The sequence below is a fragment of the Arthrobacter sp. 2RAF22 genome (assembly GCF_052115325.1).
GTDB lineage: Bacteria > Actinomycetota > Actinomycetes > Actinomycetales > Micrococcaceae > Arthrobacter.
In genome coordinates this window covers 1-56,898 of the sequence record NZ_JBFRGL010000007.1, presented here as the reverse complement: position 1 = coordinate 56,898, position 56,898 = coordinate 1, and the positions used below count along the sequence as shown (strand labels likewise).

Annotated in this window: 55 protein-coding genes and 1 riboswitch; of the genes, 39 read left to right on the top strand and 16 right to left on the bottom strand. The window is 61.2% G+C overall.

Annotated features, from left to right (window positions below):
• Positions 1-11: 11 nt before the first annotated feature.
• Together AB4068_RS07835 and AB4068_RS07830 are read right to left on the bottom strand one after the other, a co-directional pair.
• Entirely contained in the window at positions 12-302 is a 291-nt protein-coding gene (locus tag AB4068_RS07835; protein WP_441433092.1) for a hypothetical protein, read from the bottom strand.
• Positions 303-596: 294 nt separating this feature from the next.
• The gene (locus tag AB4068_RS07830) at positions 597-1,643 is read right to left on the bottom strand and encodes an LCP family protein (RefSeq protein WP_441433091.1); all 1,047 of its coding nucleotides are present in this window, start codon (positions 1,641-1,643) and stop codon (positions 597-599) included.
• A 418-nt stretch (positions 1,644-2,061) separates the two neighbouring features.
• Here AB4068_RS07830 and AB4068_RS07825 point away from each other — a divergent pair, with 418 nt between their 5' ends.
• The 13 genes from AB4068_RS07825 to AB4068_RS07765 all read left to right on the top strand — a co-directional run bounded on the left by AB4068_RS07825 (position 2,062) and on the right by AB4068_RS07765 (position 15,460).
• Complete coding sequence (locus AB4068_RS07825; protein WP_441433090.1) at positions 2,062-3,024, top strand: plastocyanin/azurin family copper-binding protein; 963 nt, start codon at positions 2,062-2,064, stop codon at positions 3,022-3,024.
• Positions 3,025-3,244: 220 nt separating this feature from the next.
• Positions 3,245-3,910 (top strand): PAS and ANTAR domain-containing protein, encoded by a 666-nt coding sequence (locus tag AB4068_RS07820; protein WP_284990042.1) that lies wholly within the window; start codon positions 3,245-3,247, stop codon positions 3,908-3,910.
• 99 nt (positions 3,911-4,009) lie between these two features.
• Positions 4,010-6,853 carry a PEP/pyruvate-binding domain-containing protein gene (locus AB4068_RS07815; protein WP_441433089.1) on the top strand — a complete coding sequence of 948 codons (2,844 nt, stop codon included), beginning with the start codon at positions 4,010-4,012 and terminating at the stop codon, positions 6,851-6,853.
• A 610-nt stretch (positions 6,854-7,463) separates the two neighbouring features.
• Positions 7,464-7,691 (top strand): Flp family type IVb pilin, encoded by a 228-nt coding sequence (locus AB4068_RS07810; RefSeq protein WP_441433088.1) that lies wholly within the window; start codon positions 7,464-7,466, stop codon positions 7,689-7,691.
• Positions 7,692-7,769: 78 nt separating this feature from the next.
• Positions 7,770-8,015, top strand: coding sequence for a Flp family type IVb pilin (locus tag AB4068_RS07805; protein WP_284990039.1), 246 nt, complete (start codon positions 7,770-7,772; stop codon positions 8,013-8,015).
• Between the two features lie 124 nt (positions 8,016-8,139).
• On the top strand, positions 8,140-8,514 hold the full coding sequence (locus tag AB4068_RS07800) for a TadE/TadG family type IV pilus assembly protein (RefSeq protein WP_284990038.1): 375 nt from the start codon (positions 8,140-8,142) through the stop codon (positions 8,512-8,514).
• Positions 8,502-9,533, top strand: coding sequence for a Tad domain-containing protein (locus tag AB4068_RS07795; protein WP_284990037.1), 1,032 nt, complete (start codon positions 8,502-8,504; stop codon positions 9,531-9,533). Before AB4068_RS07800 ends, AB4068_RS07795 begins: the two co-directional genes overlap by 13 nt.
• Before the next feature lie 33 nt (positions 9,534-9,566).
• Positions 9,567-10,337 (top strand): Flp pilus assembly protein CpaB, encoded by a 771-nt coding sequence (cpaB, locus tag AB4068_RS07790; protein WP_284990036.1) that lies wholly within the window; start codon positions 9,567-9,569, stop codon positions 10,335-10,337.
• Positions 10,334-11,527, top strand: a complete 1,194-nt coding sequence (locus AB4068_RS07785) for an AAA family ATPase (protein ID WP_284990035.1) — start codon at positions 10,334-10,336, stop codon at positions 11,525-11,527. The genes cpaB and AB4068_RS07785 overlap by 4 nt, the downstream gene beginning before the upstream one ends.
• Positions 11,527-13,044: a CpaF family protein gene (locus AB4068_RS07780; RefSeq protein WP_441433087.1), complete on the top strand. Its 1,518-nt coding sequence runs from the start codon at positions 11,527-11,529 to the stop codon at positions 13,042-13,044. Before AB4068_RS07785 ends, AB4068_RS07780 begins: the two co-directional genes overlap by 1 nt.
• 7 nt (positions 13,045-13,051) lie before the next feature.
• Entirely contained in the window at positions 13,052-13,984 is a 933-nt protein-coding gene (locus AB4068_RS07775; RefSeq protein WP_284990033.1) for a type II secretion system F family protein, read from the top strand.
• A gap of 8 nt (positions 13,985-13,992) precedes the next feature.
• On the top strand, positions 13,993-14,877 hold the full coding sequence (locus AB4068_RS07770; RefSeq protein WP_284990032.1) for a type II secretion system F family protein: 885 nt from the start codon (positions 13,993-13,995) through the stop codon (positions 14,875-14,877).
• 127 nt (positions 14,878-15,004) lie between these two features.
• Complete coding sequence (locus tag AB4068_RS07765; protein WP_284990031.1) at positions 15,005-15,460, top strand: Hpt domain-containing protein; 456 nt, start codon at positions 15,005-15,007, stop codon at positions 15,458-15,460.
• An 11-nt stretch (positions 15,461-15,471) separates the two neighbouring features.
• Here AB4068_RS07765 and AB4068_RS07760 read toward each other — a convergent pair whose 3' ends face one another.
• Positions 15,472-16,353 (bottom strand): response regulator transcription factor, encoded by an 882-nt coding sequence (locus AB4068_RS07760; RefSeq protein WP_441433086.1) that lies wholly within the window; start codon positions 16,351-16,353, stop codon positions 15,472-15,474.
• Between the two features lie 410 nt (positions 16,354-16,763).
• On the opposite strand from AB4068_RS07760, the gene AB4068_RS07755 reads away from it, so the two are divergent.
• The 11 genes from AB4068_RS07755 to AB4068_RS07705 all read left to right on the top strand — a co-directional run bounded on the left by AB4068_RS07755 (position 16,764) and on the right by AB4068_RS07705 (position 25,935).
• The gene (locus AB4068_RS07755; RefSeq protein ID WP_253257456.1) at positions 16,764-18,308 is read left to right on the top strand and encodes a sensor histidine kinase; all 1,545 of its coding nucleotides are present in this window, start codon (positions 16,764-16,766) and stop codon (positions 18,306-18,308) included.
• A gap of 241 nt (positions 18,309-18,549) precedes the next feature.
• The gene (locus AB4068_RS07750; protein ID WP_059389568.1) at positions 18,550-18,942 is read left to right on the top strand and encodes a hypothetical protein; all 393 of its coding nucleotides are present in this window, start codon (positions 18,550-18,552) and stop codon (positions 18,940-18,942) included.
• 578 nt (positions 18,943-19,520) lie between these two features.
• Positions 19,521-20,516, top strand: coding sequence for a 1,2-phenylacetyl-CoA epoxidase subunit PaaA (gene paaA / locus AB4068_RS07745; protein WP_441433085.1), 996 nt, complete (start codon positions 19,521-19,523; stop codon positions 20,514-20,516).
• Positions 20,513-20,830: a 1,2-phenylacetyl-CoA epoxidase subunit PaaB gene (gene paaB, locus AB4068_RS07740; protein ID WP_284990026.1), complete on the top strand. Its 318-nt coding sequence runs from the start codon at positions 20,513-20,515 to the stop codon at positions 20,828-20,830. The genes paaA and paaB overlap by 4 nt, the downstream gene beginning before the upstream one ends.
• Complete coding sequence (gene paaC / locus AB4068_RS07735; RefSeq protein WP_441433084.1) at positions 20,827-21,795, top strand: 1,2-phenylacetyl-CoA epoxidase subunit PaaC; 969 nt, start codon at positions 20,827-20,829, stop codon at positions 21,793-21,795. The genes paaB and paaC overlap by 4 nt, the downstream gene beginning before the upstream one ends.
• A gap of 8 nt (positions 21,796-21,803) precedes the next feature.
• Positions 21,804-22,358: a 1,2-phenylacetyl-CoA epoxidase subunit PaaD gene (gene paaD / locus AB4068_RS07730; protein WP_059389572.1), complete on the top strand. Its 555-nt coding sequence runs from the start codon at positions 21,804-21,806 to the stop codon at positions 22,356-22,358.
• A 10-nt stretch (positions 22,359-22,368) separates the two neighbouring features.
• Entirely contained in the window at positions 22,369-23,604 is a 1,236-nt protein-coding gene (paaE, locus tag AB4068_RS07725) for a 1,2-phenylacetyl-CoA epoxidase subunit PaaE (protein WP_441433083.1), read from the top strand.
• 11 nt (positions 23,605-23,615) lie between these two features.
• Positions 23,616-24,395, top strand: a complete 780-nt coding sequence (locus AB4068_RS07720; RefSeq protein WP_284990023.1) for an enoyl-CoA hydratase/isomerase family protein — start codon at positions 23,616-23,618, stop codon at positions 24,393-24,395.
• 38 nt (positions 24,396-24,433) lie between these two features.
• Positions 24,434-24,757, top strand: a complete 324-nt coding sequence (locus AB4068_RS07715) for a PadR family transcriptional regulator (protein WP_441433082.1) — start codon at positions 24,434-24,436, stop codon at positions 24,755-24,757.
• Positions 24,754-25,536 carry a permease prefix domain 1-containing protein gene (locus AB4068_RS07710; protein WP_441433081.1) on the top strand — a complete coding sequence of 261 codons (783 nt, stop codon included), beginning with the start codon at positions 24,754-24,756 and terminating at the stop codon, positions 25,534-25,536. The genes AB4068_RS07715 and AB4068_RS07710 overlap by 4 nt, the downstream gene beginning before the upstream one ends.
• A gap of 9 nt (positions 25,537-25,545) precedes the next feature.
• Positions 25,546-25,935, top strand: a complete 390-nt coding sequence (locus AB4068_RS07705; protein ID WP_441433080.1) for a hypothetical protein — start codon at positions 25,546-25,548, stop codon at positions 25,933-25,935.
• Positions 25,936-26,009: 74 nt separating this feature from the next.
• On the opposite strand, the gene AB4068_RS07700 is transcribed toward AB4068_RS07705, so the two are convergent.
• Both AB4068_RS07700 and AB4068_RS07695 read right to left on the bottom strand, forming a co-directional pair.
• Positions 26,010-27,461, bottom strand: coding sequence for an HNH endonuclease (locus AB4068_RS07700; protein ID WP_441433079.1), 1,452 nt, complete (start codon positions 27,459-27,461; stop codon positions 26,010-26,012).
• A 512-nt stretch (positions 27,462-27,973) separates the two neighbouring features.
• Complete coding sequence (locus AB4068_RS07695) at positions 27,974-28,477, bottom strand: DUF2127 domain-containing protein (protein WP_441433078.1); 504 nt, start codon at positions 28,475-28,477, stop codon at positions 27,974-27,976.
• Between the two features lie 38 nt (positions 28,478-28,515).
• Here AB4068_RS07695 and AB4068_RS07690 point away from each other — a divergent pair, with 38 nt between their 5' ends.
• Genes AB4068_RS07690 through AB4068_RS07680 form a run of 3 tightly spaced genes read left to right on the top strand, consistent with a single transcriptional unit; the run spans position 28,516 to position 30,931 of the window.
• On the top strand, positions 28,516-29,445 hold the full coding sequence (locus AB4068_RS07690; RefSeq protein WP_441433077.1) for an ATP-binding cassette domain-containing protein: 930 nt from the start codon (positions 28,516-28,518) through the stop codon (positions 29,443-29,445).
• Positions 29,442-30,251, top strand: a complete 810-nt coding sequence (locus AB4068_RS07685; RefSeq protein ID WP_441433076.1) for an ABC transporter permease — start codon at positions 29,442-29,444, stop codon at positions 30,249-30,251. Before AB4068_RS07690 ends, AB4068_RS07685 begins: the two co-directional genes overlap by 4 nt.
• Positions 30,248-30,931, top strand: coding sequence for a hypothetical protein (locus AB4068_RS07680; protein ID WP_441433075.1), 684 nt, complete (start codon positions 30,248-30,250; stop codon positions 30,929-30,931). Before AB4068_RS07685 ends, AB4068_RS07680 begins: the two co-directional genes overlap by 4 nt.
• A 52-nt stretch (positions 30,932-30,983) precedes the next feature.
• Here the strand turns inward: AB4068_RS07680 and AB4068_RS07675 are convergent, their stop codons facing one another.
• Entirely contained in the window at positions 30,984-31,343 is a 360-nt protein-coding gene (locus AB4068_RS07675; protein ID WP_059389577.1) for an ArsR/SmtB family transcription factor, read from the bottom strand.
• Between the two features lie 47 nt (positions 31,344-31,390).
• A riboswitch (M-box (ykoK) riboswitch) is annotated at positions 31,391-31,565 on the top strand.
• A 264-nt stretch (positions 31,566-31,829) separates the two neighbouring features.
• Here AB4068_RS07675 and AB4068_RS07670 point away from each other — a divergent pair.
• Together AB4068_RS07670 and AB4068_RS07665 are read left to right on the top strand one after the other, a co-directional pair.
• Complete coding sequence (locus AB4068_RS07670) at positions 31,830-33,509, top strand: NRAMP family divalent metal transporter (RefSeq protein ID WP_441433074.1); 1,680 nt, start codon at positions 31,830-31,832, stop codon at positions 33,507-33,509.
• A 223-nt stretch (positions 33,510-33,732) separates the two neighbouring features.
• A complete protein-coding gene (locus tag AB4068_RS07665) occupies positions 33,733-35,025 on the top strand; it encodes an LCP family protein (protein ID WP_441433073.1) in 1,293 nt (430 codons plus the stop codon).
• Positions 35,026-35,067: 42 nt separating this feature from the next.
• Here the strand turns inward: AB4068_RS07665 and AB4068_RS07660 are convergent, their stop codons facing one another.
• The 3 genes from AB4068_RS07660 to AB4068_RS07650 form a co-directional block, all read right to left on the bottom strand.
• Positions 35,068-35,877, bottom strand: coding sequence for a bifunctional allantoicase/(S)-ureidoglycine aminohydrolase (locus tag AB4068_RS07660; RefSeq protein ID WP_441433072.1), 810 nt, complete (start codon positions 35,875-35,877; stop codon positions 35,068-35,070).
• Complete coding sequence (locus AB4068_RS07655) at positions 35,878-37,239, bottom strand: cation:dicarboxylate symporter family transporter (RefSeq protein WP_441433071.1); 1,362 nt, start codon at positions 37,237-37,239, stop codon at positions 35,878-35,880.
• A 187-nt stretch (positions 37,240-37,426) separates the two neighbouring features.
• Positions 37,427-38,254, bottom strand: coding sequence for a MurR/RpiR family transcriptional regulator (locus AB4068_RS07650; RefSeq protein WP_441433070.1), 828 nt, complete (start codon positions 38,252-38,254; stop codon positions 37,427-37,429).
• A 93-nt stretch (positions 38,255-38,347) separates the two neighbouring features.
• Between AB4068_RS07650 and AB4068_RS07645 the strand changes: the two genes are divergently transcribed.
• Positions 38,348-38,824: a carboxymuconolactone decarboxylase family protein gene (locus tag AB4068_RS07645; protein ID WP_306959111.1), complete on the top strand. Its 477-nt coding sequence runs from the start codon at positions 38,348-38,350 to the stop codon at positions 38,822-38,824.
• Between the two features lie 76 nt (positions 38,825-38,900).
• Complete coding sequence (gene galU / locus AB4068_RS07640; RefSeq protein WP_441433069.1) at positions 38,901-39,791, top strand: UTP--glucose-1-phosphate uridylyltransferase GalU; 891 nt, start codon at positions 38,901-38,903, stop codon at positions 39,789-39,791.
• Here galU and AB4068_RS07635 read toward each other — a convergent pair.
• The 4 genes from AB4068_RS07635 to AB4068_RS07620 all read right to left on the bottom strand — a co-directional run bounded on the left by AB4068_RS07635 (position 39,788) and on the right by AB4068_RS07620 (position 44,872).
• A complete protein-coding gene (locus tag AB4068_RS07635) occupies positions 39,788-40,390 on the bottom strand; it encodes an arsenate reductase/protein-tyrosine-phosphatase family protein (protein WP_441433068.1) in 603 nt (200 codons plus the stop codon). The two genes, galU and AB4068_RS07635, sit on opposite strands and share 4 nt — an antisense overlap.
• Positions 40,391-40,707: 317 nt before the next feature.
• Positions 40,708-41,316 carry an LPXTG cell wall anchor domain-containing protein gene (locus tag AB4068_RS07630; protein WP_441433067.1) on the bottom strand — a complete coding sequence of 203 codons (609 nt, stop codon included), beginning with the start codon at positions 41,314-41,316 and terminating at the stop codon, positions 40,708-40,710.
• A gap of 185 nt (positions 41,317-41,501) precedes the next feature.
• Positions 41,502-43,388 carry a DUF4012 domain-containing protein gene (locus AB4068_RS07625; protein WP_441433066.1) on the bottom strand — a complete coding sequence of 629 codons (1,887 nt, stop codon included), beginning with the start codon at positions 43,386-43,388 and terminating at the stop codon, positions 41,502-41,504.
• Positions 43,389-43,429: 41 nt separating this feature from the next.
• The gene (locus tag AB4068_RS07620) at positions 43,430-44,872 is read right to left on the bottom strand and encodes a sugar transferase (RefSeq protein WP_441433065.1); all 1,443 of its coding nucleotides are present in this window, start codon (positions 44,870-44,872) and stop codon (positions 43,430-43,432) included.
• Between the two features lie 273 nt (positions 44,873-45,145).
• On the opposite strand from AB4068_RS07620, the gene AB4068_RS07615 reads away from it, so the two are divergent.
• The 8 genes from AB4068_RS07615 to AB4068_RS07580 all read left to right on the top strand — a co-directional run bounded on the left by AB4068_RS07615 (position 45,146) and on the right by AB4068_RS07580 (position 53,325).
• Positions 45,146-46,279, top strand: a complete 1,134-nt coding sequence (locus AB4068_RS07615; protein WP_441433064.1) for a glycosyltransferase — start codon at positions 45,146-45,148, stop codon at positions 46,277-46,279.
• Positions 46,276-46,941, top strand: coding sequence for an acyltransferase (locus tag AB4068_RS07610; protein WP_441433063.1), 666 nt, complete (start codon positions 46,276-46,278; stop codon positions 46,939-46,941). Before AB4068_RS07615 ends, AB4068_RS07610 begins: the two co-directional genes overlap by 4 nt.
• 56 nt (positions 46,942-46,997) lie before the next feature.
• Positions 46,998-48,095 (top strand): glycosyltransferase family 4 protein, encoded by a 1,098-nt coding sequence (locus AB4068_RS07605; RefSeq protein WP_441433142.1) that lies wholly within the window; start codon positions 46,998-47,000, stop codon positions 48,093-48,095.
• Positions 48,082-49,143: a glycosyltransferase gene (locus AB4068_RS07600; RefSeq protein ID WP_441433062.1), complete on the top strand. Its 1,062-nt coding sequence runs from the start codon at positions 48,082-48,084 to the stop codon at positions 49,141-49,143. Before AB4068_RS07605 ends, AB4068_RS07600 begins: the two co-directional genes overlap by 14 nt.
• Before the next feature lie 9 nt (positions 49,144-49,152).
• Positions 49,153-49,683: an acyltransferase gene (locus AB4068_RS07595; protein ID WP_441433061.1), complete on the top strand. Its 531-nt coding sequence runs from the start codon at positions 49,153-49,155 to the stop codon at positions 49,681-49,683.
• Positions 49,684-49,723: 40 nt separating this feature from the next.
• A complete protein-coding gene (locus AB4068_RS07590) occupies positions 49,724-50,815 on the top strand; it encodes a polysaccharide pyruvyl transferase family protein (protein WP_441433060.1) in 1,092 nt (363 codons plus the stop codon).
• A gap of 104 nt (positions 50,816-50,919) precedes the next feature.
• On the top strand, positions 50,920-52,062 hold the full coding sequence (locus AB4068_RS07585) for a Coenzyme F420 hydrogenase/dehydrogenase, beta subunit C-terminal domain (protein WP_441433059.1): 1,143 nt from the start codon (positions 50,920-50,922) through the stop codon (positions 52,060-52,062).
• Positions 52,063-52,212: 150 nt separating this feature from the next.
• The gene (locus AB4068_RS07580) at positions 52,213-53,325 is read left to right on the top strand and encodes a hypothetical protein (RefSeq protein ID WP_441433058.1); all 1,113 of its coding nucleotides are present in this window, start codon (positions 52,213-52,215) and stop codon (positions 53,323-53,325) included.
• Positions 53,326-53,588: 263 nt separating this feature from the next.
• On the opposite strand, the gene AB4068_RS07575 is transcribed toward AB4068_RS07580, so the two are convergent.
• From AB4068_RS07575 to AB4068_RS07565, 3 genes are all read right to left on the bottom strand, one after another.
• Positions 53,589-54,464, bottom strand: coding sequence for a glycosyltransferase family 2 protein (locus AB4068_RS07575; RefSeq protein ID WP_441433057.1), 876 nt, complete (start codon positions 54,462-54,464; stop codon positions 53,589-53,591).
• 1 nt (position 54,465) lies between these two features.
• On the bottom strand, positions 54,466-55,098 hold the full coding sequence (locus tag AB4068_RS07570) for a CatB-related O-acetyltransferase (protein ID WP_441433056.1): 633 nt from the start codon (positions 55,096-55,098) through the stop codon (positions 54,466-54,468).
• Between the two features lie 67 nt (positions 55,099-55,165).
• Positions 55,166-56,641: a polysaccharide biosynthesis tyrosine autokinase gene (locus AB4068_RS07565; protein ID WP_441433055.1), complete on the bottom strand. Its 1,476-nt coding sequence runs from the start codon at positions 56,639-56,641 to the stop codon at positions 55,166-55,168.
• Positions 56,642-56,898 lie beyond the last annotated feature (257 nt).

The window sequence follows — 56,898 nt, the reverse complement described above, 5'->3', positions numbered from 1 at the left end:
GGGTGGGGGTGTTACTGGTTGGTGGCGGTGCGCTGGGTGCCGGTGAAGCTGAAGGCGATGGTGCTGCTCTGGTTCTGCAGGGTGTTGTCTGCGGTGGAGGGCAGGGTGAGGGTGACGCGGAGGTTGTCGGTGTGTCCGGCGGTGACCGAGGTGAGGTTGGCCAGGGTGAGGTTGGCGCCGATGACGGGGCGGGAGGCGAGCACGCTGGTGGTGGTGCCGGAGCAGGTGTAGGTGTAGGCGGGGGCGGTGCCGGCTTCGGTCCAGGCGGTGGAGCAGTTATCGACGGTGACCTGCAGGCCCATGGTGCCAGTCCTGCCACGCCGGCAGCAGTGCCGACCAGGGCCAGGGATGCGATGACTTTGCCGGTGGTGGTTTTCAGGTTGAGACCCATGATCGTTTTCCGTTTCTTGAAGCCCGTGAGACCGGGACTTTGCTGTCCGATGTCCTCTACTTTCGGGCAGGTTTTTTAGGAAGCCGCAAGGTTCCCGCAAGCTTTTCTCGAAGTTTGGTTAAAGATTCGATCAAGTAGTTTTCGAGTGGTGGGAGGTAAATGCATTGCTGCCTCCCAGTAGTGGAAACGAGTAGCCCGCGGAGCTTCAGTAACCGTGGGCTGCCACATACTGCGGGAGGGTGTCGTCCCGCAGCGCCGCGGCCACTTCCCCGATCCCCGCGTAATCCGGCAGAACGATCGATTGTCCGTCCGGGGAAGTACCCGTGCCCGCGGTGGGCAAGGTGAAGAAGACTGATGCCGCGGGATCCACGGTGCGGAGTCCGTAGGCCAGGATGGCGACGGACATCGGGTCAAAGCCGTCGTCCACGGTGAGGTCATTGGCTGCGAATTGGACGAGTCCCAGCACGCTGGCAGGATTCTGCACGCCTCCCGAAAGCTTGACCAGGAGAGCGCGGAGGAACGTCTGCTGGTCGCGGACGCGCTGGTAGTCGCCGTCGACGAAGGCATGGCGCTCGCGGACAAACTCCAGGGCGGCCTGGCCATCCAAGTGGTTGATGCCGGCCACGAATTGATGCTGGGTCTCAATAGTGGAGGTGAACGGCAGCGTGACATTGACGTCGATGCCACCTAAGGCATCCGTCAGGAGCTTGAAGCCGTGGAAATCAAGCATGACCGTGTGGTCCACATGGGCGCCGAGCAGCGATTCCACCGTACGGACCACCAGGGGGGTGCCTCCCAGCCCAAGGGCCGAATTTACTTTTGACGCGCCGAAGCCGGGGATGTCCACCCAATTGTCGCGCATGATCGAAATACCGTAGACCTTGTGCCGGTCCGCCGGAACGTGGATCAGCATCAGGCAATCCGAACGTTGGTCCGATGCCTGGCCTGTTGTGATGGTCTGGTTGTTCTCCTCTTTGGCATTTTCACGGCTGTCGCTGCCGATCACCAGGATGTTCATTGGCGCCGCCGGAAGCTCCGGGATTGTCGGCGGGGCAGGTGCGGGGGCGGGTGCGGCAGCGGTTGGCTTACGGGTTTGAGTTGCCGACGGCGTGGGGGTCGCGGTGGGGCTTGAGGAGGACGGTGCGGAGGACGGGGTCTTGTTGGATCCGGCGATGACCGCGGCCAAAACCACCACCAGGGCCAGCAAAACTGCCAGTCCCGCCGCAAGCCACAGTCGCCGTCGTCCGTTCATGTCCGGAACGTATCACCCAGGTGGGTTAAAAACGCGGCAGGGAAGGCCTCATTTCGGCCACAAAAATCTCCCGGGCGCAGTCCTGGTGTCTCGACAAAATAACGTCTTGGTAGCACGATGAGAGATAAATCTCTCGCCTTCACATGGGCCGGTTTTGCCGTGTCCTTTCGGTTCCGTAATGGGGGGCTCTCGGCCCACGGAACCGGACGTTATCCCTGCGAGCAAGGGAGGATCCTGCATGGCCCCAACGCCGTGGCGCCGCGCCGTATGCGGGGGACGGGCAGCAGTTGCGAGCTGAAGTTCATAGGGAATTAAAAGAAACCGAGTCACCGTCAAACGACGCCATGGTCTCCGGCGCCTCAAAATTTCCAGGCTAATAACAGCCGGTCAGCAAAGATTTTCCTAAGGAATGAGTCTTATGACTGCTCATCCAAAACCCCTCTTATTGCCGCGCTTTCGGGCGCTCATGATTTTGCTCCTTGCCCTGGTATTGCCGGTCGCGCTCAGCGGCACAGCGGCAGCGGACACTGGCAAATCCCCAAGGACGTGGACCGTCCAGGTCGGCTCCGAATCGTCGGACCAGGCCATCCAGGGAATGTCCTTCCTGCCGAAGAACATCTACATCAATGCGGGTGACAAGGTCACCTGGGAGGCCAACGCGGCCGAAATACATACAGTCACGTTCCTGGCCGCCGGGCAAACCATCGAGTCCACGCAACCCTTTGATCCATTCAGTCCCCTCTATATATCCGCGCAGGGCGGCACCTCCTACGACGGGCACTCCTATTACAACTCCGGCGTGATGTCGAACGTCTCGAACAGTGGGTTCGCCGAAGTCGGTTCCTACACCTTGAAGTTCCCGGATGCCGGCGATTTCACGTACTACTGCCTGGTGCATGGCGCGGCCATGAAGGGCACAGTCCACGTGCGGGCCAAGGGTACGGACTACCCATACACCCAGGAGCAATACAACAACCGGGTAGAGCGGGCTGAACGGGCCATCATCCGTGACGGCAACCAGCTATGGAGCGACGCCCGCGACCAAGCGGACAACCACACCGTGATTGCCGGAGCCGACGACGGCGTGGCTAGTGTCATGCGGTTCATCGAGCCAAAGGTGGTCATCCATGTTGGCGAGAGCGTGAGCTTCGTGAACAACGGCATGGGCGAGCCGCACACGGTGACCTTCGGTGCCGAGCCGGCCAACCCGTTCCCGCCGCTGGGCGATCCGACGAATTATACGGGCGGGCAGCTCAATTCGGGTATCTTGCCGCCGGGCGTGACGTTCACGGTGACCTTCAACAAGGCAGGGGTGTACGACTACATCTGCGCACTCCACGACTACTTTGGAATGGTCGGCAAGGTGGTGGTGAAGGACTAGCTGCTGATTCGAACGCATACTGGGGCTTGTTTCCCGTACGTGGTAGTTTCTTGCATATCCGGGGCTGGTTTCCTGCATGTGCGCTACAAACACCCGGCCGGGAACCAAGCCCCGGGTTGCGGCGGGCCGTGAGCAGGCGGTGCGCACCGCCGTCGTACGCGTTGTATTCTGTACGCTTAGCTGAATTAATAAGCAACCTTATGAAATGAGTCTTTGCGCCATGTTGGACAGCCCTCATACGTACTCGAGTGCACTGGGCGCCCCCGGCTTTCCGGCCGGAACTTTCCTCTTTGACCCGCTCACCGGGAAAGCGGAATGGTCCGACGGGCTCTTCAATCTCCACGGCTACCAGCGTGGGGAAGTAGTGCCCACGCTCGAGCTGCTGATGTCGCACAAGCACCCGGATGACCGGCCGCGGGCCATGGAGATCCTGGCTCAGGTATTCCGCGAGGGCGGACACTTCTGCATTTACCACCGGATCATCGACGCGCAGGGACATGTCCGCAGGGTCCTGACGGCGGGGAATGCGCAACGGGGCCCCTCGGGCACCGTCGCGCTCGAGGGGACCACGGTGGACCTGACGTCCACGCTGCGGCGGGAAACCGAGCAGGCGGCGCGTGACGCCGTCGCGGGCGCCAATGCGACGCGGGGCGTCATCAATCAGGCACGCGGCATCCTGATGGGGCGGTTGCTCCTCAGCTCCGAGGCCGCCTTCAAACTGCTGGCGGGTTGCAGCAGCATGACGAACGTCAAAGTCGCAGTCCTCGCCTCCCACCTTGTTCGCGTGGCTGACACCGACGCGGGGCCGGAAGCAATGGACGAGTTCATCCGTGTTCTCCAGGCCTGCGACCAAGCGGCGGTGAAACGCGCGTTGAGCCCGCAGTAAGAAGCCGGCCGGCCCAGCCATCGCCTCGCGCCCGACGGCGTGGCAGTATGTTGTGGGTCAGGCTCGATGAGGGCGTCTCCGCGACAAGGAGCGACGGTCATGACCTACATCTACAACTTCGCCGATGTCCAGGCAGCGGACGTCGCCGTGGCGGGCGGCAAGGGCGTCGGGCTGGGCAACCTGGTCCGCGCCGGGCTGCCGGTCCCTCCCGGGTTCGTGCTGACCACCGCAGCGTATGAGGCCTTCGTGGATGCCAACGGGATCCAAGCGCGCATCGAGGAGCTGGCGACCCTCCCGTCCGAGGCCGCGCCGCAGGATTACGAGGACGCCTCGGCCGCGATCCGGGACCTTTTCACCGGCGGGACCATGCCTGCGGCCATCGCATACGAGCTCGCCGCCGCTTATGAACGGCTTCGCGGCGGCGAGGGCGGCGAGGGCGGGCCCGAGGGCGGCGAGCGGCCCGACGGCTTCCGGGGCGACGACGGCGACGGCGACGGCTCCCGGGGCGACGACGGCGGCGACGGCGCGCCCGTGGCGGTGCGCTCGTCCGCCACGGCCGAGGACCTTGCCTCGGCCAGTTTCGCCGGGCAACAGGAAACCTACCTCAACGTCCGCGGGGCGGAAGCGTTGGATGCCGCCGTCGTCGACTGCTGGTCTTCCTTGTGGACGGCGCGGGCCATGGCCTACCGGAACCGAGAAGGCATTGCGCCTGGCGACGTACGCCTCGCGGTGGTTGTCCAGCGAATGGTGGAGGCCGAGGCCGCCGGAGTCATGTTCACCGCCAATCCGGCCAACGGTCGCCGCGACCAGATCGCGATCAGTGCCGCGTGGGGCCTGGGGGAGTCCGTGGTCAGCGGAACCGTCACCACGGATGACCTCGTTGTCGAAGCGGGAACGGGCAGCGTGCTCTCCCGCCGGACGGCCGACAAGGAAGTCATGACTGTGTACGCCGAGGGCGTCCCGGACCGCGCCGCCGACCGCGCTGCCGACGTCGCGCCGGACCAAGGAGGCACTACGGAGCAGCCGGTCCCGGCGGAACATCGCAACCGGGCCGTGCTCGACGACGGGGCTGCCGCCGCGCTGGCCCGCTATGGAACGAGGATTTCGGACTACTTCGGAACTCCGCAGGACATCGAATGGGCGCGGGCGGACGGCAATTTCTTCATGCTGCAATCCCGACCCATCACGGCATTGCCTGAACCCGTAGCCGATACCCCGGACACCTGGCCGTTGCCCTACCCGAAGGGGCTCTACTTCCGGGCCAGCATCGTGGAACAACTGCCGGACCCGCTCTCGCCCCTGTTCGCCGACCTCATCGACGGCTCGGTGACCAGGTCCCTCAAGGCCCTGATGAACGAGGCCGTCGGGAGCGAAGTGGTCAGGGACGGCGACGTCGGGCTGCCCACGATCAACGGGTACGCGTACTACTACTACCGCACCGCGGCGATGTGGCGCGTGATGGGCAAGGTTGGTCCCGCCGTGGTCGCCTTGGCTCGTGGCAAGGCGCACATGGGCTTGGCTGGCTGGAGGGAATTCTCGCATCCGCGCTATAAGCAGGTGCTCGAGGACTGGTCCGCAAAGTCCCTGGGGGAGCTTTCGGGAGAGGAGCTGCTTGCGGGTGTCCGGACGCTGCTCGACGCCGGAACCGTGTACTACACGGCCGTGGAGTCCGTCATACCGATCGCCGCCACGAGCGAAATTTCCTTCCGCGCGTATTACGACAAACTCATCCGACGCGCCGGAGATCCTTCGGCGGAGACATTCCTCCTCGGCTACGACAGTGAACCCATACGTGCAGAGAAATCGTTGTACGACCTCGCCGCGTGGGCCCGGGAAGTCGAGGGGCTCGCCCCGGCAATCCTCAATCAACCGACGGCCGCACTGGCCGAGTCGCAGCGAAACTGGCTCCCGCCTGCCGGCATGGACCCGGCCCTTTGGCAGCAATGGCGTCCGCGTTTCCAAGCCCACCTCGATCGCTTCGGCCATGCGGTCTACAACCTGGATTTCGCCAGCCCGGTGCCGGCCGACGATCCTTCGGCGCTATTGGACACGGTGAAGTTCTACCTCCGGGGCCAAGGCAACGATCCGCATGAGCGCCAGCGGCTCTCGGCCGCCCGGCGGGAGGACCAAACCGAGCGCATACTCGCCCGGCTCGGACGGACCCGGCTCGGGCGGAGTCGTAGGGCGCCGTTCATCCGTCTGCTCCGGTGGGCGCAGAAGTCCGCACCGATCCGCGAAGACGCGCTCGCCGACGTCGGGCTCGCCTGGCCGCTGATCCGGCGGATGCTGCTCGAACTCGGACAACGGCTGGTCTACTCCGGCGTCATCGCCCGTCCCGCCGACGTGTTCTGGCTGCGGCAACAGGAGCTGCAAAGCGCCGTCGAGTTCGGCCTCGCCGCGCCGCAACCGCCGGGCTCGACGGAACCGCCCGCACCCGTGGCCGTGGCAATTACCGGGGCGGCGCGCCCCGTCCGCGCCGACGTCGTCGACGAGCGCAAGATGCTTTGGCGCGGCCAGGCCAAGGCGGCCGCGCCGCAACTGCTGCCGGAGACCCGTTGGATGAAGGGCGCTTTCGAATCGATGATGCCGGCACGCTCCCAGGACCAGCCGGGCGACGTCATCAAAGGGGTGGGCGCCAGTGCGGGCCGGGTCAGTGCTCCTGCGCGTGTGCTGGGCGGGCCCCAGGATTTCAGCCAGATGGCGCCCGGCGAGGTCCTGGTTGCCCGTATCACCACTCCCGCGTGGACCTCGCTGTTCGCGATGGCCTCCGCCGTGGTCACGGACGTTGGCGGCCCGTTGAGCCACAGCTCCATTGTGGCGCGGGAGTACGGCATCCCCGCCGTGCTCGGCACCGGAGTCGCCACCCAACGGCTCACGAGCGGCCAACAAATCACCGTCGACGGCGACGCGGGCACGGTGACCGTCGAACCCCCGCCCGCCTAGCGTTGCGCCCCCCCTCCGACGCCCGCTCACTTTTGGGGTGTTTTCGGCGGACGCTCGCTCATTTGATCTGAGCGAGGGTTCGGGGATTTGGCCGTATATCCGAGCGAGGGTTCCGGGATTCGGCCGTATATGTGAGCGAGGGTCCAGGGGTGGGGCCCGACGGCGGCGGGGCGGTTGCGCTGTTGGGGCACCTTTGGGTTGTGCCCCCTCGGACGCTCGCTCACTTATGTCGTGTTTTCTGCGGACGCTCGCTCACATATGGGGTGTTTTCGGCGGACGTTCGCTCACATATGGGGTGTTTTCGGCGGACGTTCGCTCACTTGATCCGAGCGAGGGTTCCGGGATTTGACCGTATATCCGAGCGAGGGTTCCGGGGGTGGGGCCCGATGGCGGCGGGGCGGTTGAGCTGCTTTCCCACCTTTGCTCGGGCTCGGCAGGAAAGCCCGAGATCGCAAGGGTTTCCCTAGGTTTAACCCAAGAAATGCGCAGGATCGCGAGTCTTGACACAGGAAGTCCCAAGGACTGCTCCACGGGGCATTTGGCGTTGCTAAGTTGCTAGAGAGCTGGTGCTGGACCAGCCCACATTCCCCAACTCGCTCAGGAGTTTCACATGTTTTCTCTGGTCTCAAACACCGCGTCCCGCATCCGTCGTGACGAAACCGGCGCCACCGCCGTCGAGTACGGCATCATGGTCGCCCTCATTGCTGTTGTCATCATCGTCGCTGTCACGCTGCTGGGTGGAAACCTGAAGGAGACCTTCAGCAACACGGCTTGTAGCGTGAAGGGCGGCGTCTACACGGCGGCAACCGCTACGGTTCCCGGCTCCTGCTCCAAGTAAGTACACCCCACTCAGGGTTGAACGTTAGCCCGGGGCATGTGCCCCCGCTACGTTCGCCGATACATGCTAGGAGATTCAGTGCTTTCCAACGTCCTAAAATCCATGTCCCGCGCGCAGCGTGACGAAACCGGCGCCACCGCCGTCGAGTACGGCATCATGGTCGCCCTCATCGCTGTTGTCATCATCGTCGCTGTGTCACTGCTCGGCGGGAATCTCGTCGAGACCTTCAACAGCACGGCTTGCAGCGTCAAGGGCGGCGCTTGGACCGGGACCGTCGCTGCATCCGGTTCGACGGCGGCAGTTCCCGGCAGTTGCTCGAAGTAGCCGTCACCGCAGGAGCCAGTTTGGTGGGTGGGGCTCAAATCCCACCCACCGACACCCCTTTTTTCTAGAGGCTCCCTTCTTGTTTCAACAGCACGCGACTCCACAGCACGAAAGGCAGACTCTCATGGCCAGGGCAGCAGAGCGCGGTGCCGTGGCGGTCGAATTCGCGTTGCTGGCACCAATCTTGGTCATGCTGCTCCTGGGCATCATGGAATTCGGCAGGGCCTATAACGCGCAGGTATCGCTCTCAAATTCAGCCCGGGAAGCGGTCCGGGTTATGGCGATCTCGAATGATCAAACGGCGGCAAAGACAGCAGCTAAGAACGCAGGCGTCTCGCTGAATCCAAAACTGCAGGACACGAATTTCGTCTTCACTCCCGCCAGCTGCACCTCGGGCGCCCAAATGTCCGTGACGATCAACTACACCCTCAGCACCCTCACGGGAATCGCGGGGCCTTTTCCCATGCAAGGCGTAGGAGTCATGGTATGCAGCGGCTGAGGGGCGAGGAGAGCGACGGCGAACGCGGAGCGGTAGCGGTCCTCGTCGCGCTCATGTTGGTGGTGCTGCTCGGTTTTGCAGCCATGGCAGTGGATGTAGGAATGCTGTACTCGGAAAGGGCGCAGGTCCAGAACGGGTCCGACGCCGCGGCCCTCGCAGTGGCACAAAAGTGCGCCGCCAACACGAGCGATCCGAACTGCTCATCGACGTCTCCCATCGCAAGCAGCATCGCAAACAAAAACGCCATCGACGGTTTGAACAACATCAAGTCCGTCAGCTTGGATCTGACGAACCGGCAAGTCACCGTGACCGCCGGAGCCCAGCAGGCGGGCGGCGCGCCGAACGCCGTCTCGCTGTTCTTCGCCCGCGTCCTGGGCTTCAGCTCGAGCGACGTTGTGACCACGTCCAGTGTTCAGTGGGGGAGCGCCGTAGCTGGTAGAACCGCCTTTCCCCTCGTATATTCCATCTGCCAGGTGCAGGGATACATCGGCGGAGCCCTCCAGCTTCTTCAGGATCATGGCTCCGGTGCCAATCCCAGCTGCAATTACGGCCCTTCAGGCGCCACGGTTGCCGGGGGATTTGGCTGGATTGTCCAAGATCCCGGCGTGTGCGGCGGCACCATAAACCTCGCGGCGAGTGAAGGCGGGAGCGCGCCGGGCAACAGCACACCGGGTAACTGCGCAACCACCCTTCAAAAGTGGGCAGATACCATCACCGCTGGTCGGGACGTCGTCGTTCTGCTTCCGGTCTTCGACGCTGTCACAGGTACGGGAAGCGGCGCCGTTTACCATCTGGTGTCCTTCGCCGCATTCAAAGTGACCGGGTGGAAGTTCAGCGGCAACAACAGTCTTCCCGACAGCTTCCGCAACACGAATTCCGATGTCTCCAACGCTCTTGCATGTACCGGAAACTGCCGCGGGATCATCGGGAGTTTCGTTAAGTACGTTTCGCTGGCGGATGGCTACTCGCTGGGCCCGGTAGACGCGTTTGGGGCGACCATTGTCCGCCTCACCAATTAGCTTTCATCCATTCATTGAGCACAGGAGTAGTAAGTGAAGTCACGCTTGTTGGCCGGATCGGCAGCGGCACTGCTGGCCGTCGTCGGGGTGATTCTCGTCTTCTCCTACGCTCAGGGCGCGGACCAGCGGGCTGTCCAGAACCTGGCTCCGGTTGACGTGTTGGTTGTCAAGGCCGCGATCCCGGCCGGCACCTCCGTGGACGCCATGAAGGATTCCGTCGTTACCCAGCAAATGCCGGGATCGGCCGTGCCAAAGACAGCGCTACACACGCTCGGGGATTCGGCAGGCAAGGTCGCCGCCGTCGACCTCGTCCCTGGCGAGACTTTGGTGGCCGAACGTTTGGTGGCCCCGGATGCACTCAAGACTCCGGGGGATGTCAAGGTGCCGGCAGGGCTTCAAGAGGTCTCCTTTCAACTGGAACCCCAGCGGGTAGTCGGGGGACTGCTGGTTCCAGGTGATCACGTCGGAATCTTCATCTCCATGGCGAATGGTGGAATCGAGGCGAAGCCGGACAAGGAAACCACTGAATTGGCGATTCACAAGGTTCTTGTGACCATGGTGCAGCGCGCCCCGCAGCCGGCAGCGAGTGCACAGGCGACGCCGAATCCGAGTTCCGGTGCGGCCGGCTCCAAAGACAGCGCGCTTCCTACGGGCTCCCTCATGCTCACCGTTGCAGTGAGCGACGTGGACGCATCCAAGATTGTCTTCGCCGCCGAGTTCGAAAAGATCTGGCTCAGCAAAGAGCCGTTGGATGCCAAAGACAGTGGTCCCACCGTCATGCAGAAGAGCGGGGTATACAGGTGAGCCGTTTTGTCCTGATAACCCCCAATACCGATTTTGACCAACGGCTGCGCCAAGCTGTTGCGGGTGGCCTGCCCGGAAGCGTGCAGACATTCTTCACGAGCGTTTTGCCTGCCGATCCTGCTGAGCTGTTTGGCGCGCTCAATCAGGAACAACTCGAAGTGCTGATTCTGGGACCTGACGTTCCCGTTGAGGACGCCCTTCGCTTGGCTACCGTCTTCGATGTGCAATTGCCGGAGCTGAGCGTGATCCTTGTGAGCGAATTGGATCCGTCTTTCGTGCTCCAGGCCATGCGGTCCGGTATTCGCGACATCATGAGCCCGGCAGCGGACGTGGCCCAGATACGGATCATGCTTGAGCGCGCATGCCAGTCTTTCGCCAGCCGGCAGCGCACCATGGAACCCAAGCAATCGGGCTCCCCGAAGGGCTTGGTGATCGGCGTCTTTTCGCCCAAGGGTGGCGTGGGCAAGACGACCATCGCCACAAACATCGCCGTGGGGCTGGGGAAGATCGCGCCCATGAGCGTGGTGATCGTCGACCTGGACCTGCAATTCGGTGACGTCGCCTCCGGGCTCTACCTCAATCCGGAACATACTGTTACCGACGCCGTCACGCCGTCGGCCAGCCAGGATTCCTTGGTACTCAAGGCCTTCCTGACGGTCCACCCCGCAAGCATTTATGCCTTGTGTGCGCCGAAGGACCCCGTTGAAGCAGACGAGATCTCGCCGGAACAGGTGGGCAGGCTCCTCGAACAGCTCGCCCAAGAGTTCCAGTACGTGGTAGTGGACACGGCACCCGGACTACCCGAAATCGGGCTTGCTGCCCTCGAACAATGCTCGGACGCTGTCTGGGTGACGGGCATGGACGTTCCTAGCGTCCGCGGCCTTCGCTCCGGCCTGGACATTCTCCGCAGGCTGAACCTCCTGCCGGAAACCCGGCACGTGGTGCTCAACATGGCTGATTCCAAGTCGGGGCTGTCGGTCCAGGACGTCGAATCGACCGTCGGTGCTCCGGTTGACGTGAGTATCCCTCGATCGAAAGCCGTCGCATTCTCAACAAATCGCGGCATTCCCGTGCTCCAGGACTCGGTAAAGGATCCGGCCGTCAAAGGGCTCAAGCAACTTGTGGAGCGGTTCAATCCCACGTGGCGTGCCACGGCGCAGCGCAAACTGCACAGAAGGGTAGTGGTCTAATGAAGCTTTCCGAACGCCTGCATGCTGCCGAGGACAAGGTCGAGGTGTCTGTCGGCCGGAGGGTCGCAAACACGCCGTCTTCGCCCAAACCGACGTTCGCTGAGTCCACTCAGCAAATCATGTCATTTCCCGCGGGGAAGCCTGGCAGCGCGGTAAAATCCCACACGTCAGTCAAGCTGTCCGACGTCCCTGACTCGCCGAAGCTCAGGACCCCGCAACCGGTGGACGCTTTCGCTGCCCTCAAGCAGCGCGCCGCTACGGCGCTGTTCGAGCGACTTGGGGCAAGGTTCAACGACTCGAGCGTCAGCGAACAGGAGTTGCGGTCTACTGCTCGGGAAGAGCTCATCCGGATCATCGACGGCGAGCAGGTTCCATTGTCCGCGGACGAACGCAGCAGGCTCGTGGCGGACGTGGCGGATGACGTCCTTGGCTACGGGCCGCTTCAACGATTGCTGGACGATGCAGACGTTACCGAAATCATGGTCAACAGGATGGACCAGATTTACGTCGAAAGAAAAGGCAAGCTGACCTTGACGGATTCCGGCTTCAGCTCCGAGGACCATCTCAGGAGGGTCATCGAACGCATTGTTTCGAAGGTGGGGCGCAGAATCGATGAGTCGTCACCCCTCGTTGATGCGCGACTTGAGGACGGGTCCCGAGTCAATGCCGTGATCCCTCCCCTCGCGGTGGGCGGATCGTCGCTGACCATCCGAAAATTCAGCAAAATACCGTTGACCATCAGGAACCTGATCGACTTCGGCACGCTCACACCCGAGATGGCTGAGCTCCTTAACGCTTGCGTCAAGGCGAAGCTGAACATCATTGTTTCCGGGGGTACCGGAACGGGTAAGACCACGTTGTTGAATGTCCTGTCTTCTTTCATCCCCGAGGACAACCGGATTGTCACGATTGAGGACGCCGTAGAACTGCAGATCCAACAGCAACATGTGGTCAGGCTTGAGAGCAGGCCGCCGAACACGGAGGGCAAGGGTGAAGTAACCATCAGGGAGTTGCTCAGGAACTCCCTCCGTATGCGGCCGGACAGGATCGTCGTCGGCGAGGTCCGCGGCGGAGAGTCCCTCGATATGCTTCAGGCGATGAACACCGGGCACGACGGTTCACTCTCAACGGTGCACTCAAATTCCCCTCGCGATGCGGTGGCACGCCTTGAAACCTTGGTGCTCATGGCCGGCATGGACCTGCCGCTGCGCGCAATCCGCGAGCAAATTGCCTCGGCCGTGAATCTCATCATCCAGATCTCCCGTTTGCGGGACGGAACGCGCCGAATCACACACGTCACCGAGGTTCAAGGGATGGAAGGCGACATCGTCACTCTCCAGGACGCCTTTGTTTTCGACTACTCGGCTGGTGTTGACGCCCACGGGATGTTTCTTGGAAGGCCCGTCCCGACGGGTATCCGTCCGCGGTTCATCGACCGCTTCGATGACCTGGGCATCCGCGTTTCTCCCGGGGTATTTGCCGCTCCCCTGGCAACTGCAACAGCAGCAAGGACGTGAGTGGAACATGGTGCTCATGATCGGAATGGCCTTGATGCTTTCAGCCATCCTGTTTTTCGGGGTGGCTGTGATTTTGCCGAAAACCCCGGAAGTTCCGTTCGATAGGAGGCGTCCGTATCACGAAGGCTCGGGGTCCCAGCTGACGCGGTTTGCAGGTTCTGCCACCGAGGTACTTCACGGGGTTCTGGCCAGGCGCAACGTGCGGCTCTTCAATCGTGAAGAACTGGAGAATGCCGGACTGCGGATGAGCCAGGCGGATTTCTTCATCCTTGTGATTGCGGGTGCACTCGTGGGTGCCTTGATCGGGCTGGTGATCGGGGGCCCGTGGGTGGCCATCCTATTCTTCATCCCGGCACCCTTCGTTGCCCGGCTCATCCTCGGTTCCCTGGCTGGCAAAAGGCGCGGGAAATTCGACGCTCAGCTTGGCGACACCCTCCAACTACTGTCCGGCGGCTTGAGGGCCGGACACAGCATCCTCCGCGCCATCGACGCTGCGGCCAATGAATCGGCCAGCCCGACTGCAGAGGAAATGCGCCGGATCATCACCGAGACAAGCCTTGGCCGCGATCTCCAGGCCTCGCTCAACGACGCAGCGGAGCGAATGCGGAGCGAGGACTTTGTGTGGATCGCGCAGGCCATCCAAATCAACCGCGAGGTGGGTGGAAACCTCGCGGAGGTCTTGGACCAAGTCAACGAGACCATACGTGAACGCAGCGAGATCAAGGGACATATCAAATCCTTGGCCGCGGAGGGAAAGTTCTCCGGATACATCCTGATGGCGCTTCCGTTCGGCATCGTGACCATGCTTATGGTTGTCAACCCCGGCTACATGGACGTGATGTTCTCCAATCCGCTCGGCTGGGGAATGATAGCGGGTTCAGCCATCCTGATGACCATTGGCGGTCTCTGGATGCGCAAGATCATCGACTTGAAATTTTGAGGTGACGCGTGAATCCCTCTCTCCTCCTCTCACTGCTATTAGTTCCCCTGCCTGTCGCCTACCTGGCTTGGTCGTTCCTCTCGGTTGACCGCAAAACCCAGCGCGCCGTCCAGGAGCTTTTGACGCAGGGTCAAAGTGTTGCCGAGGCCGGTCCACAAAATCGTGGCGGCGCACTCGAGTACATTGGTTACCGCCTGACGCCTGGAAGCTACGTCCAGAAGCTGGATCGGCTGATCGCGCTGGCTGGCCGCCCGCCGTCGCTCCCTTTGGGACGCGTCCTCGCGGCTAAGCCCTTCCTTGGATTATGCGGAGCGCTCTTGGGCCTATTCATCAGTGCCAACAGCTCGAGTGGGATCATCAAGCTCGTAGGGATTTTTGTTGTATTGCTTGGTTACTTCATTCCGGATCTTTTGCTCTACAGCAAAGGACAAGAGCGTCAAAAAGCCTTGCAATTGGAACTCGCAAATACCATGGACCAAATGCTGATATCGGTCGAGGCGGGCCTAGGTTTCGAAGGAGCATTGGCCCGCGCCGGGGAAAACGGGAAGGGGCCGCTGGCCGAGGAGTTGGTGCGGACACTGCAGGACATGCAAGTTGGACGGAGCCGCCGCGAGTCCTATCTGGCACTGGCCGAGCGTACCAACGTTCCTGAGCTCCGAAGCTTCGTGCAGGCCGTAATTCAGGCGGACACATACGGCATTGCGATCAGCCGGGTCCTGCGGGTCCAGGCAAAGGTGATGAGGGTGAAGCGCCGCCAACGCGCCGAAGAAAAGGCAATGAAGCTTCCGGTCATGATCCTCTTCCCTCTTCTGTTCTTCATCTTCCCGGTGCTGTTCATAGCGATCCTGGGTCCGGCAGTCATCAACACCATAACCACGTTCAGCGGAGGCTGAGCGCAATATCACATTCTCCGAATTGGGCGGACCAGATGAAAAAGGCTTAAATCAAGAAAGGCCTAAGATTTCCTTAAGATAGCCATAACTTCGGTTTTTCCGGAAATTCAGAAAGTAGCATTGGGCTATGTTCAGTTCAGGTTCCAGCGAGGTCAACGAGGATTCAGATCCGAGCCATCCCGGCTCAGTCGACGACTCTACTGGGCTGCCCATCGTCCCGCTGGCCGAACATCCCATACTGGATCTCGCGGAATTCCAACTCCTGGAAGACCAAGTGGACAATCCGCTGATCGCACGCACGTTTGCCGGCGACTTCGCAAAACTCTGGGTTAAGCGATACGAAATCCTGGCCACCGCCGTCGAGCGCGGCGACGTGGCCGCGGCCCTGAACGCGGTCCTAAGCCTCCGAACCTCGTCAATTATGGTTGGCGGTGTTCGCCTCGCGGTGCTTGCAGCGCAACTGGAGGAACGCATTCGAAAAAGTGAATTGCGGGAGGCTCGGCCCCTCCTCAAGGAAGTTGCGGAATGCGGGCATCTGACGGTCCAGGAACTAAAGGACAGCTACGTACTCCGGAACGATTGACCTTCGCCGGCTCAATCTGACCTTTTCGGTGTCAGGCGATACCCGACTCCCCGGACGGTCTGTAGAAATCGCGGCGATTGTGGATCTTCACGGAGCTTTCGGCGGAGGTTGCCGATGTGGGTCTCAACAGCCCGTTCGTCGGCGTCGCTGATGTACGCATCGTCGTCGTAGTAGTCTCCGCGGGCCGCCCTCACAAGGTCAGCGCGCGTCCGCACCTCGCCCTTGGCCCGAAGCAGGTCATAGAGAAGATCGAACTCGCTTCGCGTCAGAGTCAGGACCGAACCTTGAAGCGTCACCATGCGTGACTTGTAGTTCAGGGCCAAGCCGTTGTGCTTGATCACCGCTCCGTCGGGCCCTCCGGTCCCGGCCGAACCACCGCCGCCGGCCGAACCACCGCCGCCGGCCGCACCGCCGTCGGGACCCAAGCCCGAACCGCCGTCGGGACCCAGGGCCGAACCGGGCACGTAACCCACGCGACCTTCCTCCGGCAACGCAAGCCTGCCCTCCGCAAGCCTGCCCTCCGCGCGAGGCCGCCGCATCATGGCGGTGACTCTGGCCCTCAATTCACGGGGCAAGAACGGTTTCTTGACGTAGTCGTCCGCGCCGGTCAGGAATGCCGTCAACGTGTCCGGCTCGTCGCGCCTGGCCGTCAGCATCACGACATATGCGTCGCTGAATTGCCGAATCCGACGCAGGACCTCGTGGCCGTCCATATCCGGAAGCCCGACGTCGAGTGTCACCACCGAGGCGTGGTGGTCCCGTACGACCTCCACCCCTTCGCGTCCGGTGGCGGCAGAATGCACCACAAATCCAGCTTCTTTGAGGATGGCGTCAACCAGATTTCGTACATCTTCGTCATCCTCAATGACTACAGCTACCCCAGGCTCGCTCATTGGACATCCTTGTGGGTGCACATCGCCGCACAGCCCAGCGCAATGCGGTAAATGCCACCCAAATACTCACGATACAAGCATTGAAGCCATCTGGCATCTAATATGTGGATTAAGCGCTGCTCCGAACTTCCAGTTGGATCGTTCGGGGCGTCGTATTGTGGTTCCTTGGGGGGAATAGTGGGCTCTGTGCGGTTCCTTCGGGAATCGCGTGGAGCAGTAATTGGTTCGCGAATCTCCAACGAAGGGTCTCGACTTTGAGTGAGCAGCCATTTTTCCGCGCGGCCGCCCGTTTCTTCAGGAAACTCACGCCTCGCGCCCGCCTGGCTGTCTGTGAATTGCCGCTAACGCTTATCATCGCGGGCTTGGCGATCGCAGCCCCAACCCTTTGGCCAGGCTTAATCCAAAATTGGTTGTTCGTCACCGGAGTCGTCCTCCACGGCATCCTGTTCCTGGGCTGTCTGCTGGTTCCTTGGGAGAGATTGTCGCCAAGCGCGGGCCTGGCAATCCCTATTTTGGATTTTGTTGCCCTGTGGTTCACTCGAAACGGCGCCTTCAGCGCGGTACCGGGCCTCATCACGTTGGCTATCTTTCCCGTGATCTGGTTGTCTGCCTCGGGCATGCTTTCCAGGACAAGCCTGATCCTCAGCTTTGTGGGTCCTTTCCTCATCGCGATTCCGCCGGTCATTTCGCACATGCCCCGTCCGACGTCGTCAGACATTTCTTCAGTACTGCTTTTGCCCCTCATGATGTTTGCAATGGCAGTCTCCATTCGTCTGGCCGGCTCAAATGCCCGTCTGCAGCAACGGCGGGTAAGCCAGCGGGATCAGGCCCTGCGGCAATTGTTGGCCGCGAGCAGGGAGCGGGAAACGCTGCTCAAGACAATCCTGGACACGATCGACGTCGGAATTGTCGCCGTCGATTCGAAGGGCGAAACACTCCTGATCAACAACCAACAAAATGCATTCATAAAGATGGCAATGCCCGCGGAAGGCTCGCGGGGACCCGGGGAACAAGACTGGCTGGTTTTCGGCCAGGACCGGCGGACGCCAGTCCCACTTGAAAAGGGCCCTGTTCGGAGGGCCGTTCAAGGGGAAACATATTCCGACTATCTGCTGTGGTTTGGCGCCGGTACCGGCCAACGGGCCATCTCAACCGCCGCGCGGGGTATGAAAAGCGAGCTCGACGACGGGTTTGGTGGTGCGGTGATCGTTTTCAAGGATGTGACGGATGTTGTCGATGCCCTTGCCGCCAAGGACGAACTGGTTGCTAACGTTTCGCACGAATTCGGTTCGCCGCTGACATCGATCCTGGGCAACATCGATCTTGTGCTCCGCGGCGACCAGGAGCTCCAACCAGCAACAAGGCTTGGCTTGGAAGTTGCGGAGCGGAATGCCGAGCGGCTCCGGGCCTTGGTGGAGGACCTGCTCTCGTCAGCCGCGGCAGTAGAGAGCGTGCACCTGCGGCGCACGGATTTGGCAGGGTTGGTCGAAAACAGCCTGGTTTCTGCTCGGGCGCAGGCCGACGCCGCGCACGTGGGACTCGTCGCTGACGTTCCGGCACCCCTGTGGGCGAACGCCGACCCCTTGAGGCTGGGCCAGGCCTTGGACAATCTGGTATCCAACGCGATCAAGTATTCACCCGGTGGCGGACTCGTGACCATCAGGGCCGAGCGGAACGACGGTTGGGTCCAGCTCGAAGTGAAGGACACGGGAATGGGCATGACCACCGACGAGTCGGCCAGGATTTTTACCCGGTTCTTCAGGACAAATGCTGCCCGTCAAGCCGCGATACCCGGCGTCGGCCTCGGGCTGTCCATTACCAAGTCCATCGTGGAACGACATGGAGGCAGCATCTCCTGCAGCAGCGAACCCGGTAGTGGAAGCACCTTCACAGTGGCGCTGCCGGCTGGCCAACCCCAGGAACCGTCACAGGCCGGCGCGCCCGCACTGTATTAGGCCGGGACTGTAGTGGGTCCGTTCCCGGACCGGGTAACTGCACGCGGCGGCAAGTAGTCAGCCGCGCAAAGTAGAGTACCCACTACTCGTGACCGGCCCCGGAGCCGCCAGATTGACTGGAACCCAGTTGGTCTCAATGCAGTTCCTGGTCTCTGGGGGTTATCCGTATGTGTGTTTCCTGCAGTCCTGTTGTGTCCTTTCCGCGTCCCATGGTGACGGGGGCAGTCCGTTGAGCGCGGGGATGGAATCCGCTTCCATGTTCGCCGGTTCGCTGCCCGGGCTCATTCTGATGGACCTGGGCCAGGCAATGGTGGTGGTTTGCGTGTGTTTCGACATGGTCCGTGCCATGTCCGTGCCACGGTCGCATCGGCGCTATGTCGCCAACACCATCTTCAAGACCCTGGCAGTGCCGTCGATTCTCGTCATGGGCGTCAGCGTGCTGGCCAAGGCGATCCAATGGAATTGGGCCGACGTGGCAATGGGCGTTTTCGTGATTGTGATGATCATCTTCCGCTGGCACCAAGACAAGGACGAGGACAGCTGGTGGAAAGGCAAAGGCAAGAAGCTGGCCCGCTGGGCGCGGAAGCAACTGACACCGCGACCCGCCTTGATCCCGGCGTCGGCCTCAGCCTAAGCGCCCACCCCTCCCGACGCTCGCTCACCTTTGGGGTGTTTTCCGCCGACCCTCGCTCAGATGATCTGAGCGAGGGTCGCCGCATTTGGCCATATACGTGAGCGGGCGTCGGGGGGAAAGGGCCATATATCTGAGCGAGCGTCGCTGTCGGTACGCCGGGAAAGGTCCGTTAGTGCCCGACGGCGGCAGTCCCGTTGCGCTGTCGTCCCGCCTTTGCGCCGTGCTCACCCCAGACGCTCGCTCACCTTTGGGGTGTTTTCCGGCGACCCTCGCTCAGATGATCTGAACGAGGGTCGCCGCATTTGGCCATATATGTGAGCGGGCGTCGGGGGAGAGGGCCATATATGTGAGCGGGCGTCGGGGGAGAGGGCCATATATGTGAGCGGGCGTCGGGGGAGAGGGGCGTATATGTGAGCGGGCGTCGGGGGAGAGGGGCGTATATGTGAGCGGGCGTTCCGTTGCCCCGCCCCGCCCCGCCCGGCCTGCTCCACCTGTTGCGTGTAGTGATGCAACGCTTGACGCATCTCGCGCCTTCCGCATATTCTGAACGAACGGTCGGTAAATATTTAGGAGCAACCATGGCATCGCAGAATCTGCAGTCTGTGCCCGCTGAGCTGTCCCCCGAAGAGCTTGAGCGGGAACGGGCCGGTCAGGCGTATTTTGACCGCATCATCTCTGAGGATTCGCGCATCGAACCCCGCGACTGGATGCCGGAGGCCTACCGCAAGACCCTGCTCCGCCAGATCTCGCAGCACGCGCACTCGGAGATCATCGGCATGCAGCCGGAAGCCAACTGGATCACCAGGGCTCCGAGCCTCAAGCGCAAGGCCATCCTCATGGCCAAGGTGCAGGACGAGGCAGGCCACGGGCTGTACCTCTACTCGGCCGCGGAAACCCTCGGCCAGAGCAGGGACAAGATGACCAGCGACTTGATCGCCGGCAAGGCCCGCTACTCGTCCATCTTCAACTACCCCGCGATTTCCTGGGCGGACATGGGTGCGATCGGCTGGTTGGTGGACGGTGCCGCGATCTGCAACCAGGTTCCCCTGTGCCGTGCTTCCTACGGACCCTACGGACGCGCRATGGTGCGCATCTGCAAGGARGAGTCSTTCCACCAGCGCCAGGGTTTCGAGATCCTCCTTGAATTGTCCAACGGCACGCCCGCCCAGAAGGCGATGGCCCAGGACGCGGTCAACCGCTGGTACGCGCCGGCGCTGATGATGTTCGGCCCGCCCGACGACGATTCCCCCAACTCCAAGCAGTCCATGGCCTGGAACATCAAGCGGTTCAGCAACGATGAGCTCCGCAGCCGCTTCGTCGGCATGATGGTGGAGCAGGTCAAGGTCCTGGGCCTCACGCTCCCGGACAAGGACATCCGTTTCAACGACGAAACCAAGAAATGGGAGCACGGGCCCCTGGACTGGAACGAGTTCAAAGACGTTCTCGCCGGGAAGGGTCCCTGCAACGCGCAGCGGCTTGAGCGCCGGCGCGAAGCGCACGACGACGGCGCTTGGGTCCGCGAAGCGGCCGCCGAATACGCGCGCAAGCAAGCAGAAAAGGAAGACGCAGCATGACCACGCCAGCCCACGAGACCAACGAACCCCACGAGACCCCCTGGAGCCTCTGGGAAGTCTTCGTCCGCTCCAGCCGCGGCCTGTCCCACGTCCACGCCGGCTCCTTGCACGCTCCTGACGCGGCGATGGCGCTGCGCAACGCCCGCGATCTGTACACGCGCCGCAACGAAGGCGTGTCCATCTGGGTGGTTCCGGCCGATGCTATTTCCTCGAGCGACCCGGATTCCAAGGGCTCCTTCTTCGAGTCCCCGCAGGGCAAGGACTACCGCCACGCGACGTATTACACCAAGAGCGAAGGCGTGAAGCACCTGTGACCGCCCCCGAAAACCCCGCAAACGCAAACGAAAACAACCCAGACTTCGCCATCGAGGGCCACGGCGATATCTCCGTCGGAGTCAAAGGCGCGGGTGCTTCCGGAGACGGTTCGGCAAGCGCCACGCGCATCACGCCCGGGAACGCCCTGCGCCCGGAGGACATCGCCCTCGAAATCCGCAAGGGACAAGTCAAGCCAAGTGAAGACGTCGCGGAGTACGCCCTGCGCATCGGCGACGACGGCCTGATCCTGGCCCAGCGCCTGGGTCACTGGATCTCCCGCGCACCCGAGCTCGAGGAAGACGTCGCCCTGGGCAACATCGCGCTCGACCAGCTCGGCCACGCCCGTTCCTTCCTCACCTACGCCGGAGCGGCGTGGGACAAGTCCGAGGACGATCTGGCGTACTTCCGCCGGGAGCACGAGTTCCGTTCCGCGCACCTGTTCGAGCAGCCCAACGGGGACTTCGCCGTCACCATCGCCCGGCAGTTCATCGTGAGCTACTACCAGTTCGAGCTCTACAAACGGCTAACCGGCTCGAGCGACAAAACCATCGCAGCCATCGCGGCGAAGGCCCTCAAAGAGGTCGACTACCACCGCGACCACAGCGCCCAGTGGGTCCTCAGGCTTGCCGGCGGCACGGAAGAATCCCGCCGTCGTATTGTCCAGGCTTTCAAGCTCGTCTGGCCGTACGTGGAGGAACTCTTCGAAGACGACGAGCTCACGGCCCGCCTGGCGGAAAGCGGAGCAGGCGTGCAGCCCTCCAGCCTCCGCGCGGACTTCGACCGGCTCACGGGCGAGATCCTGGGCGAAGCCGGCCTCGATGCCGCTTCGGGGGGCGAACTCGGTCTCGAACGCATTCCGCAGGCTTCAGGTGGCGGCCGCCAAGGTAAGCATTCCGAGCACTTGGGCTACCTGCTCGCCGAGATGCAGGTGCTTGCCCGCGAACATCCCGGTGCAAGCTGGTGACGGTGGACATGTTCGTTCATGACACCAGCGCCAGGACCGCGCAGGTCAAGACTCAGCAAACCGCCGAGCAAAAGGCCTGGGGGATTGCCGCCACGGTCTGCGATCCCGAGATTCCCGTCCTCACCATTGAGGATTTGGGGATCCTCCGCAATGTCCAACTGTTCGACGACGGCGGGCTGGTCCCCGCGGTCCAGGTCACCATTACGCCGACCTACTCGGGCTGCCCCGCGATGGACGCCATCCGCGACGACCTCAAGACCGCGTTCCACAAAGAGGGCTACCCGAGCGTCTACGTCGAGCTCGTCCTGGCCCCGGCATGGACCACGGACTGGATGACCGAGCACGGCAAGGCCAAGCTGCAGGAATACGGCATCGCCCCTCCGAGCGGCAGGGCGGCCGCCGGCGGCCACTCAGGCCCGGTAAGGCTCCAGCTCGCCGTGAAATGCCCCCAGTGTTCTTCGCTGAACACCAAGGAACTCACCCGCTTTGGTTCCACGTCCTGCAAGGCGCTCTTCGTCTGCCAGGACTGCAAGGAACCGTTCGACTACTTCAAAGTCCTGTAAGGAATCCGACATGCCCGTTGTCCGCCAGACCGCAGCCGAACAAGCGCAGGCCACCGGCCGCCGTCGTGCGTCTTTTCATTCCCTCAGCGTTTCGGAAGTCCGCCGCCTGACTGACGACGCCATCGAGGTCACGTTCGATGTCCCGGCTGAGCTCGCCGGCCAGTATGACTACTTTCCCGGCCAGTACGTGGCCCTGCGGACCACGCTTCCTGACGAGAGCGGGGAGCCGCACGAGGTCCGCCGCAGCTACTCCATCTGCGCAGAGCCGCGCAGCTTCCCGGACGGGAGCAGCGAGATCCGCGTGGCCATCAAGAAGGACTTGGGCGGCATCTTCTCCACGTGGGCGAATGCGGAGCTCAAGGCCGGCGACACCCTGGACGTCATGAGCCCCATGGGTGCGTTCATTTCCAAGCATGGCAAGGACGGCAAGACTGTCCAGCAGAATGTCATGAACTCGATGAACAATCCGGAGAACATGGCGGGGGAGTTCGGCGACGCCGGTTCCTTCGTGGCCATTGCCGCCGGCTCGGGCATCACCCCGGTGATCGCGATCGCCCGCACGCTGCTGGCCGCGAACCCGGGCACGCGCTTCGACCTGATCTACGCCAACAAGGCCGCCATGGACGTCATGTTCCTCGAAGAGTTGGCGGACTTGAAGGACAAGTACCCGTCGCGATTGGCGCTGCACCATGTGTTGTCGCGCGAACAGCGGATCGCCCCGCTCATGACGGGACGTATCGACGCCGAGAAGCTCCAGCAGCTRCTGGGCACCGCCATCCATGCGCAGGATGTGGACGAATGGTTCCTGTGCGGTCCGTTCGAGCTGGTCCAGCTGTGCCGGGATACCCTCGCTGCCCGTGGCGTGGAGCCCGAGCACGTCCGCTTTGAGCTCTTCACCACCGGCCGCCCGGACCGTCCAGAGGGCAACGCCGGCCGGCCCGTTGTGGAGGACGAGTCGAAGGACACGTTCAAGATCACCTTCAAGCTGGATGGATTGACGGGCGATGTCGCCAGCCCCACCCACGCGCGGGAATCCATCCTCAACGCCGCTTTGCGCGTCCGCCCGGATGTTCCGTTCGCGTGTGCCGGTGGCGTGTGCGGCACGTGCCGCGCCAAACTGGTCTCCGGGACGGTCAGCATGGACGAGAACTACGCCTTGGAGCAGGATGAGTTGGACAAGGGCTACGTGCTGACGTGCCAGTCCCACCCCACGAGTGAATCCGTCACGGTCGATTTCGACGTCTAAGGAATATACGAATGATCGAGCTCTCCATCGCCAACGGCATCGCCGAAATTGTCCTCAATGCCCCTGAAAAGCTGAACTCGCTGGACGAGGCGGCGCTCGCGGAACTGGATAGGGCGTACGACGACGCCGCTGCCGCCGCCTCCCGCGGGATGGTGCGGGCGCTGCTCCTCCGCGGAGAGGGCCGCGCCTTTTGCGCGGGACGCGACATTGCAGGGGTGACGCCGGAGAGCGACGACGCGAAGGCGTACTTGAACGGGCTCGTGGAGCCGCTGCTCAAGAAGATGGCAGCCTTCCCCGCCCCGACGTTCGCGGCAGCGCACGGCGCGTGCCTCGGCGTCGGGCTCGGCCTGTTGCTCGCTACCGACGTGGTGTACGTGGCGGAGAACGCGAAGTTCGGTTCGCCGTTCGCCAAACTGGGTGCCACTCTGGACTCGGGCGGGCACTGGTACTTCACCGAGCGCCTGGGCATGCACCGGACCTTGGACCTCATCTACACCGCGGACCTGATCAGCGGCGCCGAGGCCGTGGCGCAGGGCATGTTCAGCCGGGTCATGCCGGACGACGCCTTGCTGGAGGCCACGCGGATCATCGTGGAGCGGGTCGCGGCGGGTGCCACCGGTGCGTTCACAGCCAGCAAGGAGCTCGTGGCCCATATCCGCGATCAGCGCCTTGGCCTGTGGGCCGCCATGTCCGAAGAGAACGACGAACAGGCGCGACTCTGCAAGACCGAGGATTACGCCGAAGGTTTCCGGGCGTTCCAGGAGAAGCGGGCACCGGTCTTCAAGGGGTAGCTTGTCAGCATCGCGTCCCATACCTAGACTCTCTAGGTATGGGACGAAGTTCAGTGAACGGACAACTTGACCTGCTGCTGCTCAGCTCGCTCGGAGCGGGCGAGGCGCACGGCTACGCGCTCATCGCGCGCATTCACGAGCGCAGCGGCGCGCGGATTGACCTTCAGGAGGGCTCGGTCTACCCTGCGCTGCACAAGCTCGAGGCTGCGGGGTGCGTCGCGAGCCGCTGGGCGGACGACGACGGCGGCCGCCGTCGCGTCTATGCGCTCACCGGGGCCGGACAGGCCGAGCTTTCACGCAAGGTGGAGGAGTGGAAAGGCTTCTCGGCGGCGGTGCGGGGCGTTCTTGGAGCGGCATCGTGAACGCGGGGAACGGCGCCGGGGCCGAAGAGGGGCCCATCGACGCATACCTCGACGAGCTGTTCGTAGCTGCGCGCGACGGCGATCCCGCTGCCGCTCGCAGGCTCCTCGCTGAAACCGAGGCGCATTTGCGCGAATGCGCCGCCCGGCTCCGTGGGCAGGGCTTGGACCCGGTGGACGCCGAACGCGAGGCCGTCAAGCGCTTCGGTCCGGTCAGCACCGTGATGCCGGTCCTGCGCCCGTCACTTGGAGATGTTGCCCGGCTGCCGTTGCGGGCGTTCGTGCGACCCTTGGTTGGCCTTGCGGCTGTGGGCGCGATCGCCGTCGGGGTGAGCGGCGTCGTATCGGAGCTGTTCGGCCGGATCTGGGGCGCGGGCTTCGTAGCCGGCGACCTCCCCGGCGTCGCCTACACGGCCGCGAGATGCGCGGTCCTGCAGGCACCTTACGCTGGCCTCGACTGTGCCCAGGCCGCTGCCGAGCACCATTGGGGCGAGGTGGTCGAATATCGGGTGGTCCTCGGGGTGCTGGGCCTTGTCCTCCTGCTCGTATGGCGGCTCCTGCCGCGCGACGCCGCGCTCCCGGCAGGCCTCGCGCCGTCGCTAGCGGCCGCGGCTTTCCTGCTCGCCGCCGCGGCGGCCGGCGTCCTGGCCCTTAACGCCGCCGTCCAAGGCTGGCAAGGTACGGGCGCGTGGCTGAGCGCCGTCGTCGTCGCCTTGCCGCTCGCCGTCGTGTTCGCGGTAGCCGCCCTGCGCCGGATGCGCATGAAGCCCGTGGGTTCCTAAGGCCGCACGGTGGCGGGGTTTGATGATGCCCGGGCACGGGCAGCCGCTGTAGGCACGGGCCGGTGGATTGCCGCCTCCGATGCCGAGTCCCTGGTCCACGACGCCGCAGCCCTCTCCGCGGGACGGTCCACCTTCCTGGCGGATATCTTTGGCACCGGGCTTTTGACGCTTGAGGGCATGGCGCCACTGGTGGCCGCCCGCAGGCGTGCCGGCCGCCCGCTACCGTTCTGTACGGATTCCCCCGGCGCACTCTTCCGGGCCGGCGGATGGAGGAACGCCGTGGTGGTCCAGGCCGGACAGCCCGCAGCAAACTTTGGCCGGCTTACCCGGACCCCGGAAGCCGGGGACGCAGGGCAGCAAAGCAATCTCCGCACCCATCTGGTGACCGCGGCTCTTTGAGGACGCCGCCGAACGCCGGGACCCAACGGTGGCGTTGCTCAAGCTGGCTGGCGTTGCTCAAGCGTCCTGGAGTGTCACGCGACCTGGAGTTGCGTGAGATGGGCGTATCTCCGCGCCTTGGCTTGGTGGCGGAGTTTGCGCCGGCGTCTGGAATGTGACGGCGCGGTGTCGGGTGGGCCGGTGCCTGGTAATGGCGGGGCTGTTGATTGGTAGTGGTGTCCGGTAGGGGTGCGGATGCCGAGGACGTGCCGTGTCCCGGCGCGTGTTGTTGCTCCGGTTTGTGCTGTCCAGCCGGGGAGTTCTTTGGTGTGGTTGCAGGCTTCGCACAGGCCCGCCCCGTTGGTCAGGGTGGTGGGTCCGCCGTCGTGCCAGGGGATGATGTGGTCGAAGTGCCGGATCGGTGCGTCGCAGGAAGGGGTGCGGCAGGTGTCGTCGCGGGCCTCGATGAAGCGCCGCAGCCCGGCCGGGAAAAGCCGGGACCGGGAATCGACGGCGACAAGTTCCCCGGTTCCCGGAGCGGTGAAGAGGCGCCGGAGCCAGAACTTGAGTTCTTGCCCGCCCTCAGACTCGCCAGGACCGGCGCCATGTTTGGTGTTCCCGCTGCTGCCGTTGAGAAGGGTTCTTGCCCAACCTGCGGGGACGATGCCGTAGCCGGGGAGCCGGGCGGGTTCGCTGTCGCCCTGGAACAGGGTCCGGTCGGTCATGACGAGTTGGATGGCCACTCCGGTGATCCCGCCGGGGGTGCCGGTGGTGCGTTCGACCAGGGCATCGGCCATGATTTGCCCGCGGCTGCGGGTGTCTCCGCCGGAGCGGAGCGAGTCTGCATGCCGGGACAGGGCCGCGTGCACGGCCACGCCCTGGGCGACGGGAAGCAGGGCGGTCAGGTAGGTCATGGTGTCCGGGGCCGGGCGCAAGCTCACGTGCCGCTCCGCCGCGGCGTGGCTGGCGCGTTGCGTCACCGACCGGGGGTCCCGCCGGTAGGCGGCGGCCCGTGCGGCGGAGATGATGGTCTTGTCTCCGGCGCCGTCGAAGGTCCCGGTGTCGGCGGCCAGTTCCTCATCCACCGCGCAGCGGTCTTCGGCGCTCAGGCAGGCTGTTTCCTTCACCAACAGGGTGGCGCGCCATTCGTTCAGCTGCCCGGTGTCCAGGGCGGCGAGGGTGCGCGGCATTTCGCTCACGAGGGCTTTCGCCAGGCCCAGCAACCGGGATCCTTTGGCGGGGGATTCCCGCCGGGCCAAGGCAATCTGGGCTGCGACGCCGCGGCCGCGCTCGTCGGCGGGGACGCCCAGGTTCGTCTCGGCGCTGCGCTGGGCCGCATCGAAGGAGACGGCAATCCGGGCTTGCGCAGCGGCGGCCGCGGACTTCAGATCCTCCAGGGCACGCAACTGGTCGATCAGCTCGGCGCGGCCATCGGGTACCGTGCCGTTCGGGAGGGCTGGCCGGAACGAGGTCAGGGCATCGATCACGTCCCGTACCCAGGCACCTGACAATGGAGCCGCGCCGCCGACTGGCGAGCCCGTCTCCATCAGCTGTGTTCCCCGAATCCCTTCCATAACCAAAGCATTCCAGGGGGGTCTGACAATTTAGGGCCCAGGAAACCGCTTCCTCACCGAAAACCAGGAAAATTAGTAAAACTTTTTCGGGACCGCAGATGTCCGCGTTGTGTATCGAACCCCCTCAGCGGAGCCCGAAGGTCGAACTTGAACCTGGTGCTGGAGGCCGGGTTGCTCGTTGTGGGGATCTCGGCCAATTCGCTGGGAGTGCTCGCGGAGGGCGCGGACTACTTTGCCGATGCTCGTCTTTAGCGTCGCGATTCGAGTAGGCCCGGCTGTGCAAACCGAGGACTACGCCGAAGGTTTCCGGGCGTTCCAAGAGAAGCGGGCGCCGGTCTTTAAGGGGTAGCAGGCTCCTCGCAGCAAGCCCTGGTCTGTTGAAATCGTGGGGGAGGTCCCACCGCTGCGTTCCGGTACCTAGCGCTGGGCCCGCGCCCACGAACCGGCGGTGACAAAAAAGCGAGCAGGTGCCCTCACTCGCCCTGCTAAGCCGTAGGGGAGTGCTGTCGATTCCGTGCCCGGTGCAGCCGGTACTCACGGGCGGTGATCCAGACGATGAAGATGTCGAAGGCTGTCAAAAGGACAAGGCCCCAGGAGAAGGCCACGACGATCCGGTAGCCCTGGTAAACGATGAAGACCAACAGGAACGCGATCATCCACGGGTAGGCCCAGAGTTTGTCCTTCAGGACGGCCCAGACGAGGACGATCTTGACCAAGCCGTGGAGCAGTAGGTAGATCGCGCCGAACAGCGTCGCGGACCCTGAGAGGTTGGAGCTCAGGTGCACCAGGCTGTTCGCCAGGAAGTCGTGCGGATCCTGGGCGAGTTCGTGCTGGGTGAGGAAATGGACCAGATCACCGATTTGTTGAGGCGTCACCAGCAAAAGAAGAACGCCGCCGATCAGTTCCAGGACGCCATCCAGGCCCTTCAGGATGAGGCTCACGCGAAATGTCCGGTCGAGCAGGGTTGTTTCAGCTGGTTTCGTTTCCATCACACTTCCCTCCGCTACCTCAAGATACATTCTTTCTTATGCCCCTCTCTTCTGATCCCGCAGGAGCTTACGCGATTGAAACACATGGCCTGAGCAAGCACTTTGGCAGGCATACCGCCGTCGACGGCTTGACCATGCGCGTGCCTCAGGGAGCCATCGCAGGGTTTATTGGCCCCAATGGGGCAGGCAAGACCACCACCCTTCGCCTGCTCTTGGGCCTGGTGCGGGCGGATGCGGGCAGCGCCACGGTTCTGGGCCACTCGCTCACTGAATTCGAGCGGTACCTGCCGCGCGTCGGGGCACTGGTGGAAGCGCCGGCGTTCTATCCGGGCCTTTCCGGGCGGACAAATCTGGAGGTGCTCGCCCGTCTTGGAGGCCATCCCGGTTCCCGCGTGAGCGAACTGCTGGAAGTGGTGGGACTCTCCGATCGGGCCCGTGACCGGGTAGGAACGTATTCACTGGGCATGAAGCAACGCCTTGGGGTGGCGATGGCCCTGCTGCCCGATCCGGAGCTCCTCATTCTCGACGAGCCAGCCAATGGCCTTGATCCCCTCGGCATCATCGAGATGCGCGAGATGCTGCGCCGTTTGGCCGGCCAGGGGAAAACCATCCTCCTCAGCAGTCACTTGCTCGGCGAGTTGGAACAGCTCACCGACTGGCTGATCATGCTCAATCAAGGGAAGGCCCTGTTCTGCGGACCGGCACGGGAGCTGTTCGCCGAACGCGTCGAGGTAGTGGTCGAAGCCCAGGACTCGGTCCAGTTGGATCTGGTGGCCCGGATCGCGGGCGAGGCCGGTTATACGGTCACGCGGGAGGATCAGGCCTTGCGCGTCGCCTGTTCTGCCGGTTTTGCCGAGACCTTGAACCGGCAGGCCAGGGACGCCGGCGCGCCGGATCTGACCATCCGAGTGAGGGAAGCCAGCCTGGAGCAACTGTTCCTGGCTTTGCTGAAAGGAGACCGCTCATGATTTCCGTGATCCGTGCGTTTCGCAGCGAAGTGCTCAAGTTCCGCCGCTGGAGTGTTTTGGCGGTCGCGGGGGCGATGCTGGTGGTGAGCACCTTTATTGCTTATCTGACGTTCCACCAGATCGCATCCGGAGCCACCGGCCGGGAGATGACCGGCCTGATTGCCGCGTTCCCCACACCCCAGGGATTGATCTCGATCATTGGCCAGGCCCGCTCCGTGATCATTGCCATCGCGCTGGTGATGGTGACAGCCAATCTCGCCGCGGAATGGTCGCAAGGGACGCTGCGCAACCTATTGGTCTGTGAGCCGCGCCGCCTGCGCTGGTTGGCAGGCAAAATGCTGGGGCTGGTACTTTTTGTGCTGCTCTCGATGCTGCTCACCCTGCTTGTCAGCGGCACGTTCATCCTTGTCGCTGCTCAAGGCCAAGGGATTCAGACGGCCGCCTGGACCTCTCCGGAGGGGTTGCAGGTCTTCCTGGCCTTCTTGGGCAATGAGGTGCTGTGCCTCGTCGGCGTGAGCGCCCTGGGCATGGTCATCGCGGTACTCACGCGTTCGGTCGCGGCCGGCGTCGGGATCGGCCTGGCCTACATCCTGGTGGTCGAAGGCATCATCGCGGTGGTATTGCCGCAGGTCAGCCAGTGGTTCCCGGGCCGGGTGTTCAACACCATCGTGGGGACCACCGTGCCCTTGGTTGGCCCGACCCCTCTCCAAGGTTATCCGGCAGCCGTAGGTGCAGCGCTCCTGTGGATTGTCGGCTTCGTTGTGGTGACCGCCGTCGTGTTCCCCCGCCAGGACGTCAAAGCGTGACAGAGAGGGCGGCCTCCGGCGTCGTCGGCAACGAGCGCCTCACCGCCCTGACGGGGGCCGTGGTGCTGATTCTGTCGCTGGCGGAGATCGCCACCGTTCCGACACTGGGCAGCCTGATCGTGGCGCACTTCTTCATTGGCGTGCTGCTGGCCGGCCCGGTGGTGGCCAAGACGGCCAGCACCGGGTGGCGATTCATTCGCTACTACACGCGGGATCCCGCCTACCGCCGCAAGGGTCCGCCAAGGCTGCTTCTGCGCCTGACAGCTCCGCTGCTCGTCGTCTCAACGCTGGTGCTGATTGGCAGCGGTATCGCCTTGGCCATCACCGGCCCGGCCCCCGAGATCCTGATCCGGGTGCACGTTGTCAGTTTCCTGTTCTGGCTCGGCACCCTCGCAGTGCACGTCTTCGCGTACGTGAGGCGGGTACCTGGGCTCATAGCCGACGACTGGCGGCGCCGCACCATCCAGCAGAAGCGCGGGAAACCGGAGCCCGGGGGACGCCGGATGCGGCTGGCAGTCAACATTGCGGTGCTGGTGCTGGCCGCGATCGCCGGGGTGCTGCTTCTGCCGACGGCCGCACCATGGGAGGGGTGGCGCGGTCAGGCCGCGACCGGGCCTGGGGTCCTCGCCGTCGCGGTGTGCATCGGGACAGCGGTCGCGGTGATGCTCAAGCGCCGCTAGGACTAAACCACGACGGCGGTGGCGCTCGCCCTTGCGGGCCGCCCGCTCACACCTAGTCAGTGATGTCGGCGTGGTGGTGGCGGGGTGTTCCCTCGAGGGAATGCTCGGCCTGGAAGATCGCGTCTGTGACAAGTTGCCGGACATGTTCGTTCGCGAGGCGGTAGTACACCCGGGTTCCGGCTTGCCGTGTGGTGACAACGCGGCCGAGGCGCAGCTTGGCCAGATGCTGGGACACGGATGCCTGGGATTTCTGGATCAGCTCCGCCAGCTGGTTGACCGGCAATTCGCCGTCGCGCAGCGCAAGAATGATGCGGATCCGGGTGGCGTCGGCGAGCATCGCAAAGACCTCGACGGCGAGCTCGACGTACTGGCTATCCGGCTCCCGGCCGCACACAGCGTTATCTGCATCCATGCTTATATTGTTTCATACGGATAAAATGAGGTATATATAGTGAGCAAGGTGCCGTTCGTTAGCTGAGGCTCCTTCGCGGAAACATGCCAGCGACCCCCAACGTCGAGAGACGCCCCGGGTCAGGACAGGCCGCCCCGGCATTAAGGGGTGGTCCCGATTGGCTCCTGGACACAGTCCGGGTTCACGCCGCGAAGTGCCAAAGGTCTTACGAGGAGGGGCATGTGCGGGTCTCTATGCCCGCCCTCCCCGCGGCGCGTCCAACGGCAGCAGGAGGTGACGGTTCCATCATGAACGATGGTCATAAACCCAGTCTCCCGTCCCGTTTTCCGGATTCTGCTTCAGGCTCCTGAAACACTGCGCTGATTCCGTCCGGCACGCCGGGCCTGATCCAGCGAGAGCCTGATCCACTCGGCACGCAACGTGCCCCCCTTTTTACACAACGCAACAACGCCCGCCCATGCCACGCGCCCAGGGCGAGGCTTTTCCATGACTTTTTATGCCCGTTTCCGGGCAGAAGGCCGGTACATCATGACCGAAACCAAGACCCTGCTAGCGCCATCCGCAGCCCTGGACACCGCCCACATCGGCGACATCAAGGGTGCGTTCGGCACCATCCGCGTCAATGACGACAAGCCGCGCTCGGGTATCAAAGCGCGCCTGAAGACCCTGTTGGCGATCATCGGACCCGGGCTGATCGTCATGGTCGGCGACAATGACGCCGGCGCGTTCGGCACCTACACCGAGGCCGGTCAGAACTACGGAACGTCGCTGCTCTGGACTCTGCTCCTGCTGGTCCCCGTGTTGTACGTGAACCAGGAAATGGTGCTGCGCCTGGGGGTCGTCTCCGGCGTCGGACATGCCCGGCTGATCCTCGAGCGCTTCGGCAAGTTCTGGGGCGCGTTCAGCGTCATCGACCTTTTCATCCTCAACGCCCTGACCATCGTCACGGAATTCATCGGCATCAGCCTGGGCTTGGACTACCTGGGCATCCCCAAGATCCCGGGAATCCTCCTGGCCACCGCGGTGATCGTAGGTGCTGCGAGCACAGGTTCCTTCAAGCGGTTCGAGCGTGTCTGCCTGACCCTGGTGGCCGGGTCGCTGCTGCTGGTGCCGATCATCTTCATGGTCCATCCCGACGTCGGACAAGTCGCCCACGACTTCGTGGTGCCCGGCATGCCCAAAGGCGCGGATCTGTCCACGGTGACTTTGCTGATCATCGGGATCGTTGGAACCACCGTGGCGCCGTGGCAGTTGTTCTTTCAGCAGTCGTACATCATCGACAAGCGCATCACTCCCCGCTTCCTGAAGTACGAGAAGGCCGATCTCTGGCTGGGAATCACCATCGTGATCGTGGGTGCGGCAGCGATTATTTCCTTCACTGCGGCGACGTTTGCCGGCACCCCGGAGTTCGGCAACTTCACGGACGCCGGCGGTGTCGCCGTCGGGCTCGAACAGCACGTCGGAAAGGTCGCTGGCGTCCTCTTTGCGCTGGCACTGATCGATGCCTCGATCATCGGCGCGGCCGCCGTCGGGCTTTCCACCTCGTATGCCCTCGGGGACGTCCTGGGGCTCAAGCACTCCCTGCACCGGAAAGTGTCCGACGCCAAAGGCTTCTACGCCGTGTTCGCCGGAGTCCTGCTCCTCTCGGCCATTGTGGTCCTGATCCCGGGCAGCCCTTTGGGCCTGCTCACGGTGGGGGTCCAGGTTTTGGCGGGGGTCCTGCTTCCCTCGGCCACGGTGTTCCTGCTGCTGCTCTGCAATGACAAGCAAGTGCTGGGACCGTGGGTGAACGGGCGGTTCATGAACTTCTTCACCTCGGCCGTGATCGCGGTCCTCGTCATCCTCTCCTTGGTCCTGACCGCCGAGGTGTTGTTCCCGGACATGGGCTCGGACGCCATTCTGGGCATCCTCATCGGGGGTGGCGCCGTCTCCGCCGTCGCGGGGGTTGTGTTCCTGGTGTACCGCGGAATCCATCCCGCAGTGCAGGGCCCGGATGCAGTGGACCGGTCTCAGCGGTCCACCTGGCGCATGCCGCCGATTGCCCTGCTCACCGCCCCCAAGCTGTCCACCGGGCACCGGATTGGCCTGACGGTTCTGCGCGCGTATTTGCTGATCGCGATGATCCTGGTGATCGTCCGGGTGGTCCAGCTCGCCCTTGGCGCCTGATGGTTTCCCGCGTCATCGAGTCCATTCCTTGGATGTCCGATTACAATCTGCTTACCCGCTGGTCCCGCCGCGGACCCAGCCACCGCGCCAACCGCGGCGGGGACAGGAGAATTCCATGAATGATGGGCCCCACCGCCTGCGCGGCGGAAGACGCGCCGGGAGACGCGGCGGAACGCATGCCGGATCACCCGGCGGGGAGGCAAGCTCTCAAGGCCCTCGCCATATGCGCCACAAGTCCCGGCGCAAGTCCGTCCTCCTGATCTCGACGACGGCGGTCGCTGCGACCGTGGCCCTGGCGGCCGCCGTCGTGGTCACGTATGTGGGCGCGACGGCGGTTGCGGTGAACAACAAGGTCCACCGATCGGATGTCCTCAATGACCTGAAGACGCAGCCCCAGGCGGTGCCGAAGCTCAGCCAGGACACGAACATCCTGATCATGGGCCTGGATACCAGGGTTGACGAGAAGGGCAAGCCTCTTCCGCCGGAGATGTATGACGCGCTGCACGCGGGGGATGAGAATATCGGCGGCTACAACTCGAACGTCCTGATGCTCATCCACATCCCCGCGGACGGTTCCAAAGCCGCAGGAATCTCGATTCCCCGGGATGACTACGTCCAGGTGGACGGCATCCCCGGAAGCGGCCCGTTCAAAGCCAAGATCAAGGAGGCGTACGGTTACGGTTTCGCGGCAGAGAAGACCTCTCTGATCAACGCGGGAAAGCCCGACGACGACGCCACTTACCAGGCGGCGCGCGACGCCGGACGCAAGGCCGAAATCGCCACCGTGACCAAGTTCCTGGGCAGCGTGCACATCGACCACTTCCTCGAGGTCACAATGGCCGCGTTCTACCAGACGGCCCAGGCCATCGCGCCCATCACCGTGTGCGTCAACCGGGCCACCCAGGACACCTTCTCCGGGGCCGACTTCAAGGCGGGCATGCAGCAGATCGACGCCAAACAGGCCATGGCCTTCGTGCGGCAGCGCCGGGACACCACGGACCCGACGTACCTCTTCTCGGACCTGGACCGCGAACGCCGGCAGCAGGCCTTCATAGCCTCGGTCTCGCGCCAGCTCAAGGACGCCGGGACCTTCACCGACATCGGGAAAATGCAGGGTGTCCTGGATGCGGTGAGCAAGAACATCGTGGTGGATTCGGACTTGAACCTGATCCAGCTTGCCCAGCAGGCAACGTCCCTGACCGGGGGCAACATCTCCTTCTCCACCCTGCCGATCACGGGCTTCGGCACCTCCCCGGATGGCGCCTCCATCAACACGGTGGACGTCAAGCAGGTCCAGGCCACCGTCAAGGAACTCCTCACCCCGGTCCCGCCGGCTCCCGCACCGACGACGACGGCGACCCCGACGGCGGCGACCACCTCGCCGGCGGCACCCGCACCCGAAGCGCCACCCGCCTCAGGAGCTGCAGCACCAGCCACTCCGTCGGCGCCCGCAAGCAACGTCTACGCGGACTCCACCGGCGCCCTGCAAGGCGGGGCGATCGCCTGCGTGAAGTAGCGGAGTGGTCGTTATGTCAAGGCACTATGACCACCCGGACGCTTATCTGAGACGGATCTGGCGATTTGCATCGGTGTAGAGCAGGTAACGGAACTTGCCCGGGCCTCCTGCGTAGCAGACCTGCGGGCAGAAGGCGCGCAGCCACATGAAGTCACCGGCTTCGACCTTCACCCAGTCGTCGTTGAGCAGATAGACGCCATTGCCTTCGAGGACGAACAACCCATGTTCCATGGCTGGTGTTCCAGCGAACGGGATGGAAGTGCCAGGCTCGAAGGTCACGATGTTCACGTGCATGTCATGCGCGAGGTCGTCGGGATCCACGAATCGAGTCGTGGCCCAGCTGCCGTTGGTACCTTGCATCTGGCTGGGCTCCACATCCTGATCGCGGGTCACAAAGGACGTGGCCGTGTAGCCATCCGCCGGTTCGTAGGCCTTACGGATCCAGTGGAAATTTGCGATGCCGTCCGAATCGTTCCTTACGGACCAGTCGGCCCCGGCGGCGACATACGCGTAGCTGCCTTCCTCCAAGATATGCAGTTCACCGTCCAGCGTCAGGGTAAGCCATCCCCTTGTCAGGAAGAGGACCCCTTCGACGGCGGCTTCCGGCTCGGGCTTCCGCGAACCGCCGCCGGGTCCCACCTCGACGATCAGCTGGGAAAACCGTGTCGCGAAACCTTCGATGGGGCGTGCGATGATCCAAGACCGCGTGTTCTCCCAGCCGGGGAGATTGCTGGTGACTGTGTCTTTAAGGACGCCCTTGGGTATGACGGTATAGGCGTCCTTGACCAGGGCCCGGTCCTTTGGGAGCTGGGCTTGTGGAATGGCGCCTTCGGGGTGAAATGAATTGGCCATCTAACTGCGCGTCCCTGCAGCCTGCACGGCAAGGTTCCCGGCATTGATCGGGCCGCCTCCAGCTGCGGGCTTGTCTCCGCTGAAGGCACGGAGCATGGCTTCACGATCGAACTGCCCCTCCCACTTGGCGACGACGAACGTCGCAACGCAGTTGCCCAGCAGGTTCACGACGACGCGCATGGAGTCCATGAGGCGGTCGGCTCCGAGCAGGAGAGCGACGCCGGCCACAGGGAAGATCCCCAATGCGCCCGCCGTCGCGGAGAGTGCCAGGAAGGCCGAACCCGGGACGCCTGCCATGCCCTTTGAGGTGAGCATCAGGATGCCTAGGGCGGCCAGTTGCTGCCCGAGATCAAGGTGGTGGCCGAAGGCCTGGGCAAGGAACAAGAGCGAGATCGACAGGTAGATGGCCGCACCGTCCAGATTGAAGGAGTAGCCGGTGGGGACTACCAAGCCGGCGGTGGAGCGGGAACAGCCGGCGTCCGTCAGCTTGGTCATGATCCGCGGCAGGACCGACTCAGTGGACGCGGTGCCCAGAGCCAGGAGGAACTCCTCGCGCGTGTACTTGATGAACTGCCACAACGGGACCCGGACCAGGCCCCAGGCGATCACGAACAGCAGGCCAATGAACACGATCGCTGCACCGTAGCAGGCCACGATGAGCAGGGCATAGGTGCCCAATGTGCTCAGTCCATACTGGCCAATGATGAACGCCATGGCACCGAAGGCGCCGATCGGGGCCAGGCGCATCACCCAGCCCATGATCTTGAAGAAGACCTCCAGGATGGTGTCCAGGACCTTCATGACAGGGGCACAGCGGTCCTTGCCGATCACCACTATGGCCGCGCCGAAGAAGACAGAGAAGCACAGGACCTGGAGGAGGTTGTTGCTGGCGAAGGCGCCGATCACGCTCGTTGGGATGATGCCAAGGATGAATTGTCCGGCGTCGCTGGGCGGAGCGGTGCCGGTCTTAGCCTTCAGGGCGTCCTGGCTTAGGGTGCTCGGGTCGATGTTGAGCCCCGCACCGGGCTGGACGATGTTGGCCACCACGAGGCCGAAGGCCAGGGCAAACAACGTGGCCCCGGTGAAATACAAGAGCGCTTTGACTCCCACTCGGCCCACGGCTTTGACATCGCCAACTGCCGCGATCCCTGTGACGATCACCAGGAAGATCAGCGGCGCGATGATCATCTTGATGAGCTGGATGAACCCGTCACCGAGCGGGCGTAGTCCTGCCCCGATCGACGGCCAAAGATACCCGATCAGGATGCCCGCGACGACGGCGACGAAGATCTGGAAGAACAGGGACTTGTACAGCGGTTTCTTGATGGCGGCTGCCTGCGCAGCATAGATGTCGAGTTTCATGGCGAAGCCAATCCTCATGCGGAACCAGAGGTCCGCGGCCGAAATTCAAGGGACCCCTCCAACGTAGGGGAGCATTGTTTCCGGCCTGAAACGAATGTATTAAACTATCGGAACCTTGAAACATCTGTTTCAAAAGGTGCGCAGACCGCTGGTCTGAGGACGGTTCCTCACCGTCTGAGAGTCGGATCTACCGAAGCCTTTCAACCTCTCCGAGCGAGTCGAAAAGGCCTGTGATTTCACTGATGCGTTTGGTCCCTGGTCTTCCCACGGCCGAAAGTACCGCGTTGGCCAGGACGCTCAGGAGGCTCATGGGCGCAGCATAACTGTCGAAGGCTCCAGCGCCTTCCACGGGACACTCGATCCACACCTTGGCGTCGCCGGCCATCCGGCGCCCGCTGGCATCGCCAATCAGGATGGTGGATGCACCTGTTCCGGCAGCTGCTTTGAGGACGTTTGGGAAGGATTCTGGACGGCGGCGGAAACCCAGCAGCACCACAGCATCGGCAGGACCGAGCCCCGCGAGTTCTTCGCCCACGCTTTGGCCTGGCTGCGGGGCCAGCCCGACGCCGTCGCGGCATTGGAGGAACTGTTGCCGCAAATGGAGCGCGAGGGGGAAGCTGTTTCGGAAGCCGATGAGCAGTACCTTCCGGGCTCCCGCAAGCAGATTGGCCACCTCGCCCAGCCGTGTTTCGTCAATGGACTCGAACAGACGCTGAAGGTTCCGCTGTTCCAGTGCCGCGTGGGTCGGCAGACCGCCGTCGGACTCCCTGGTGGCGAGCGGCACACCGCTGGACCGCAGTGCCCTGGTGTGCTCCTTGACCTCATTGAAATCGGCAAAGCCGAGCCGGCGAAACAAGCGGCTCACGGTTGCCTTGGAGACACCGCTCAGGCGCGCCAGTTCGGCCGCGTTGTAGACGGCGAGATCACCCAAGTGGTTCAGGATAGTGTCTGCCGCGAGCTGTTCCTGCGGGCCAAGCGCCGGATAATGCTGTTCGATTCGCTCATCGATCCTCATGAAACAACCGTCTCACGACCCCGCGCTGTTCCCACAGCCGTTTCTTTCTTTGTGTGGTCTTTGCCGGGTTTATCTCTCCGATAGGCTCGGCGAATGAGCGAAAATACACCGCGACTCGCGGGCTACCTGGACAAGCAACAGCCCGGGCTTTATCAGGCGCTGTCCGACTACGCGGGTAAGGTGACTGCCGAGGCAGACAGGACCGGGATCCCGCGCCGCACACTGGAGTTGTTGAACTACCGCGCTTCGCAGATCAACGGCTGTGCCTTTTGCCTGGATCTCCATCACCGCCGCGCCATCGGCTATGGGGAGACTGAGCAGCGGCTTTCCTTGGTGTCCGTGCATGGCGAGGTGGGCCTTTTCGATGAGGCCGAGCAGGTGGCGCTGGAGCTTGCCGAACAGATCACGCGCATGAGCAGTGCCCGTCCCACGGCCGAGCTGTTCTCCCGCGCGCGGAAGGTCTACACCGAGGAGCAGATCAGCGTGCTGTGCATGGCGTGCATCGGCATCAACGCCTTCAACCGCCTGTCTATCCTGAGCGAGCACCCGGTGCGCAAGGCCCGGAGCTAGCGACTTCTTGGCCGGAAATGTCGCAATCTTGCCCTCAGGATTCGTGCTTCCGATAATCCATTCGTAGGATTTGCCTATGTCTATGGGGAGATTAGTTCGTAAAGCAGTTATTCCGGCAGCCGGATTGGGCACGCGTTTCTTGCCTGCCACCAAGGCGATGCCGAAGGAAATGTTGCCGGTGGTGGATCAACCGGCCATCCAATACGTGGTTGAGGAGGCCGTGAAGGCGGGCCTCAGCGACGTGCTGATGATTACAGGCCGCAACAAGCGCGCCCTTGAAGACCACTTCGATCGCGCACCTGATCTTGAACGCTCTCTGGAGCTGAAAGGCGACGAAGCTCGCTTGGACGCCGTGCAGCATGCCTCCGGGCTTGGACCAATACACTATGTGCGGCAGGGCGAGCCGAAGGGCTTGGGCCATGCCGTGTTGTGCGCCAAGCAGCACGTAGGTGACGAACCTTTTGCTGTGCTTCTGGGTGACGACCTGATTGACGAGAGCGAGGAGCTGCTCTCAACCATGATCGATGTCCAAGCGAAGACCGGCGGCTCGGTGATCGCTCTCATCGAAGTCGAACCGTCGCAGATCAGCGCGTATGGCTGCGCTGACATTACCGCGATCGCGGGGGAGGACTACGTCCGGGTCAACAGCCTTGTGGAGAAGCCTTCCGTTGATGAAGCGCCATCGAACCTGGCTGTCATCGGGCGCTATGTCCTTCACCCGGCCGTGTTCGATGTCCTTGAAGAGACCGGGCCGGGGCGGGGCGGCGAGATCCAGCTGACCGACGCGCTTCAGACCCTCGCAATGGGCGACGGCGAAGGCGCGGGTGTTTACGGGGTAGTCTTCCGCGGACGTCGCTACGATACCGGGGACAAACTCAGCTACTTGAAGGCCGTCATCACCCTGGCGTCCGAGCGCGCCGAGTTCGGTGAAGACCTCAAAACCTGGATGAAGGGCTTCCTGGGCTAGGACGGCTGCATGCTTAGACGCGCGTAGCGCAGAATCCTGAGGATGGCCGGGGCCAGCTCGTCTTCCATCCGCAGGTACGCCTCGGCGCCTTGTTTGTAGGGGTCCGCGACGTCGTTGCCCGAGGATTTTGCCGCGAGGACGAGGTGGCGGACGGAGGATGCCCGTGCCGGCAGTTCTCGCCATAGTTGGGTGTAGTCAGAGCCCGACGGCGGCGCGTCGCCTCGTTCTTCAAGGGCCGTCACCATCCGTGCGAACTCGCGGATGGTGAACGTCCGTTTGAGCAGGGATGCGTCCATCTGCAACACTTCACCGCGATGGTGGGACGCCATGGTGAGTACCAGGTCCGATTCCCTCAGGATTTTTGAGGTGAGCTGGCGCGCGGCAAAGTCATCGGGGGTGCCGCCATATGTGCGGATAATGTCCGCTGACAGCGGTTGGATGGGGCTGCCCACCATGGCGCGGGTGCCGGCGCTGCGGACTTCGAAGCCGCCGGGAAGAACCTGGTCCAGGCCTGCCTGAAGCAATCGTTCGGCTACGGGGGAGCGGCAGATGTTGCCGGTGCAGACGGTCAGGATCCGTACGGGTTGGGGCGATTCCAAAGGTGTAGCTCTTTCACTAGCTGGCAGGCGTGCGTGACACCTGTGTTTTACAAGTTAACACGAGAGTCATAATCACGTGTGCCGCATGAGTGCGAAAGCAGCCACGCCGAAGGAAACTGCGGCCAGCACGATCAGAAAAATGATCGGCCAAGCCTGACTCGGAATGGCTGGAATTCGTGGAATCGCTGGCAACTCCACCCTGAAGCTCAGCCGTTTGCGGCGTCGCCAATGTCTCCCCATGTTCATAAATTACCGTACGAACAAACAAGGAGGGGTTGTTTCCGGATCACCGGAAACAACCCCTCCTTGTGTTGCGTTTACGCTGCTGCTACGGTTTCGTTCTTTGCGCGGCGGCGAACCACCACTACGGAGGTCGTGCCAGCTACGAGGGCGCCGGCGCCAACCAGGCCCCACAGGATCAGGCTGGAATCGACGCCGGTGTTGGCCAAACCGGTACCGCCGGTGTTGGCCAGCCCTGTGCCACCGGTGTTTGCTAGCCCAGGGCTGACCCCGGCGGCAACAACGGTCGACGTGACGCTGTGGCCGGAGGTCGCCCCGACGGCGGTCAGCTGGTAGGTACCTGCCGCGGTCAGCGAGACGTCGGTGGAGAAAGCACCGGAGGCGTTGGCAGTAGCGGTCACCGTGGTGGGTGCCAGGTGAAGGCCTCCCGGTACGGCCATGGCGATGCCATTGCTGGTGCCGGGTGCTGCAGCGCCCTGAGGAGCAGCAGTGAAGGTAATGGTGATGACGATGGTTTCTCCGGGCGTAAAGCCTCCGCCGGAGAATACGACCGTTCCGCCTACAGTTACGGTTGCGCTGGAAACGGTGCCCGGAGCCGGTGCCGGGTAATCAACGGCCATTGCTGGAGCCGAAGCGGCGAGAGCGATGGTACCCGCAAGCGCGAGCACTGCAAGTGATTTCTTCAATTTTTGTCCCCCTGAGACCTTGGTACGTGCTTGAGACCTGATACGTAATTCATTGTGATGACGTGATTTCATCCACCACGAACACGTGAACTGAAATCTGAGACCCACCCAAGAGAGAAACTATCATCCTAAGGGTGCTTACAGCAAAGTAAATCCAAACCCGTTACAAAGGGTTAACACCCCGTCTATCTTGCGGTTCCACAGCTTGCCGATTGAGTCGGGAGTATTACCTTGTCCACAGATTGGACGGTAGGAGTCACCACCACTTCGGGCTGGCTGTGCTGGACGATTTTTCCGAAAGTGAATTCCACAGTGCTGCTCTGTCCGGGCGCCAGCCGGACGGAGAGTGTGCCCACTGGCCGATCGTCGTGGATTTGCGCGCCGAAGGGGACGTTCTTACCGTCTTGTGTTGCGGTTTCAACATTGGCCTGGGCGGGACCGTAGGCGATCACATTGCTTTGGGCGGTTCCGGGCGGCACGCCAAAGGCACCGGCACCAGTAACGTAGGCGGGCAAGGAGGTCGCCGCGTCAGCGGGTGCAGTATTGGTGCTGGTAATGCGCACCTTGACGGTTCCGTAACCATCGGCAGCCGTGCATTGCTGGATGAGCTGAACGGTGCGTTTCACGTAGTAGTCCATTTTCGCGCCCGTACCGTCATTAAAGTAGGCGCCGAACTGGGCCGCCGGCACGCTGGGGCCGGAAATAGAGCCACTGAGCGTGTACTTCGCGATAACAGACTGTTCTGTCGTATTCGCTGACCAGAGCAAAACCCGGTGCTCGTCTACGCCTTTCCCGACGCCGGCAAGCAGGCTCTTCGCCTCGCCTTTGCCCGAAGACAGGGCACCGAAGATTTCCTTGGCCACCATCGCAAAGTAAGCGTCTTGCGCCGTTGGATCTTTTATTTGGGCGTAGACGTCGGAGAGCAGTGTTTTTACCACGTTCTTGCCGGAAAGCTGGTTCGGAAGTTTCCCTTCAGTCAGGGCAAGCATCTGAGGGTCCTGGAGGCTGACGGGTCCTGTGGCGTCCAGGATGTAGCCCAGAGCCACTGGATCGATCGAAATTGCTCCGTCCAGCTGTTCGCCCTTTTTCTGCACCCACATTTTCAACGCGGTGGTGGCTGCCGTCGGGAAATCTGGAGTGAAGTTGACGTCCTGCATGAAGGTGCCCATGCGGTCGGTGTATATGCGTTGCTGCTCATCATCCACCGAGACCGGGGGGGAGAAACGGCCGAGTTCCGTAGCACTGGTTTCGGCGGAAAGGCTGATCTTGCCTTTGTCCGCGGTAAGGACCACTAGGGCACCTGGGATACCGCCCGTAGCGCGAGCCTCGGCGTTGTTCTGGACGAGCAGCAGGTAGTGCCGCGGCTTGTCAGAGCCCAGCATGACCGGAGTTAGGCTCGCCGCGTCGGACGCGGTGTCCAACTCTTCCGCAACAGAGCTAAGTTGTTGTCTGGCCTGTGTCAGTGGCCCTGCGATCTGGGGGAGCAATCCGCTGGCGTCGATGCCGTTCAGGCGCTGCGCAGAGGCGCGCACGGCATGAGCGGCGGAGGACACTGCAGGGGCGGCCTTGCGGATTGGTTCCAGGTCAGTGCCGCCGGCGCTCGGCATCAGCTTGTCCCATTTCAGGGAATCGTAGACCTTTACAAGGGGGGTGACGCCCAGCGTGGCTACGTCGTCAGCTGAGCGGGCGATTTCGGCAGTGGCAGTGAAATTCGCGCCGAGCCACGGGGTTGCAGAGGCCAAGGACCAGAGTGGATCAGAGGCGGCGTCCCGAGCAGCGGCAGTGTGGCGTCGAAGCTCGTCAGCAACAGCCGTGGCATCTGCGGGCTGGTTCTGGAGGATGCTCTCCTTGAGCTTCGGCACTAACTGGGTGGATGATTCAAGCTCGGTCTTGATGGTGGAAGCCTTAGCCCCCAGCCACAGGACGGCGGCCCCGGCCACCACCAGAAGGGTGCCAAGACAGATCCCGGTTGCGAGCAGTCGACGGCGAACCTTACCTCGAGTGCCACTTCGCGTGGCACGGCGAAGCCCGGGATCGTCCTCGATCGTTTCGGATTGCTGAGTGTCGGTCATACGTGACCGGTCCGGATAAGAGTCATGGAAAAGTTCCCCATTTAGTAAGCACCATTGCTGCCGAAGACAGCGCGAGCGGTGCGAAGAAGGATGACGAGGTCACCGGCCAATGACCAGTTTTCTACATAGTAGAGATCCAAACGGACAGCGTCCTGCCATGAGAGGTTTGAACGCCCACTTACTTGCCAAAGTCCAGTCAACCCGGGCTTTACCAAGAGACGTCGGCGCACTTCAAGTTGATATGCCTCGACCTCGCGCGGCAGGGGAGGTCTCGGACCAACCAAGCTCATAGAACCTCGAAGGACGTTAAACAACTGGGGTAGTTCGTCCAGGCTGTATCTTCGTAGAAAACCGCCGATACGCGTGACCCGCGGGTCGTTCCGGAGCTTGAAGAGGACGCCGCTACCTTCGTTTTTCTCGATGAGTTCGTCTAACTTGGCCTCAGCGTTTACAACCATGGAGCGGAACTTCAACATCTTGAAACGGGTGCCTTCGATTCCCACCCGTTCCTGCCGGAAAAGAGCTGGGCCAGGGCTGTCGATTTTTACGAGAACAGCCAGGAAAGCCATCAGAGGGGAAGCCAGCAGTAGCAATGTGACCGACACTGCGATATCGAAGAGACGCTTGGCTACGCGTTGACCGCCCTCCAACGTAGGGGTAGTTACGTGTATGAGGGGCAGCCCCGCAACTTGTTGTGTGTGGATGCGCGGCCCCGCAATATCAGTCAGCGCTGGCGCCATGATGAGGCCTATGTTTCGATTGGCAAGCTCCCAGCCCAAATGGCGAATCGTTTGAGGGTGAAGCTGCACCCCTGCTGAGACAGCGATTGCGTCTGCTCCGCAGAGGCTTATCGCGTCCAAAATAGAGTTCGTATCAGGATCATTTCCAAGGACTGGCAACCCGATTCCATCCAGTTCAGTGTTATGACCTTGCGAGCCCGGTATGTACGCCGCAACCGGCTGATATCCCGCGTGCTTTTCCCGCGCCAATGTCTCGGCAAGATGGGCAACGGCGCTCGGTCCGCCTAGCAACAGGAGTCGAGACATTCGCCGTCCGTTTTGCCTATGGACACCGAGATGCTGCCGCAAGAGCCAACGGGCCAGGAGCAGTCCAATCAACCCGGCAGGCAGTGCAATTCCGACGTATCCGCGAGCAGTTTCAAGCCGAAACACATAGGAAAACATTGCAATGAGCCCGAAGAGCCAAAGCGATGCGGCGGCCACGCGTTTGTACTCATCTGGTCCGGAACCCAGGATTCTGCTCTGCCGCGTGCTCCACGCTTCCAGCATGAACCACCATGCGACCGTCAGAAACACGGAAAGCCAGAAGTAGCTGAAATCTCCGGTTCCCGCCAAACTCGAATCCAGACCGAACCGGATGATGTAGGCCCCGATTACGGCCCACATGATGACCAACGCATCGACTATCCGAAGCGTGCGTGAAGTTCGTACGCGCCAATCAGCCCTAGTTTCCACCAAGTTCATCCCCCATCCCCCCAATTGCGTTGCTGTCCGAGTCGTCGGAGGAGCCCTTGCCAACCATACATATAGCGCCGGGCCGGCAGGAATCTTTTGGCGGTAATTTGCCCTCGCTTGCCCGGATCGGCGTCACACATGACCGGAACACGATGGGCAAGACCGAGTATCAGCCTGGAATCCGCAGTCGTAGCAGTACGACCCAAAACGGACTTGTCCAAAAGGGATGATAATCTCGGCCTTGTACTAGGCGGAGCCTATCGGTAAGCCATCAATGGGGGCATGAGTATGGTGAAATCTGTCGCTATCATCGGAACCCGCGGGTATCCGAGCTACTACGGCGGTTTTGAAACGGCGGTTCGTAAACTCGCGCCGTATCTGGCACAACGAGGTTGGGATGTGACCGTCTACGGTCGTCCAGGTATCAAGTCGGATGACCCAGACCGCGACCTGCGCGTTAAGGTGATCGAGACGCCTGGTCTTGAAAATAAGTCTTTGAGTACTCTCAGTTTTGGGCTCTCGTCTTGCCTACACGCAATGTGGTCCCGTCCGAACGTGGCGCTGATCATGAATGTTGCTAACGGATTTTGGCTTCCACTCTTGGCCTTGAGGGGAATTCCCACCGTTGTTAACGTCGACGGAATTGAATGGGAACGGGCAAAATGGGGCCGGCTTGCCAAGACCATCTTCCGTCTTGGAGCCCGGATGACAGCAAGGTTCGGCACCGTGCTGGTGGCAGACTCGATCGAGATACAGCGACGATGGATGTCAGAATTCGCTCGAGAGAGCATCTACATCCCGTACGGCGGGGAAGCTCTCACGGACGCAAATGCCGTTGAGTCTCCTCTTAGTCGACGACGCTACGTGCTTGCCGTGGCACGATTCGTCCCTGAGAACACCATCCCCGAATTCCTCGAGGCGGCGAAACGACTGGCCGCTGACTATGACGTAGTCATAGTAGGTTCAGCTGGCTACGGTGGGACCCTCGATGAAGCTGCCCGATCACTTGCTGCGGAATTTTCCAGCGTGCATTGGCTGGGCCACATCGCAGACGACAGCCGACTTCTGTCTTTGTGGACGCACTGCGGGGCCTATTTTCATGGGCACAGCGTAGGCGGAACAAACCCAGCCTTAGTGCAGGCGATGGCCAACGGGGCTCCTATAGTTGCTCGAGACACGGTTTACAACCGTGAGGTTCTGGTCGACGCTGCCCAATTCTGCAGCCCCGATCCTGAAGCCATTGAGCATGCCATCCGCCGAGTTATGGACTCGGCAGTTCTTCAGAATGAACTGTCCGAAGCAGCGAAAGCACGGCTGCAAGAGGGCTACACCTGGGAATCTGTCTGCAGCAAGTATGAAACCGCCATCCTCGAACAGATTCAGTCGACGGATCAATCTGGAAGCCTAGTATCGTGAACCTTCTCCGATTTAGAGGGCTTTCCACCGGCGACAATGTTTTGGCTTCTTCGCAGATGGCCTTTCGAACATTCCGGATGCTTCTTCGGGGTGCTCCGTTGAAACCCTGGCTCAAGAACTCTCGGGGACCGCTCTTTGTTGGGCGTGGAGCTCGATTAACGAACCCTCAAATGATCTCGCATCAAGGACGACTCGTTGTCGAAGATTTTGCCGAGGTTCAAGGCCTCACAAAATACGGCCTGAACTTCGGCAGCGATGTGTCGATTGGCCGGGGCTGCATGATTCGTCCGACGAGCTACTACGGCGGCGAAGTTGGGGTTGGCCTATGGGTCGGCGATCGCACCAGCTTTGGGGCAGGATGCTTCATTGGGTGTTCGGGAGAAATTCGAATCGGCAATGACGTCATGCTCGGTCCGGGCGTCAGACTCTTTTCTGAGAATCATGTTTTTGGGGACACAGAGCGAACGATAAAGGCTCAGGGTGTCGTGCGTGAATCCTTGTCGATCGGGGACAACGTATGGATCGGAAGCGGCGCAACAGTCACGGCGGGAGTCACTGTAGGTTCAGGTGTAGTAGTAGCCGCTGGCAGCGTAGTGACGCGAGACGTTCCTGACAACGCGATCGTGGCTGGTGTCCCCGCGAAAGTGTTGAGGTCACGGTGAGCGGGCAACAACGTAGCCGACAACGGCGCGTGATATTTCTCCACTCGAGCAACGAGATGTACGGTGCGGATAAGATCCTTTTAGAGGTCATCAGCTCCCTCCCCGTAGAGGACCGGAAGAAAACACTGGTCTGCCTACCTGACGATTTGCCCGAGGCGCATAACGGACTCGGCATCGAATTGGACATTCGGGGAATCGAAAACATCTCTGGTCCACTGGTTGTTATCCGGCGACGCTATCTATCATTGTCAGGCCTCCTGCCGCTATTGAGGCGTATCTTTATGACATATAGGCTACTTTTGGCAGAACGACCTGAAGTGGTCTACTGTACGACGTCGGCGATGATCTTTTGCATTCCTCTAGCGCGGCTTGCAGGGATAAAAACTGTGGTGCTCCATGTTCAGGAAATTTGGTCGCCGCGCGAAGGACCCGTAATGGGATTATTCGCACGCCTAGCCGACCGGATCATTTGCATCTCAAACGCCGCTCTCGAATCACTTCCTCGTCGTCTGCAATCTCGCTCGATTCTGCTTGTCAACGCCCATCGCGAGACCGATAATCCACCCATGCCGCTAGCTCCCGATTCTCGGGAACTTGAATTTGTAGTCGCGAGCCGATGGAACTCCTGGAAGGGTCACGCTACATTGCTGCAGGCTTGGGACCAGGACCATAGCCCCGGCGATCTGGTGATACTCGGCGGATCCCCGGCAATGGGTACTGGAGTCGACGTGCCAGCTCTGGTCGCATCTGTCAAACACTCCGATCGGATCTCCATTGTTGGAGAGGTTCCGGACATAGTCCCTTACCTTGATTCCGCAGATTTCCTCATCCTTCCTTCCGACCGGCCCGAACCTTTCGGCCTAGTGGTCTTGGAAGCTTTCGCGCGAGGACGCGCTGTTGTCGCTAGTAATGCCGGTGGTGCGAAGGATGTTGTCACAAACGGTCACGACGGTATCTTGTTCCAAATGGGGAATGCTGAGGAACTCGCTTCGAAACTACGGTCTCTTAGCCGACGGGATGCTGAACGAATGGGTGCTAATGCACGGGTGACCTATGAAGAGTCCTTTTCGATAGCCCGCTACGGCGAACGGTTTCGAGAAATTTGGCGATCCGTTAGCAACCATAGCCCCGGGAGAGAAAATGCCAACGGCTAACATCGTCTATTGGTACGGTAGCTCCAAAATGCCGCGGGACGGCGGCGGTCTGCGGGCTCTCGCCTGGCAAGACGCGTTAACCGCGCTTGGATTCAATACGACGGTTCATCCGCTCCGTGCCACAGCGACCGATGCGAAGGCCCAGACTCCTCTCCGGACGTTGAAGAAGAAACTCATCCCAATGCCCCTCACCGGTGCTTTACCTTCCATGATGCCGGCGGATCTGAATGTTGTGACTGTACCGTCGGTCTTTGATTCAGCCGCAAGGATCCTTCCGCGGGAATCACTAATCTTCGATTGGATGGATCTGTGGAGTGTGAACGCGCGAACCATGGGACGTGCGTCGATCATGTCTCGCCCCGGCGGAATTTGTCAGAGCTTGTTCTGGGAAATTCAACAACGCCGCTTAGTTAGGTCTCCGATCGCCAACGTTTTTGCGGGCTTTGCCGATACTCGACTGACGGATTCGGCGGGCGTCTCAACTGGACATTGGATCCCGACTCCAATTACGCCCGTGTCGTTCAGCGCGCAGGGTGAACGGAAGACACTGCGGACGGTGGGATTCATTGGAAACTTCGACTATCCGCCAAACGTCATGTCCCTCCGAAAATTTTTTAGGGACTTTGCTGGCGAATTTATCCAGAAGGGTATTGCGATCAAGGTTGCGGGCTTCGGTTCCGAGGTCGTAAAGGGCTGGGGGATTCCTGTTGAAGTGCTTGGACGAGTCGACTCGCTCGGTGACTTCTACCGACAAATAGATGCCGCGATCGTCCCCATTGATCACGGTGGTGGGATTAAAGCAAAGGCTGTCGAGGCTATGGCATATGGTGTGCCTGTTTTTGGGACGGCCCACGTTGCCAATGGGTTCAGCCCACGGTGGAGCTCGTTTATCGGGCGAATCGAGGATCTACTGCAACAGCCACCCCAACTTCCTGCGGTTCCCTCAACCGAGGATTTTGAGCTCCAGTTCAGTCAGCGAGCATTTACCGAGTCCGTTCGCGCTATGTTGACGAACATTCGATCCATCACCGCCTCGTCGACGCTTTGAGAGGACCTAATGCGTTTGTATCTTCAGGGGTTTAAGCTTTGGGTTGGTTTTGTGGTCGGCCGGGTGCCCTGGCACAGATTCCGACTTTTTATGTATCGGAATGTCTTTGGGTTGAAAATCGGCACTAATTCGTCGGTACACTGGAGATTAGCATTTTTTGCTCCCCAAGGAATCTCTATAGACAGAAATACGATTGTAGGAAATGACTGCTTTCTGGATGGCAGGCTTGGCCTGAGTATTGGAAGCAATGTCAATATCGGAGGTCACGTTCAAATTTTTACGGTTGGACACGATCCGCAGAGCCAAGATTTTGGCACTAAAGGCGGTCCGGTCCATATCGGGAATAGGGCGTACGTGGCTTCACGTGCCACGATTCTGCCCGCCGTAACCGTCGGCGAGGGGGCCGTCGTGGCAGCGGGGGCCGTCGTATCGAAAGACGTTGCGCCTTTCACGATCGTGGCTGGCGTTCCAGCGAAGGTTATCGGTAGCAGAAGCCGCGACTTGGAATACGACCTCAATTTCCACATGCCTTTCCAGTAGAGGCCAAATGCCTGCGTTCGCTGACAGTTAGGGAGACATCTTGTCCAAACGCGTACTAGTCCTGTGGGCTGACGACAGTTCCAGCAATCTCGGCGTCAGGGCGTTAAGTCAGGGCGCTCTTTCCCTTGCTCAACAAGCTTGGGGGCCCGATACAGAAGTCGACTTCCAGAGTTTCGATTTCGGTCCGCTCGGTACGCAACTCTCTGGCAAAGTGGTGCTGAAAGGAACCTTGACCGGTAGCAAAGTCTTGAGGAATCGCATGGCGAAGTACGATGCCGTAATAGACACTGGTGCAGGAGACAGCTTTACAGACATCTATGGCTTGAAGCGAATGGCCATCATGTTTTACACGCGACATGTTGCCCAAGCTGCTGGCGTGCCGGTCATCCTTTCCCCTCAAACTATCGGTCCTTTCAATTCAGTACTAGGACGCCTAGCTGCCCGCCGCACACTGAAGCGCGCGAAAACGGTTTTTGTACGTGACAGCACAAGTCTGGACTATGCGCGGCGCCTTGGCTACGAGCCAGATTGTCTTTCCACTGATGTCGTATTTGCATTACCCCAACCTAATTCCAGTGGGTCAGATAGAGCGGATATTGTGCTCAATGTGTCTGGACTTCTGTGGAGCACGGACGCTCACGGCTCAAGGCTCCGGTATCGGGAAATGACGAGAGATCTTATTAGAAGACTCATCGCCGCGGATCGCGAGATTACATTGATGCCTCATGTTATTGATAATCCTTCCCTCGATAATGATATGACAGCAGTGAAGGAACTCGTTGCAGAATTTGGCGACAAGGTCGCCGTTTTCGTGCCCGCCGGTTTGGATGACGTCAGGGCATTTGTTGCCGATAGTCAAGTAGTAATCGGGGCCAGAATGCATGCTTGCTTGAATGCCTTGTCTGTCGGAACCCCGGCCATTCCTTTGGCGTACTCTCGGAAATTTGCCCCCCTGTTGTCCGACATTGGCTGGGTGCACACGATTGACCTAAAAGAAGAGGACATCGTCGATCGGGTCGTGAAACTGTTGGATCTCTCGAGTCTGCCGTCAGAGGCTGCTCATGTTAAGGAGAGCGCGGAATACCGTCTCCAAAGAGCTGTAAACCATCTCGCCATGAGCGCACGTACATGAGGGCGGAGAACCAATTGGGATTCGACCGAACTCTGGAATCGGTTGTGCGTTCCGGAAACTGCTCCGGTTGCGGCGCTTGTGCGCTTATCGATCCTGGAATCAGCATGGTGCTTGATGGGGCGGGCTTCAATCGGCCGGTCCGGCGCCTGCCGCTATCAAAAAAGGATGACCGCCAGATGACCGACGAGCTCGAGGCAAGTTGCCCTGGCATCGTGGTGAGGCGTCCGGTACCAGAGGAGATATCCGGCGGGGAACATCACTTTGATCCTGCCCTCGGGCACGCAATTTCTTCGTGGCAAGCGTGGGCGACCGACGCAGAGACGCGTTTTCGGGGGAGCAGTGGTGGAGTCCTCACAGCCTTAGCCGAATGGTTGGTTGAATCGGGCCATTCTGCAAGGGTGATCGGGGCTGCTGCCGATACAAACGAGCCGCGGCGCACGGTCGCCGTGCAATTAGGACGGAAGTCCGATTTTCTTCGACAGGCAGGTTCACGGTACGCCCCTGTCTCGGTCGCCGCTGAAGGTTATTCGTTGTCTCCTGATTCTGTTTTTGTGGGCAAGCCTTGTGAAGTTGCTGCGCTGAGGCAAATTGGCGAGTTTCGGGGAATTGAAGATCGTCCTTTGCTCATGTCGTTTTTCTGTGCCGGGGTGCCAAGCCAGTTGGCCACCGATCGCCTGCTTTCGGAACTGGGGATTCCTGCGGGCTCTCCCCTTAGAACGCTGCGCTACCGTGGACACGGGTGGCCAGGTGAGTTTTATGCCGAGACGATGGATGGCGTCCGCGGATCTACGACTTACGACGCGTCGTGGGGTAAGCAGCTCGGCCCGTCAATGCAGTGGCGCTGCAAGATTTGTCCTGATGGTGTCGGGGAGAGCGCCGACATTGTAGCTGGCGACTACTGGAAGACGGATGATCGTGGATATCCCGAGTTCACGGACAGCAGCGGGGTAAGTGCCCTGATCGCGCGAACTAAACGTGGCCATCAAACAATCATCGCGGCCGTTGAGGCAGGTATCATTCAGGCTGATCCGTTGGACCTGCGCCAGATATGTTCCATTCAACCGTATCAAGTTGAACGAAGGGCAACTTTGGGAGCGCGGTTGCTTGGACGCTGCCTGGCAGGCTGGAGAATACCGAGGTACGTAGGCTTCCACCTCTTGAGGCTTGCATCTGAGAGCCCGATTCGCTCGGCGCGTTACGCCTATGGATCGCTTAGAAGGTCATGGCTTGAGAGATTTCGTACGTGATTATGGCAGCCGCAATCGAATGGGAGGCCTTTTGAGATGAGGGCACTCTTGCATCTAGCAGGAAACATTGCTCCGCTCATCGCGGGACTGGTAACTGCTCCCTTGACTGCGCGCGCGCTGGGCCCCGAGGCTAGGGGCGAACTCGCGATCGTGATGCTCTCATCAATCTTCGTCGGATTGGTCGGAGCTTTCGGTCTTGGGCTGCTTGCCCGTCAGGCTGTTGCGGCAGACTTAGGCCAAGCTCACGGCTGGAGTCGCAGAGGCCGGCAACTGATGTTGTATTCAGTGGTTGCGGCAGTTGTAATTGGTGTTGGGCTGGGTCAAATCCTCAACCTGGATCTTCCGGAACGGATGGCAACGGCTGTTTTTTTGGCTCTAGCGGGAATGAGTGCCAGTAAGTCGATAGACGCAAATATCCTTATCGTTGCTGGTCTCACTAAAAATTTTGGTATCGCAAACCTAGCGGCATCTGGAGCGGTATGCTTCGGCATTGTTATCGCCTATTTCTCCGGTACGTTGCAGCTTTGGTTGGTTCTAGCATTCAACGCAGGATCACTTTTGGTGCAAATGACCCTGATCGTCCTGCCTCGAAGGAGGCTCCTCAAGGGAATAGACGAAGGGGTGTTCAAACCTGAGAGGTTGAGATCACTCCTCCATCGGGCATGGCGGGCGTGGCGCTCACAGGTGGTCGAGGCTTCGCTGTTGAGAGTGGACAGCATGATGTTTATTACGCAGGCGACGGTACAGACCGTCGGGTACTATTCCGTTGTCGCGCTGATTCCGCAGACGGCATATCAAACGTTCCAGACCATAATTCAGTACTCATACGCAACTGCGCCGAAGACCGGAATACGGCAAAGGACGTGGCTGACTTGGCAGATTTGCATGCTGGCCAGTGTTCCCATTGTCACGGCGGGCGCCTTAGGTGCCGTCGTCTTGGTTCCTTTGCTCTTCGGGCCGGCCTTTGGGCCTTCCCTAGATTTGCTTCTGCCTGCATGTTCAGTGACCATCGGCCTGGCGGCACTGGCACCGGTGCTGCAGCATTTTGCTGTCTCGCCGACCGGCGATAGCTGGTTCCCCTGCACGATGATCGTCCTGATTGCAACCTGTTGGTGGCTCGGGAAGCAGACGAACCCGTCGCTTGCGGTAACAGTCATGGGAGGCGTCTTTGTCCTTGTGGGGGGACTCTACGTCTATTGGTTGGTTGGCCCCAGGATCCTTCGATTTTCTATAGGGTCCTGGGCGATTTTGTTTGGACGATAGGAGCGTGATGGCGAGTCGTTCGTTTCGGTTCCTTCAAAGCGGTCCCGGTTTGGCCCTCGTGCTCAAGGTGTCGGAGACGGCAGTTGGCCGAGGGCTAGTCCAGCCAAAAGAATCCAGATCGAGACCAAAAGCGCAGCGGAAAACCAAGTCGCGTAGCCAAACTATGAGGATCAGGGCGATCGCTGCAACGCCTAGTCTTTATCGGGAGTATTTCGTTCATCGGGCCGCGTGACCCCGTACTCGTGGATCGGCGGAGAAGAGCCTCAGGAGGCTCGCCCGGACGCCGCGATGGTCATGGCCACGTGCTTGGCCTCCCTAACTGCCTCCCTGCTTTCTTGCGCTTTACTACGTACGTCTTTGGATGGATGTACTGACATCAGCCACTGGCGCCCTCGCACTTCGGCGATTATCACTTGACGCTTCCAGGGACTCATATATCGAAGCGCCAGCAGGATGCGGTTTCTTATCGCCAATCGTCGACTAGGACCGTTTGCAGTCTGCTCAACAACTGCGTCAAGATTCACGAGAACTGGAATTCCCGCAGCGCTGCACCGTAATCCGAGAGCGACGTCCTCCATGTACATGAAGAACTCTTCGGGAACGCCCCCCAGCGCAGCCCAGGTTCTCGTATCCATGATGAACGTGGCCCCGTCCACCCAATCAACTTTTCGTACGCCCGATCTGGACGGCGACCTATCGTGCTTTGGATAAAAGAACGGCAACGGCAATTGTCCGCCATTTGACCACGTGACTTCCCGGCCCGTGTCTTGGGTGATTAGTTTAGGCCCGACTAGGTGGCCATTAGGATGAGCTGCCGCTGTTTTCAGCAGCTCCTCCAGAGAGTCGCCCCGAAATACTGCCTCGTGCGTGCATACGAGGACCTCCGTTACGTCGGGTCGCTTTAATGAGATGTATTTGAATCCGTGATTCACGCCTCCCGCATAGCCCCTATTAATACCATCATCCAAAATTGTGCCAAGTCCTTCAAAATTGTCTTTGACCAGACTTGACGAATTGTCAACAATAAATATTAGTTCGGGATCAATCTTTTGGCCAAGATTTGCAAGGGTAATCTTCAAGGTTTCGGGACTCTGGTAGTGCACTACAACTGCGGCGAGGGAATCGCTCGATTTTGTCATTTTATTCCATTCTTGGGTGAAGGTCGACAACAACCGCAAGAGCTTCTTCGGGGGCCAATGACCAGAACTTACTTGCGAGAATCTCTTCCTGGGTAATATCCGGGAATCGATTTCGAAGAACCTTGGCTGGATTTCCAGCGGCCACGGCAAAATCAGGAATGTCGCGCGTGACGACGCTACCGGCGCCTATGGCGGCGCCAATCCCAATTCGGCGACAGCCCGGAAGGATCGTAACGTTTGCTCCGATCCACGAATCGTGACCTATCCAGCATGGACTGCGCTCTACATCCTTGTCTGCCGCGACCAAGCCCAGCCTGGGGTTGTAGAACAACGGGTGCAACGCCGGATAGTCCATCGGATGGGCGGCGCCGAAACGCCTGACGTTTGGCCCGATTGAGACGTAATCTCCTATTTCGGTGTTCGTATCGCAATTGCCAATACTAAGAAGCGAACCGTAACTGAACTTTCCCGCAGTTATCCCGTGGTGGTCACGTAGGATCTTCCTCAGTGTCAACGAATACATGTCGCCACCTTCGATCGAAATGATCTTGGCGAGTATTCTGCGACGGAGCGGCGCGTGAAGGTAGATGCGTAGGAAAAGTCTGCCGATCAACGATTGCTTCATTGCTGGCATTGTCTCTTTCCTTCCTGCTTAGCCATTGTCAAGAGGTGCATGGTCGCATGAAGGTCCGACATACGGCCTAGTGCCTGTTGGCTGGAAAAACTCGCGCAGGCCGTTCCTCCGGAAGAATCTCCTGGAAGAGATCATTGGAGCGTCTGGACTCGGGTTTGGTTTCCTCGAAATTGCTTGAACTTCCAGACTTCAGAGCATCATGGCGGTAGTAGGTGTAAGAGTACGCGTCTGGACCCTTCACCGGCAGTCGGTTCAGGACCACTCCTAAGACTGTAGACCCGACCATTTCGAGCGCTCCGAGGGACTTACTCAGATCCTGCTGACGCGTCTTTTGGGAACCAACGACGACAACAACGCCTCCGACATGCTGTGACAGCACGGCCGCGTCTGTAACCGGCAAAAGGGGAGGCGCATCTATTATCACGGTGTCGAAGGTGAGCTCCAGCTGAGCGATTAGGTGCTTCATCTCCTGAGAGCCAAGCAATTCGCTAGGGTTTGGGGGAATTTGCCCAGAAGTAAGCACATAAAGCTGATCCTCACCCCACTGTTGAAGTAGATCGCCGACTTCTTCAATCCCAAGAAGGGCGGTAGTGAGGCCAGCATTTCGATCCATGCCGAGATACTCATTAATCATGGGTCGGCGAAGGTCTGCATCAACAAGGCACACGGTCTGTCCAGCCTGGGCCAATGCGATTGCCAGATTGGTGGCGGTTGTACTCTTTCCTTCGCCTGGGAGCGAAGACGTAATAAGGACTGTTTTTGCCCGTCCTGACACATTTGCAAACTGTAGATTCGTCCGCAACTGGCGGAAGGATTCGGCTCTTGGACTCTGTGCCGCGGCCTGTGTGAGGAGTGGTTTTTTGGTTGCGTCCTGATCGAAGGCAATGCCTCCGAGAAGCGGTGCGTCTGTGACGTGGCGAAGGTCGGCTTCCCCCCTCACTCGACTGTCCAGCGTCGTTCTGAGCACGGCAGAGGCGATTCCCAGTCCTAGACCAATAGCTAGGCCGAGCAGGAGGTTTAGGCGAGTGTTCGGAGAAGAGGGGGCAGCGGGGGCTACTGCCGGTTTGATTATGGACAAGGCGACTGGGGAAGTTCCTCCAGTCTTTGGCCTTTCCAATGTATCAACCGCTCGAACAAGACTGTTGCCGACAGCCTGCGCAATTGCGGCCGCTTGGACCGACGAGTTGTCCGTAACGGAAATATTGATCAGTACGGTGTTGACCTCGGAACTGGCCTTCACGTGCGTGGCCAGTTGTTCCGCGGTCATGGAAAGCCCAAGCGAATCTATCGCAGGCTGAAGTACTACGGGTGATCCCACGGTTTTGACGTAAGACTGAACGCGGGCCTGGCTGAAGGTGTTGCCCTGCTGGAGCTCCAACACCGAGCCGGAGCTTTGGATCGCCACGAATAGCTGTGTATCGGATGTGTAGATTGGTTGAGTCAGGATCGATGCAGCTCCGCCAACTAGTATGCCCGCCAACGATGTGGCTGCGATCAAGATCCAATTGCGGCGCAGAACCCGCAAATAGTCGCGTAAATCCAAACCGGTCCCCCTTAGGTCGATTGCTGGCGATGGCAGTTATGACGCCGGTCTATCCAAGTACTGCGCGCTGGCCCACCAAGGTTATCCTACCGGTCGGCGCATACCGAGGGGACTGCCCCGGCTTTTGTTGACTCGGGGTCTTAGGCCGCTGTGAGCGCGGTCCGGTTGATTGTTTCATATTCGATTGGCGTGAGTTTTCCCAGCCGTCTTTGCCGTCGCCGGCGGTGGTAGGTCCTTTCGATCCAGGTCGTGATGGC

Bases quoted from the DNA above. Each gene is read 5' to 3' on its own strand.
- AB4068_RS07835 (WP_441433092.1), bottom strand. From the start codon at position 302: ATGGGCCTGCAGGTCACCGTCGATAACTGCTCCACCGCCTGGACCGAA.
- AB4068_RS07830 (WP_441433091.1), bottom strand. From the start codon at position 1,643: ATGAACGGACGACGGCGACTGTGGCTTGCGGCGGGACTGGCAGTTTTG.
- AB4068_RS07825 (WP_441433090.1), top strand. From the start codon at position 2,062: ATGACTGCTCATCCAAAACCCCTCTTATTGCCGCGCTTTCGGGCGCTC.
- AB4068_RS07820 (WP_284990042.1), top strand. From the start codon at position 3,245: ATGTTGGACAGCCCTCATACGTACTCGAGTGCACTGGGCGCCCCCGGC.
- AB4068_RS07815 (WP_441433089.1), top strand. From the start codon at position 4,010: ATGACCTACATCTACAACTTCGCCGATGTCCAGGCAGCGGACGTCGCC.
- AB4068_RS07810 (WP_441433088.1), top strand. From the start codon at position 7,464: ATGTTTTCTCTGGTCTCAAACACCGCGTCCCGCATCCGTCGTGACGAA.
- AB4068_RS07800 (WP_284990038.1), top strand. From the start codon at position 8,140: ATGGCCAGGGCAGCAGAGCGCGGTGCCGTGGCGGTCGAATTCGCGTTG.
- AB4068_RS07795 (WP_284990037.1), top strand. From the start codon at position 8,502: ATGCAGCGGCTGAGGGGCGAGGAGAGCGACGGCGAACGCGGAGCGGTA.
- AB4068_RS07780 (WP_441433087.1), top strand. From the start codon at position 11,527: ATGAAGCTTTCCGAACGCCTGCATGCTGCCGAGGACAAGGTCGAGGTG.
- AB4068_RS07775 (WP_284990033.1), top strand. From the start codon at position 13,052: ATGGTGCTCATGATCGGAATGGCCTTGATGCTTTCAGCCATCCTGTTT.
- AB4068_RS07765 (WP_284990031.1), top strand. From the start codon at position 15,005: ATGTTCAGTTCAGGTTCCAGCGAGGTCAACGAGGATTCAGATCCGAGC.
- AB4068_RS07760 (WP_441433086.1), bottom strand. From the start codon at position 16,353: ATGAGCGAGCCTGGGGTAGCTGTAGTCATTGAGGATGACGAAGATGTA.
- AB4068_RS07750 (WP_059389568.1), top strand. From the start codon at position 18,550: ATGGAATCCGCTTCCATGTTCGCCGGTTCGCTGCCCGGGCTCATTCTG.
- paaB (WP_284990026.1), top strand. From the start codon at position 20,513: ATGACCACGCCAGCCCACGAGACCAACGAACCCCACGAGACCCCCTGG.
- paaD (WP_059389572.1), top strand. From the start codon at position 21,804: ATGTTCGTTCATGACACCAGCGCCAGGACCGCGCAGGTCAAGACTCAG.
- AB4068_RS07720 (WP_284990023.1), top strand. From the start codon at position 23,616: ATGATCGAGCTCTCCATCGCCAACGGCATCGCCGAAATTGTCCTCAAT.
- AB4068_RS07715 (WP_441433082.1), top strand. From the start codon at position 24,434: ATGGGACGAAGTTCAGTGAACGGACAACTTGACCTGCTGCTGCTCAGC.
- AB4068_RS07700 (WP_441433079.1), bottom strand. From the start codon at position 27,461: ATGGAGACGGGCTCGCCAGTCGGCGGCGCGGCTCCATTGTCAGGTGCC.
- AB4068_RS07695 (WP_441433078.1), bottom strand. From the start codon at position 28,477: ATGGAAACGAAACCAGCTGAAACAACCCTGCTCGACCGGACATTTCGC.
- AB4068_RS07690 (WP_441433077.1), top strand. From the start codon at position 28,516: ATGCCCCTCTCTTCTGATCCCGCAGGAGCTTACGCGATTGAAACACAT.
- AB4068_RS07685 (WP_441433076.1), top strand. From the start codon at position 29,442: ATGATTTCCGTGATCCGTGCGTTTCGCAGCGAAGTGCTCAAGTTCCGC.
- AB4068_RS07675 (WP_059389577.1), bottom strand. From the start codon at position 31,343: ATGGATGCAGATAACGCTGTGTGCGGCCGGGAGCCGGATAGCCAGTAC.
- AB4068_RS07670 (WP_441433074.1), top strand. From the start codon at position 31,830: ATGACTTTTTATGCCCGTTTCCGGGCAGAAGGCCGGTACATCATGACC.
- AB4068_RS07665 (WP_441433073.1), top strand. From the start codon at position 33,733: ATGCGCCACAAGTCCCGGCGCAAGTCCGTCCTCCTGATCTCGACGACG.
- AB4068_RS07660 (WP_441433072.1), bottom strand. From the start codon at position 35,877: ATGGCCAATTCATTTCACCCCGAAGGCGCCATTCCACAAGCCCAGCTC.
- AB4068_RS07655 (WP_441433071.1), bottom strand. From the start codon at position 37,239: ATGAAACTCGACATCTATGCTGCGCAGGCAGCCGCCATCAAGAAACCG.
- AB4068_RS07650 (WP_441433070.1), bottom strand. From the start codon at position 38,254: ATGAGGATCGATGAGCGAATCGAACAGCATTATCCGGCGCTTGGCCCG.
- AB4068_RS07645 (WP_306959111.1), top strand. From the start codon at position 38,348: ATGAGCGAAAATACACCGCGACTCGCGGGCTACCTGGACAAGCAACAG.
- galU (WP_441433069.1), top strand. From the start codon at position 38,901: ATGTCTATGGGGAGATTAGTTCGTAAAGCAGTTATTCCGGCAGCCGGA.
- AB4068_RS07625 (WP_441433066.1), bottom strand. From the start codon at position 43,388: ATGACCGACACTCAGCAATCCGAAACGATCGAGGACGATCCCGGGCTT.
- AB4068_RS07620 (WP_441433065.1), bottom strand. From the start codon at position 44,872: ATGAACTTGGTGGAAACTAGGGCTGATTGGCGCGTACGAACTTCACGC.
- AB4068_RS07615 (WP_441433064.1), top strand. From the start codon at position 45,146: ATGAGTATGGTGAAATCTGTCGCTATCATCGGAACCCGCGGGTATCCG.
- AB4068_RS07605 (WP_441433142.1), top strand. From the start codon at position 46,998: ATGTACGGTGCGGATAAGATCCTTTTAGAGGTCATCAGCTCCCTCCCC.
- AB4068_RS07600 (WP_441433062.1), top strand. From the start codon at position 48,082: ATGCCAACGGCTAACATCGTCTATTGGTACGGTAGCTCCAAAATGCCG.
- AB4068_RS07595 (WP_441433061.1), top strand. From the start codon at position 49,153: ATGCGTTTGTATCTTCAGGGGTTTAAGCTTTGGGTTGGTTTTGTGGTC.
- AB4068_RS07585 (WP_441433059.1), top strand. From the start codon at position 50,920: ATGGTGCTTGATGGGGCGGGCTTCAATCGGCCGGTCCGGCGCCTGCCG.
- AB4068_RS07575 (WP_441433057.1), bottom strand. From the start codon at position 54,464: ATGACAAAATCGAGCGATTCCCTCGCCGCAGTTGTAGTGCACTACCAG.
- AB4068_RS07570 (WP_441433056.1), bottom strand. From the start codon at position 55,098: ATGCCAGCAATGAAGCAATCGTTGATCGGCAGACTTTTCCTACGCATC.